Genomic DNA, 57,671 nt, shown 5'->3' with positions numbered 1-57,671 from the left:
GGCCCAGATGGACCCGAGCACCTCGGAGCCGTGGCGCACCGCGATGGCCAGCCGCTCGGCATACCGGTCGTCGGCGGGCAGCCGCACCACGTCCTCGGTGCTCCACAGCGTCCGGAAGAAGCCGCTCTCGCGGAGCTCGTCGACCCGCCAGCGGGGGACCTCCTGGCCGAGGATGGTCAGCCGGCGCATCGGGTCGGGTTCGTGGTCCAGCCGCGAATAGGCCAGCACCCGCGACTGCGGATCCTCGATCGTGATGGCCCCGCCGACCAGGTCCGCCACCGTATTGGCCAGCCCGGACAGATCGCCGGTCCGCAGCCCCGCCACTCCGGCGGCTCCGGCCGGGGCGCTGTGCGCCAGGGCGGTCCGCAACCGGCCGAGCACCTCCGTCCATCCCTGCTCCGGCCGCCGGGTCAGCAGCGCCGTACGCCCCCGGCCGGCCGCCTCCACCAGCTCGGCGCCCGGCCCCCGGGCGCCGCGCCGCATCACCACGGCCGCCGCCCCGGCCCGGTCGGCGGCGCGCAGCACGTCGAGCGCCCCGGGCGAGGCGGCCTCCACACCGACCGCGAGCAGGACCAGCCCGGCCGCCGTCCGTGCGCCGTCGTCCTCCCGTTCCTCGCCGGGGTCGTGCAGCACCACATCGGTGACCGGCACACCGGTGCCGAGCGGAGCCACGACGACATCGAGCATTCCGGGGTCGATCAGCCCGAGGATCCGCTCCAGCGAGGGCCCGGTCTCGCGCCGGTCCGGTTCGTGCGTCGGCATCCGCCCATCATCGTCGGCCCGGGCCCGGGTGTGGAGCCTTCGGCCGGGCCCCGCGCGTGGAGGCGTCGGCCCGGACTCAGCTGCGGAGGCCGTCGAATGCGACGTTCAGATGGCGGGGCCCGCGCAGCACGGCGTTCTGCCGGTACGGGGGTGGGTCGTCCACCAGCCGGGGGCCGTCGAGCCGGTGGGCCAGCGCGGTCAGGGCGAGTTGGGCCTCCAGCCGGGCGAGGGGCGCGCCGAAGCAGTTGTGGATGCCGCTGCCGAAGCCGAGGTGCTGGATGTCCGGCCGGTCGGGGTCGAAGCGGTCGGGGTCGGGGAACCGTTTCGGATCCCGGTTGCCGGCCGCCAGGACCAGCCAGACGGAGGCGCCCTTGGGGATGGTGGTGCCTGCGATGTCGATGTCCGCGAGCGTGGTGCGCTGCGGGAGCAGCTGCACGGGCGGCTCGAAGCGCAGCAGCTCCTCCACCAGCGGGACGGCCAACCCGGGTTCGTTGCGCAGCCGTTCGAGGACATCGGGGTTGCGCAGCAGGGTGAGTGTCCCGTTGGTGATGAGGTTGACCGTGGTCTCGTGACCGGCGATCAGGAGCAGGGCCGCGGTGGAGAGGATTTCCATCCGGGTCATCTGCCCGTCCGGGCCGTGCTGGGTGACCAGCGCGGAGAGCATGTCGTCGCCGGGGGCGCCGCTGCGTTCGTCGATGAGCCCGGACAGGTACTTCCCCAGTTCGGTGCGGGCCTCATGGGTGGCGCGGCGCTGCTCACCGGGGTCCCCGCCCGGGTCCGGGTCGAGCCCGGCGGCGATCGTGTCGGCCCAGGAGTGGAAGCGTGCCTCGTCCTCGCGCGGAACGCCCAGCAGCCGGCAGATCACGGTGACGGGGAACGGGTACGAGAAGTCGTCGACGATGTCGACCTGCCTCCGGTCCCCGAACCCGTCGATGAGACCGTCGATGATGCGGGCCAGCTCGCCGCGCATGCCGTCCACGCGCCGGGGCGTCTCCGGCGGCCCGAACGGGCGCATCGTCATCCGGCGCAGCCGGTCGTGCTCGGGAGGGTCCAGCCGGAGGAAGGCGGGCGGCAGCGGCGAGACCTCCTCCTCCTGGAGCAGGGTGCCCGCGGCGTCGGGGGAGAGGTTGCGGGCGTCCGAGCTGATCCGGGGATCGTGCAGCAGACTCTTGATCTCCCAGTACGTGCTGACGACGAACAGCTGGTCCCCCTCCTGCCGCACCGGTTTCTTGCGGAGTTCGGTGTACAGCGGGTACGGGTCGGCGCGGTTGGCGTAGTCGGTGATCTGCCGCAGGAGCATGTCTTGCGTCATGGTGGCGGGGTCCTTGCTGGGCTCAGGCCCGGGCGGGGGTGAAGGTGATCCGCTGGTCGGTCGGTGAGTAGCCGCTGACGGTGACGGACGGCCCGTGGGTGGGCAGGGAGGGGTCCGGGAAGTCGGCCGGGACCGGCCGCAGCCCTTCGGGGCGGCGGTCCACCGAGGAGTACTCCGGAGGGAACGCCGCGGCCGTCTCGATCTGCCGCTGGTAGAACTCCAGCCACTTCGTCTGGTCGAAGGAGACCGCGGCGATGACCCGGCCCTGGTACCCGTACACACCGGTGAAGCGGCGGTCGGCGAGCGAACCCTGGGCGACGATGATCTCCTCGCCCAGCGAGGGGACGCCGACCGACTTGATGTTGACCCCGAACTGGGAGGACCAGAAGGCCGGCACCCACAGATGGGGGCGGCGCTCGGAACTGCTGCTGATCATGTTGTGCGCCGCGGTCTCGGCCTGCGCGACGGCGTTGCCCCAGTGCTCCAGGGAGAGGAACTGGTACCCGAAGATCGCGTGCGGAGACCGGGCGACGTCACCGGCGACGAAGACGTCGTCGGTCACGATGCCGCGGACGTCGAAGGCCCGGCACCCCGCGTCGCAGGCGATTCCGCGCGGACCGGCGCCGAGCCCGGACCCGGCCAGCCACTCGGTGTTCCGGGTCGCGCCGAGGGAGACGACGGCGAGGTCCGTGTCGATGGAGGTGCCGTCCGACAGATGGGCGCGCCGCAGCCGGCCCGCCGAGTCGCCCTCCAGGCCGGTGACCATGATTCCGCAGCGCAGGTCCACCCCGTGCGCGCGCTGGAGTTCCGCGGCCACCCGGCCGACCACGCCGCCCAGCGCGCCGACCAGGGGCGCCGCCCCGCGTTCGGCGACGGTCACCGGCAGCCCGCGCTCGCGGCAGGCCGAAGCGATCTCCGAGCCGGTGAAGCCCGCGCCGATGACGAGCACCCGGCGCGGCGACGCGGCCAGCCGCCGCTGCAACCGGGCCGCGTCGTCGCGGGTGCGCAGCACGAAGACCCCGTCCAGCTCGGCCTCCATCGGATGCGGCCACGGCCGGGCCCGTACACCGGTGGTGATCAGCAGCCGGTCGTACTCCACCTCGTCGCCGTCGGCCAGCCGCACCCGCCCGGCCGCCATGTCCAGCCCGGCGGCGGCGACCCCGAGCCGCCACTGCGCGTCGATCCCGCGCCGCCGGGGCAGCTCGGTGCGATCGGCGGACGCGTGGCCGAGCAGGACCTGCTTCGAGAGCGGCGGACGGTCGTACGGCTCGTGGGGCTCGTCGCCGATCATCGTGAGCGAACCGGTGAAGCCCTCCTTCCGCAGGGTCTCCGCGGCCCGCAGACCCGCCAGCGAGGCGCCGACGATCACGATCCGCCCCTCGCACCTCAGCCGCTTTAGAGCGCCGTCACCGGACACCGGACAGCCCCTCTCCCACCGCGGCCGGTGCCTCGTCCGGGTACTCCACCAGGATGGCCTGCACCGGACACGCGGTGGCGGCGCGCAGCACCTGCTCGCGCTGCGCCTCGTCGGCGTGCGGGTTGTACAGGAGGGATTCCTCGCCGTGCATGGCGAAGACGTCCGGTGCCAGGAAGGCGCACTGTGCGTACCCCTGGCAGCGGTTGAGATCGACGACAAGCCTCATCAAGGGCCGTCCTTCCGGTAGTCACTCCCGCCTCAGCGTGCGAGGGCCGTTCCGGATCCGCGAGCACAGGCGGACTGATGGAGTTATGGCCGGACCGGCGGATTCGCGGCACCGGCCACGAGAATGTGGAGGCCGACGGCCAGGGCCCACAGGGGGAACGCCAGCTCGGCCCAGGCGATGCTGCCCGCCGCGAGGAGCAGGGTCAGGCCGACGAGGGCGCCGAGAACCGTGAGCGGGCGCGGCAGGACGCCGAGCCGGTGCCCGATGCCGGAGGTCGAGAAGACGAAGACCGCGGCCATGCGCATCGAGTACGTGGTCAGCAGGCCGTACGTGAAGTTCCCGCCGAACATCCACAGCTGACCGCCGGGTTCGGCCCCGTTCGTCGTCAGCAGGCTGCCGGCCGCTGCCGTGGCCCCGAAGAGGGTCGCCACGAAGACCAGGCCGCTGCCGAGGAAGACGGTGGCGAGGAACTTGTCCTCGGCGTCCCCGATGCGTGCGCGTACCGCCCCCATGAACCACAGGAACGAGATGCCCGCGAACGGGACGAGTTCGAGCGCCGTCCGCACCGTGCGCCGGCGCGAGGGTTCGGTGAGCCACTCGCCGGAGCCCTTGCCCGGCTCGGACGGGATCGCCAGCCGGATCATGACGATGGCGGCGGCGAGCAGCAGGGCGAAGACGACCCCGGCCGTTCCCGCGGCCCGCGGAGTGCGCAGAGTCCGGCCCCGGGCGTCCCACCGGTTCTTCGGTCGCGGCTCCATGGGCGGTCGCTCGCCTCCTCCTCCGGCTCCGGGGCCGTCGCAGGCCCGACACCCCCGGGACCAGCAAGCCCCCGCGCGGGCGCCGGTGCCACCCGGACCGGGCGGGAGGGTGAGCCGCCGTTCGGCCGACTGCTGACGGCTGGTGTCGTGCGGCTGACGGCTGACGGCTGACGGCTGATGGCTGACGTCCGGCGGCTGAGCTGACGGCCGACGCCGACGCCGACGCCGACGGTAAGCCAAGAGGGAGCAAGCGGGCGGGTCAGCCGGCCCACCGTCCGGAGAGGAACGTGACGGCGACGATCGTCGTCAGCGGCGCTCCCACGGTGAGGCAGACGGTCCTGACGCGCGGGCTCCGCAGGCTCCAGGCGGCGAGCCCGGTCCACAGGGGCCACCACAGCAGGGTCGCCCGGGGAACGGAGGTGTACCAGTAGGACGTGCCCAGCGCCCACAGGCTGAGCGCGATGTACACCGCCTCCGCCCAGCGCCGCCGCCGCAGCAGCAGCCCGCACAGCACCAGACCGACGACCATGGTGAGGAGTTCGGCCTGCGACATGAGGGCGTACCCGGTGCTCTGGGAGTGCCCGAAGGCGGCGTGCCAGGTGTTCTTCCACGCCTCCCAGGGGGCGTGGAAGTCGCGGTACCAGCCGCGTTCCTCGGCGTGCTTCCAGGCCATCCAGTCACCGGTGTGCGCGTGCAGGTACCAGCTGTGGAGCAGCGGCGGCAGGAGGGGCAGCGCCTGCCAGGGGAGCCGGCGCCAGTGCGCGGAGGTGCGGGCGGTCACCAGGAAGTGCACCGCGATCGCCCCGGCGAGAAAGAGCCCGCTGACCCGGACGGTGGTGGCCAGGCAGGTGAGGAGGGCCGCCAGCGGCCAGTTGAGCCGCTGGGCGGCCAGCCAGGCCGGCAGGGCGAAGGCGAGGAAGAGCGCCTCGGTGTAGCCGGCGGCGAGGAAGACCGCGCACGGGGAGAGCAGGAAGAACAGCGCGGCGCGGGGCCCCGCGCCCTCCTGCGGCAGATGCAGCCGGGCGATCCGGGCCAGGGCCAGTACGGCGACCCCGCCGGCCACGAACGAGATCAGCGCACCGGCGGCGGACCAGCTGGGGACGACAGTGTGGACCGCCCGCAGCAGGAACGGGAAGCCGGGGAAGAAGGCCTCCCGGTTGTCCCAGCCGGCCGTCCAGGGGCCGGTCCCGTCCGGGAAGTAACCGGACTGGGCTATGTGCAGGTAGTGCCACCAGTCCCACCGCTGCCACGACGAGAAGAACGAACCGGCGTGGTGGGCCCGCCCGTCGTCGGGGAACAGCCATCGGGTGCAGTACGCGGTGGTCCAGATCCCGGCCCGGGTCAGCAGATACAGCCACAGCACCTCGCGGTCGGCGGCCCCGATCCGCGGAAACCGCCTGCGGGGAGGCACCGGCTCCGGTGCCCGCCGGGCCGCGACGATCCCGGTGCCGGCAGCGTACGGACGCTCCCGCTGTCTCTCCGCCTGCCGCTGCGGAGCGGAAATACTCACGACAAACTCTTCCGATCTTTCCGACTTTTTCTTTTTCCCTTTTCACCGGGCTCGTCGACTTCGCCCGGATTCAGGGCGGCGGCAGAGTGATGCTCCGGCTGGGAGCGGTGGTCGACCCGGACGGGCTCACGCTCTCGCTCTCGCTGGAGGAGGGCGAATTCGTGGGCGGCGGACTGGTTCTGGGCGCACCGGGCGAGGACGTGGGCTGTGAGGACGAGGACGAGGAAGAGGATGTGGACGGCGAGGGCGAGATCCGGGGCGACGGAACGGGCGACGGGTCGGTGGCCGGCACGGTGTTACTGCTGCTGTCCGGCAGCAGCGTGGCCACGGCCGCACCCGTACCGGAGAAGACCAGACAGGCCCCCACGGCCATCGCGACCATCCGCCGCCTGCGCACGCGCTCGCCGCGCTCGGTGATGTACGACGGCGGCTCGGAACGCGCACGCGACTGACCGACCGCCGCGGCTTCCTTGAACAGGGACCTCAGCGGGTCTCGGGGTTCAGACACGGGGCCCCTCCTCGGTACGCGGATCCTGTAGACGGTGCGAGAGCGTGGCGCGGCCCCGGGCCAGATGTGTCTTGACGGTGCTGGCCGCCAGGCCGGTCTCCGCGGCGATCTGTTCGACGGTCAGGTCGCAGACGTAGTGCAGCGCCAGCGTGCGGCGCTGCTTGGCCGGCAACTCCCGCAACGCCTCCACCAGCGTCACCGTCTCCGGCCCCGGCGCCTCCGTATGGGGAGGCGCGCCACTGCGCTGCCAGGCATCGGCCGCCCGCCGCCGCCCCCGCCACCGGCTCACCGCCAGCCGCCAGGCGACCGTACGGATCCATGCCTCGGGCTGCCCGTCACGGTCGAGTTGCCGCCGCCGGCTCCACCCCTTGACGAAAGCTTCCTGCACCACGTCCTGCGCTTCGTGCTGGTCGCCGAGCATCACGAACAACTGCCCCGTCAGCCGGGCAGCCGTCAGCGCGTAGAACTCTTCGAACTCCTCGACGGTCAACAAACAACTCCTGGATCTCCTCGGTCTCACCCGGCATACGCCCGGCACCCCTCATCCGGACGACACGGAACCCGAAGAAAGCGGGTGACGGTGATCACACGGCTCCCGGGCGGGGTGCGCCGGAAGCCCTGATCACCGACATCCGGGCATACGAGAGAAAGAGTTATCAAACCCCTTGACCAGTGAGAAATTGGGAGGAGAATCATCAATACACCAGAAAACCAGAGCGAGCCGCACCGCCGGCGGAGACGTCCGCCGACCCGAGTGACCCTCTCGTTGGCTCTGGCCAGGCCCCCGGCAGCTCCTCCGGATCCGGAGCTTTCAGCGACGGTTGGAAGTCCCGGCACCGAGAAGGACTACCGGGGACTGCATGTGTGCACCCACGGCCGCGTGATCACGCCACGGAGACGGGGCGCGGGCGCGGAGCGCCGTGGAAGACCTGACCGGGGCCGTAAGCCGGTCAGGTATCGCTGGTCAGCCGCTCAGCCGCTCAGCCGCTCAGCCGCTCAGCCGCTCAGCCGCTCAGCCGGTGAAGCCGGGGACCATCAGGCCGGACTCGTACGCGATCACCACCGCGTGGGTCCGGTTCTGCGCGCCGAGCTTGGTCAGCACGTTTCCGACGTGGGTCTTGACCGTCTCCAGGCTCACCGTGAGGGACTCCGCGATCTCCGGATTGGAGAGCCCGGTGGCCATCAGGCGCAATACCTCCTCCTCCCGCCCGGTCAGGTCGGCCTGCGGGAGGGCCTCGGCGGAGCCCAGCGGACGGGCGGCGACCATGCGGCCCAGAGCGGCCGGGAAGAGGACCGCTTCGCCCGCCGCCACCACCCGGACCGCCTCGGCGATCCGGCGGACCGGGAGGCGCTTGAGGACGAAGCCGCTGGCGCCCGCGCTGAGGGCGGCGGTGACGTAGCCGTCGTTCTCGAAGGTGGTGATCACCACGACCTTCGGCGGGTCGGCCACTTCGGCCAGCAGCTGGCGGGTGGCCTCGATCCCGTTGCGACGCGGCATCCGGACGTCCATCAGGACCACGTCCGGCCGCAGGCTCCGCGCCCGTTCGACCGCCTCGACGCCGTCGGCGGCCTCGCCGACCACCGTGATCCCCGGCTGCGCGGCGAGCAGCATGCCCAGGCCACTGCGGGTCACCTCGTCGTCGTCGGCGATCAGGAGGCTGACGGCAGGGCCGGCGCCGGCGGGGAGGGCCGCGCCTTCGCCCGTACCGGACCCGCTCACGCCGACTCCCGCACCGGACCCGCTCACGCTTTCGCCCGCACCGGATGCACTCACGCCGACGCCCGCACCGAACCTGCTCACACCGGCACCCGTACCGGATGCACTCACACTTTCGCCCGCACCGGGTGCACTCACGCCGACGCCCGCACCGGGAGCCGGACGGCCAGCCGCCAGTGCTGCGCCCCGTTTGGGCCGGCCCGGAACTCACCGTGCAGCAGCCGGACGCGCTCGGCCAGCCCGGACAGACCGTGCCCGGAGGTCGGGAAGGCCCCCGGGCGCGCGCCCAGGTCCGTACCTGCCCCGGTCCGGTTGACCACCGCGAGGTCGAGCGCGTCCGGCCCGGCCACCACCTTGATACCGATCGGGCCGCCCGCCCCGTGGCGCAGCGCGTTCGTCAGCCCCTCCTGGAGGATCCGGTACGCCGCCCGGGAGAGCGTCCCCTGCACCTGCGCCAACTCGCCCGACAGCTCCGGTTCCACCACCGCCCCCGCGTGCCGCAGACGGTCCAGCAGCCCGGGAAGGTCGGCCAGGGTCCGGGTCGGTGCCGTCCCCGACTGTTCCTCGCGCAGCACTCCTAGTACGTAGTCCAGGTCCTCCAGCGCTGCCCGCGTCGACTCCTCGATGCTGCGCATCGCGGCCCGCGCCGCGACCGGGTCGGCGGAGAGCATCTCGCCCGCCACCGCCGCCTGGATGGTGGCCGCCGTCAGTGTGTGCCCGATCGAGTCGTGCAACTCGTGGGCGATCCGGTTGCGTTCGGCCAGCAGCATCTCCCGCTCGGCGGCCAACGCGAGCCGTTCGGCCGCCGACGGCCCCAGCAGCCGCGGCGCAGACCACCGCAGGACCTTCGTCACCAGTACGCAGATGGCCACCGCCAGCACGATGAACACGGCCGCCACCACCCAACTCCACCCGCCCGAAGCCTGGAACGACGAACCGAACAGGCTCAGCCGCGCCTCGCCGCCGATCCAGTTCCCCGGCAGCGCGAGGCCCATGATGAACAGCACCCCGCTCGCCAGCGCCCCCATCCACCCGACGGCCACGTGCAGCACCAGCCAGAGGGGGGTCCGCCAGCGGTCGAGACCGGGCGAACCGGAGGCCCGGCGGTCGGCCACCGGATTCGGCAGCGGCACCTGCAACAGCCTGCGGGCGGATACGACCAGCGCCCGCCGTACGGGAGGCACCAGCCCGGCCGCGCCGACCAGTACCACCCAGATCAGCAGGACCAGGACGATCTGCACGCTCTCGGGCGCGGACGGCCACGACAGCGCGGGCAACAGGGCGAAAGGCAGCAGCGGAAGGCTCGCCAGTGCGCCGCAGTAGGCGAACAGCACACCCGAATACGTGGAGCCGCGCAGCAGCGGCCGGATTCCCCTCATCATGGCCGCCAGTATCCGTGGACGGCCCACCGGCAGCCTCCCCCGATCGGGGGAGCGTTTTTTCCCACCTTGCCGCGATGCGGTCGAGGGGCCCCGGAAACCAGGATCGTGCCCCGACCAAACGATTTCCCGGCCCAGGAGTTGACTCATGCGTGCTCGGACCCAGCAGGGCTCCCGTTCCTCGACCCGGCAGGAGAGCGGCAGGCGACGGCGAACCGTATCGGCCGCGGCCGCGATGGCCATCGGCGTCATGACCCTGGCCGCCCTCGCCCCACCCGCCTCCTCCGCCCCCGCTGCCTCCGCCGCTGTCGCCACCGCCCGGCCGGACGCCGTCCAGCAGGCCCTGAACACGCTGGTGCGCGACGACGGGATGCCCGCCGCGCTGGCGAGCGTCAAGGACCGGAACGGCCGCACCCGCACCTACACCGCAGGGGTCGGCGACCTGGCCACCGGCTCGAAGGTGCCCAGGGACGGGCAGGTGCGGATCGGCAGCAACACCAAGGCGTTCACGGCGGTCGTGGTTCTGCAGCTGGTCGGTGAAGGAAAGATCGACCTCGCCGCCGACGTCGACACCTACCTGCCCGGTCTCGTCCGGGGGAAGGGGATCGACGGGCGCCGCATCACCGTCCGTCAGCTCCTCCAGCACACCAGCGGACTCCCCGACTACGGCATGCACATCGACGACGACGAGCTCAGGCGCCGGTACTTCGAACCGCGCGAGCTGCTCGACATCGCCCTCCGGTACAAGGCCGACGCGGCTCCGGGCGAGACGTGGGGGTACAGCAACACCAATTACCTCCTGGCCGGCCTGATCGTCCAGAAGGTCACCGGCCGCCCCCTCGCCGAGGAGATCGACGGGCGCATCATCAAGCGCATCGGGCTGCGCCACACCTACTTCCCCGCCGCCGGCGACAAGACCATCCGGGAGCCGCACCCCCGGGGCTACCACCGCAGCCCGGCGGACGGGCCGCTGCGCGACTTCACGGAGATCGACCCCTCCGCAGGCTGGGCCGCAGGCCAGTTGATCTCCACCAACTCCGACCTCAACCGCTTCTTCACCGCGCTCCTGGCCGGCCGCCTCCTCCCGGCGGCCCAGCTCGCCGAGATGCGCACGACCGTCCCCGCCGGGGCCTCCGGTCTCCGCTACGGGCTGGGGCTCACGAGCAGGCCGCTGCCGTGCGGCGGCGTCTACTGGGGCCACGGCGGAGACATCCCGGGCTACGAGACCCGGGGCGGCGTCACCGACGACGGCCGTGCCGTCAACGTCGCGGTCACCAGCATTCCGACGGACGAGGCGGCCGTGCAGCACGTGAAGGACGCCGTGGACAGGGCCTTGTGCGGATGAACCACGCACATGGCAACCCACACCCACACCCACACCCACACCCACGCCCAGAACAACGCCCCCACACCCCCACTACCAATCCATCCCCAGGAGTTGAATCATGCGCGGGCAGACACGACAAGGGCTTCGCGAGCAGGGCCGCAAGCCGGGCCGTCGGCCGGGCACCCGGCGACGAACCGTATCGGCCGCGGCCGCGATGGCCATCGGCGTCATGACTCTGGCCGCCCTCACCCCACCCGCCTCCGCAACCAGCCCCGCCTCCCGCTCCGCCGGTCCCGACGTCGTCCGGCAGAGCCTGAACGCGCTGGTGCGCGAGGGCGGGATGCCTGCCGCGCTGGCGAGCGTCAAGGACCGTGACGGCCGCACCCGCACCTACACCGCGGGAGTCGGCGACCTGGCCACCCACGCACCGGTACCCGTCGACGGGCAGGTGCGGATCGGCAGCAACACCAAGACGTTCACGGCGGTCGTGGTTCTGCAACTGGTCGGCGAAGGGAGGATCGGCCTGGACGACGACATCGACACCTACCTGCCCGGTCTCGTCCGCGGGAAGGGGATCGACGGGCGCCGCATCACCGTCCGCCAGCTCCTCCAGCAGACCAGCGGACTCCCCAACTACAGCAACTACCTCGGGGACGACGTCCGTTACTACACCCCCCGCGAACTGCTCGCCACAGCCCTCCGGCATCCGGCCGACTTCGACCCCGGGAAGAGCTGGAAGTACAGCAACACCAACTACGTGCTCGCCGGCCTGATCGTCGAGAAGGTCACCGACCGCCCCCTGGCCAAGGAGATCGACCGGCGCGTCATCAAGCGCATCGGGCTGCGCCACACCTACTTCCCCGCCCCCGGTGACGCGAGCATCCGGGAGCCCCACCCCCACGGCTACTACCGGGAATCGGCGGACGCACCGCTGCGCGACATCACGGAGATCGACCCCTCCTGGGCCTGGGCCGCAGGCCAGCTGATCTCCACCGGCTCCGACCTCAACCGCTTCTTCGGCGCACTCCTGGCCGGCCGCCTCCTGCCCCCGGCCCAGCTCGCCCAAATGCGCTCCACCGTCCCCGCCGAAGCAACCTTCGGCCCCGGCGCCCGCTACGGACTCGGCCTCGTCAGCAGACCGCTGCCGTGCGGCGGCCTCTCCTGGGGCCACGGCGGCAGCTTCCCGGGCTACGAGACCCGGGGCGGCGCCACCGACGACGGCCGCGCCGCCAGTGTCGCGGTCACCATGCAACTCACCGACGAGGCGAGCCGACGCAACCTCGAACGCGCCGTGGACACCGCCCTGTGCCGCTGAACCCGACCTAGAACCACGGATGTCGAAGGGCCCCGCAGCGAACTGCGGGGTCCTTCGGCGTATTGCCCGGTGGGCGCAATGGCGGAGGGTACGAGATTCGAACTCGTGAGAAGTTACCCCAACACATTTTTCAATTCTCCGGAACCCCGTTCACCGAGGTTCACACTTATTCTGACCTGCGATGGAGAGGGCCACAGGGCTGTGGTCACGAGTCGGCCGGCCGGAGGTGAACGAGACCAAAACTGAGACCAGGAGATCAGTTTTGGCAGTTCATGGTGGCCGAGGGTCCTGCCTTGGGAAGTCGCCAATGAGTCATTTATTTACTACTGAGAGTGCAACGGCCTCCTAGAGTCAGAGAGGCATCCTCCTGAGTCCCCCGCGGGGACGGGGGACTCCTGGGCGCAGACTGTGCGAGTGTCGAGTTCGCGGTAATGACCGCGATGCCGCTCGATTCTTCGTCGTAAAGGGCACGTTTGAGGGCGGGATGACCCCCGCCCCGGGGGGAGGCGCAACTGCTCTCGCGGAACGCATGAAGATGGCTCAGTTCTATCGCGTGAAGTCGGCAATCTGCTCGCGCCGGGGCTCTAGCGGCTCATCCCGGCGGCTTTGAGCAGCTTGTGCCAATAGGGTAGCTCGCGTACTTCAGCTCTCTTGTACACGCCCTTTGAGCGTAGTTCCTCGTATGCGTGAACAAGGCGCTCGGCGGTTCGCTGCGTCAACGCGGTTACCTCGTTGTCGAGGATCTTCTCCCACTCCGGGACTACGGGGTCCCGCTGGTCGTAGTGCAGCCAGTCGATCGGTAGTTGGCGGGATACCGCCCAGACCACCAGGTCAGGGGCATCCTCCAACAGGTGCCAATGGTGGGCCGACCGATGCCGGAGCATTTCTTCCAACACGTCGAGGACGGACCGGCGGAATGTGATGGCAATACGCACGCCTGTCGCTTGGGTGCGTTCGTTGAACAGAGTGTGGAACGCCTGTCCGGATGGATTCTGCCAGATTTCCTGTCGCCCCTTGTCCTCAAGCGTGTGATGGGCGAGGTCGGGATGGGGTTCCTGTGAGAATAGTGCGAGCGCTGTTGTTGCCTCGCCGATGGAATATCCCTCTCGGTGCGGGCCGCGTCGCTCCCCACGTCGAAGTTTGAAGTGACACTGATCGTTGCTGAACTGCTTGACCAGCCTGAGCATGATGGGGTGACGGACGAGCAGGTCCTGCGGTTCAGTGAGGTTGCAGTACAGATGCGCGCGGTCATACTCGCTACGCGCCAGTTCACGGGCCGATCCAGTGAGGATGCGGACATCCAGTACGGCCCGGTCCAGGTACTCAGGGGACAGTTCGGTGGCGAGACGTGCGATGAGGGCGATCTGCTGATACCCATCGATGCACTCCGGTCCGAGGAGGTCGAGGGTGCCGCTGCTGCGAGTGCCGTCCGGCGCCCAGAAGACGTTGTCGGCGCCCAGGACCACCCGTCCCACAACACCAAAGGCCTCGGGCCGCTCGCGCATGACTTGTTCCCGCTCCAGGTTCTGGGCAGAACCTTCGAGGAATTCACGCCTGGCTCGCAGTTGCTCTGCGGCGTCGAGTGCTTCGCCGAGTCCGACGAGTTGGCTGGCTGGTACGCGAGCATCCCACTGATCGATATCCAGTCGATGCAGGAGCGTAGTCTGGATTCGGTGGCCCGAGCACGGAAGCGGCATGCTTGTCGGCTCCTGATGAGCCGGGAAAGGATACGTCGCGGCGAAGGAGTTCACGCTCCTACAACGGGCACTTCCTCGATCAGGTGACGGGCGTTACCGCGGAGAGTATGTCCTCCGTGAAGCCGGATTCATCAGTCCTCGGCGGATGTCTCACGCCCGGGCTCGGGTATGTGCCAGATGATTTGGACCTGTTCGTCAAGGGGCATCGAGGGGGTACCGATGTGGATGCGATGGATCAGGTAGAGCACCGCCAACCGGAGGCGCTTTCGGCTGGAGTCGGCCATCCTCGCGCATAGCTGAGATCGAGCGATGGAGTGGATCGAGCTCGGGCTCGGCCTCGGTCCGGGCGGGGCGACATCTCGGAGTGCACCGGGGACGCCAGGCGAGATGGGGCTCCCAGCCAAGTGCGCTGTGCAGCAGGGTGGCGAGATCGGCTCCCGGGCGTCTCCAGAAGATGAGGTCCTCGTCTTACCTTCAGGGGTTTGAACAGACCGGACCACCGGAGCTGCAATCGGCGGGTAGGCGGGGTGGGCCCGGCGGACCAGAAGCAGCCGGGAGCCGACCGCTTTGATCCGCCGACCGCGTTCAGCGGCTATCGCCTTCGGGCCGAGGTGTGATGCGGCCGGGGCGAGCACGCCATAGACATCCGGCAGGGCCAACGCGTCCAGCAGGCCGGTGAAGGCCGCCGAGCCGGGGCCGGCACCCGCCTTGCGTTCGGTGAAGACGCCGGACAGCTCCAGCTCGTGGCTGCGGCAGTACTCGGTGAGTGAGGCGACCAGCGCCACCTGTCGGGCTTCGGAGACCCGCACCAGCCGCAGAAAGCCGTAGACGACAGGCCCGCTGACCAGGCGATGTTCCGTGAGGGTTCCATGCGGGGGACCGTCCAAAGGATCGGCAAGTAGTGACGACCCTGAGCATGGATGTCGCCGAACTCCTGGCCAATCACCCGCCGTTCTACTTCCGTCCCGCCGCCTCCAGGCTTCTGCTTCGATGGCGGTGGAAGGGAGTGAGGCTTGGCAACCGTGCACCACTGGACCAGCCTGGAGGCCAGGGCACTGCGTCTCGCCCTGCGCTTGAGTGTGCGGGCCTTTGCCGAGCACCTCGGCGTGGCCGTTGCGACGGTCTCGAAGTGGGAAAGCAAGCGCGCCGAAACCGAGCCCAGACCCGACACCCAAGCGTTCCTCGACACCGCCCTCGGACGTGCGGACGCCGCCGCCCACCTGCGCTTCGAGACGCTCCTGTCGGAGATGGCCGGCACCGTGCATGGTGCCGGACGGCGCGTCACTTCCGCCGGCCCCCGAGCTTGGGAGTACGAATCGTGGGCGGACGACCTGGACCGCGTCGTGGTCGCACTCTCCTGTCAGAACTTCGCCTTCGCCGACAGCCTGCTGAGTCGCTGGTTTGTGCGGTTCAACGCTCAGGAACTGGACGGAAAGGGCCTGTACCTCTTCGCCCGCTCGACCGCACTGCTCGGTGACCTCAAACGCGACCAAGGCTCTGTGCTCGGCCCACTCTCCGCCCACCACTCCTATGCCGGGGCTCGTGCCGTCTTCACGCGGCTCGACATCCCGCGTCGTGTCGCCCAGCTCGACCTCTCCCTCGCGGTGGTCACGGAAATGTCCGGCGAACTAGAGATCGCCGCCCGCCATTACGAAACCCTCGCCGTCGACGACCGGCTCTCCCGCCGGAACCGCGCCAGGGCCCGACTGTGGGTGGGCACGGCGCTGAGCAAGAACGGTCGGCACGACTACGCGACCCGCGTCATGCAGGCCGCGACCCGCGACTTCGAGGACCTCACCGAACCCGACGACTGGTCGGTGGCCCACCAGAAACTCGCCCTCGCCCGCCGTGGCGCCGGCGACCTCGCCCAGGCCCTGCACTTCATCGACATCGCCTGCAGCAGCGCGGCCACCGACTCCCCGATGCAACGCGTACGGCTGGACACCGCCCAAGGCCACATCCTGCTCTCCGACGCCGCGAGCCGTGATGATGGACTCCACATCCTCGATCAGGCCACCCGCACGGCCGCACAGTACGGACTCGTGCACCAGCTGCGCAGCATCGAGGGCACCAAGGCCATGAACGAGGGGCCGACCGGCCCCCGGCGATGGTGATCAGGGAGAGACGCGCGAGCGACAACCAGCAGGCCATCACCGAGGACCAGTGGCGCCGGGCCGGGCTCATCTGGGACTACCACCAGATGCACCACCAGTTGCGGTACGTCGACGTGGCGATCGGGCTGGGCAGCCACGACCTCGGCGTCGCCACCCACTCCGCCGAGCTGTACCGCGCCGGGCTGTTCCCGACCCTGGTCTTCACCGGCGGCAACAGCCCCACCACCGCCAAGGTCTTCCCGCGCGGCGAGGCCGTCCACTTCCGCGAGCACGCCATCGACCTGGGCGTTCCCCCCGAGGCGATCCTGCTGGAACCGGAGGCCTGCAACACCGGGCAGAACATCACCCTCTCCCGAGAGGCCCTCGCCGCCGTCGGCATCACCCCGAAGACGGTGCTGCTGGTCTCCAAGCCCTACATGGAACGGCGGTCGTTCGCGACCGCCCGCGAGCTGTGGCCGGCCGTCGAGATCCTTTGTGCGTCGGAGCCGCTGGAGCTCGACGACTACGCGAAGTCCATCGGCGACGAGAAACTCGTCTTGGACATGCTCGTCGGCGATCTCCAGCGCGTCATCGAGTATCCGAAGCTCGGATTCGCCATCGAGCAGGAGGTCCCGGAGGACGTGCATGGGGCCTACGAAGCCCTCATCCACGACGGCTTCACCAGCCGTCTCATCTCTTCCTGACCTGCCGTAGCCGGGCGGTCTGTGCGCAATCCACCAGCCCAACCTGCGCCCGAGACCGACCACACTGGCCAAGCTGTTCGCGGCGGACCACTGGATCGTCCTGGGCAACGTGCAGTTCACTCGCCGCGACTGCCCAGCGCCGAGCCTGCCTCGGCGCCCTCGACGAACCAGATCGTCAGCAGTGGCTCATCATCCCCACACGCCTTCCCTGTGGGCGGTCGACTCTCATCCGGGACGCGTTGATCGACGCCCCCGGTCGAGCCCGCCGGAAGACCGCAGGGGTGCTGCGGCAAAGCTACGGAACGAGTCCACACCGGACGGCCCTCACCCGGGTCCTGGGCGAGGTGCTGGACACCTTCGACACCGGCAGGACCCCCGACGTCGCCGAAGCTTCCACCCCCTGCTTCTGGATCTGCTCGGCCGGCAGGGCCAGATGCTCGCTGGCCGCGATCTGCCCTCCCGGCCAGGACGCTCCCACCGACTTGCCGATCTCTCCGCCGTAACCGGAGCCCGCGCGTACGTGTGCGGGACCGGCGGCATGACGTACCTCGACCCGGCACCGTCCGCCGCCAAGGGCATCGGTGTCCTGCCGTTCCAGCCGCCGACGACCAGCATCCGGTCTTCTGGCCGAAGGCGCAGTGCGCAGTGGGCGGTGGCGGCACTCGGCCCGCAGGACATGGCCGCCTGCCCACAGAGGCTTGCCTCGGACCGCGGCCTTCCGGTGGCCGCCGCTCGACTGCCGCCCACTCGCTGACGAGATCACCTTCTCCGAGCAGAAGACCGATCGGACCTGCCGCGCGGGCAGCGGCTGCTTCGGCCCGGGCGTGACCTCCGCGGGAGGTGGGCCCGTGTATCCGGTCCTCTCAAGTGATGCGCCGCTTCGGGCGCAACGCGGCGATGTTGCGGCAGCTGCCACGCGAACCAACGTCGAAGGGCCCCGCAGCAAGCTGCGGGGCCCTTCGACGTATTGCCCGGTGAGAGCAATGGCGGAGGATACGAGATTCGAACTCGTGAGGGGTTGCCCCCAACACGCTTTCCAAGCGTGCGCCCTAGGCCACTAGGCGAATCCTCCGCGGCAAACAATACAAGACGTTGAGGAGTGCTCGCGAACCCGTTCCCCCGGAGATCGGTTCGGGCCCGTTCCGAGGTTGTCCCGGGTGGTTCCGGAAGGCGGGGGGAGTGGACCGGCAGGGGTGGGGATCGGCTAAGGTGGGCGTCAGCCCCTCACGTGGCGCTATCTGACTGAACTCCCCCAGGGCCGGAAGGCAGCAAGGGTAGGTCGGCTCTGGCGGGTGCGTGGGGGGCCCTTGTGTTTCCTGAGGCTGGTGAGTGGCGCTTCGCACGGTCCGGGGTCGGTTGTCGGTCCGCCCGGATAACCTCGTATGTGTGTCGTCCCTTGCGCTGTACCGCCGCTACCGCCCCGAGTCGTTCGCCGAGGTCATCGGGCAGGAGCATGTCACCGACCCGCTGCAGCAGGCGCTGCGGAACAACCGGGTCAATCACGCGTACCTGTTCAGCGGTCCGCGCGGCTGTGGCAAGACGACCAGCGCGCGCATCCTGGCCCGCTGTTTGAACTGCGAGCAGGGGCCGACGCCCACGCCGTGCGGGGAGTGCCAGTCCTGCCAGGACCTCGCGCGCAACGGGCCGGGGTCCATCGACGTCATCGAGATCGACGCCGCATCGCACGGTGGCGTGGACGACGCCCGTGATCTGCGGGAGAAGGCGTTCTTCGGGCCCGCCTCCAGTCGTTACAAGATCTACATCATCGACGAGGCGCACATGGTCACCTCGGCGGGGTTCAACGCCCTGCTGAAGGTGGTCGAGGAGCCGCCGGAGCACCTCAAGTTCATCTTTGCCACGACCGAGCCCGAGAAGGTCATCGGCACCATCCGGTCGCGTACGCACCACTACCCGTTCCGTCTGGTGCCGCCGGGAACCCTGCGCGAGTACCTCGCCGAGGTCTGCGGCAAGGAGAACAGCACCGTCGAGGACGGTGTGCTGCCGCTCGTGGTGCGGGCCGGGGCCGGATCCGTGCGTGACTCGATGTCGGTGATGGACCAACTGCTGGCTGGCGCGGGCGACGACGGTGTGACATACGCCATGGCGACCTCGCTGCTCGGTTACACCGACGGCTCGCTGCTCGACTCGGTCGTGGACGCCTTCGCGGCGGGCGACGGTGCCGCGGCGTTCGAGGTCGTGGACCGGGTGATCGAGGGCGGCAACGACCCGCGCCGGTTCGTCGCGGACCTCCTGGAGCGGCTGCGCGACCTGGTGATCCTGGCCGCCGTGCCGGACGCCGGGGAGAAGGGGCTGATCGACGCCCCCGCCGATGTCGTCGAGCGGATGCGGGCCCAGGCGTCCGTCTTCGGCGCCGCCGAGCTGAGCCGCGCCGCCGACCTGGTCAACGAGGGGCTCACGGAGATGCGCGGCGCGACCTCGCCGCGTCTCCAGGTCGAGCTGATCTGTGCCCGGGTGCTGCTGCCCGCGGCCTTCGACGACGAGCGTTCGCTGCAGGCCCGGCTCGACCGGCTGGAGCGGGGCGCCTCCTTCGCGACCACGGGCCCGGGGCCCGCCATGGGTTACGTACCCGGGCCGGAGGCACTGGCCCACGCACCCGTGCCCGCGGCACCCGTCGTACAGCCGGGCACGGGGCCCGCCGTCGCGCGTGCGGCGGTACGGGGCGAGGCCCCCGCCCCCGCCCCCGCGCCGGTTCAGGCGGCACCGCCCGCCCCCGCCCCCGCCGCCGCACCGGTCCAGGCCCCGCAGCCCGCCGCCCCTACCGCCCCGCAGCCGCCGGCCGAGGCGGCCCCGGCTCCCGCGGGCGGTCAGCGGCCCGGCGCCTGGCCCACCGCCGCCGCGCCGGAGTCGGGCCGGCGCCCCGGCGGCTGGCCGACCGCTTCCGCCCCGGGCCAGTCGCCCGTCCCGCAGCCCGCTCCGGCCGCCGCGCCGGACCGGGCCGCGCCCTCGGCACCGGTGCCCGCCGCCGCCGAGCCGAGTCCGGGCCTGACCCAGGGCGCCGGCCAGGTGCGGAACATGTGGCCGGACATCCTGGAGGCGGTGAAGAACCGCCGCCGCTTCACCTGGATCCTGCTCAGCCAGAACGCCCAGGTGACCGGCTTCGACGGCACCACCCTGCAGATCGGCTTCCTCAACGCCGGCGCGCGTGACAACTTCGCGAGCAGCGGCAGCGAGGAAGTGCTGCGGCAGGCGCTCGCCGAGCGCTTCAACGCGCAGTGGAAGATCGAGGCCGTCGTCGATCCGTCGGGCGGCGCCGGAGCACCTGCGCAGACCGGCGGGGGCCGCCCCGCCGCGCCGCCCGTGCAGCAGTACCAGGCACCCGCGCCCCAGCAGGGTTACGAACCCCGGCCGGCCGCTTCTCCACAGCACCAGCAGCCGCACCAGCAGTCCCAGCCGGCTCACCAGCAGCCGGGCAGCGCCCCCGCCGAGCCCGCGCCGCAGTCGTACTCCGCGCCACCGCAGCAGCAGTACGCCGCGCCCGAGCCCCCGCGTGCGGTCGCCCCCGAGGACGACACCCCGGAGGCCGACGACCCCGACCTCGTCGACTCGGCGCTTTCCGGGCACGACCTGATCGTCCGCGAACTGGGCGCCACGGTCGTCGAGGAGTTCACCAACGAATAGCGGGCGAACCGATGGGTGGGCGACGGGCGGGCGGGGGTGTGCTCAGGGGACCCGGGCCGTCCGCCGCGGCTCCCCGGGGTGTCCACGCAGCGGTGCCCGTCAAGGGCGCCGCGCCCCGGCGGCTAGGCTGCACCCCGTGAAGGTCCTCGTCATCGGCGGCGGCGCCCGCGAACACGCCCTGTGCCGCTCTCTGTCCCTCGACCCCGACGTCACCGCTCTGTACTGCGCTCCCGGCAATGCCGGTATCGCGGAGGTGGCCGAACTGCACCCGGTCGACGCCCTCGACGGCGACGCCGTCGCGCGCCTCGCCGCCGACCTGGGCGCCGAGCTGGTGGTCGTCGGCCCGGAGGCGCCGCTCGTCGCCGGGGTCGCCGACGCCGTGCGCGCCGTCGGCATCCCCTGCTTCGGCCCCTCCGGCGAGGCGGCCCAGCTGGAGGGTTCCAAGGCGTTCGCCAAGGACGTGATGGCCGGGGCCGGCGTCCCGACCGCCCGCAGTTACGTCTGCACCACCCCCGCCGAGATCGACGCCGCCCTCGACGCGTTCGGCGCCCCGTACGTCGTCAAGGACGACGGCCTCGCCGCCGGCAAGGGCGTCGTCGTCACCGACGACGTCGAGGCGGCCCGCACCCACGCCCTGGCCTGCGATCGCGTGGTCATCGAGGAGTTCCTCGACGGCCCCGAGGTGAGCCTCTTCGCGATCACGGACGGCACCACCGTGCTGCCGCTCCAGCCCGCGCAGGACTTCAAGCGCGCCCTGGACGACGACGAGGGCCCGAACACCGGCGGCATGGGCGCGTACTCCCCGCTTCCGTGGGCCGACCCCAAGCTGGTCGACGAGGTCATGGAGTCGGTGCTTCAGCCGACCGTCGACGAACTCCGCCGCCGCGGCACCCCGTTCTCCGGGCTGCTGTACGCGGGCCTCGCGATCACCTCGCGCGGCGTGCGGGTGATCGAGTTCAACGCCCGTTTCGGCGACCCCGAGACCCAGGTGGTCCTGGCCCGGCTGAAGACCCCGCTGGCCGGTGTCCTGCTCGGCTCCGCCAAGGGCACGCTCGACGAGCTGCCCCCGCTCAAGTGGCGCGACGACGCCGCCGTCACCGTGGTCATCGCCTCCCACAACTACCCGGGCACGCCGCGCACCGGCGACCCGATCGAGGGGCTCGATGACGTGGCGGCGCAGGATGCCCCGCACGCGTACGTCCTGCACGCGGGCACCAGGCGCCAAGGTGACGCGATCGTCAGCGCGGGCGGCCGGGTGCTGTCCGTGACCGCGACCGGCAAGGACCTCGCGGGCGCCCGTGAGCGTGCCTACACGGCGGCGGCCCGCATCCGCCTCGACGGCTCGCACCTGCGTACGGACATCGCCCGGAAGGCCGCGGAGGGCTGAGACCGGCTCCCCGAAGGGCCACCACCGGGGCGGGCTCGGGTTGGGCTCGGGGCGGGTTCCGCCGAAGGGCCACCACTGGGGCCGGCTCCGCCGAAGGAGCACCGGGCCGGCTCCACCGAAGGAGCACCGGGCCGGCTCCACCGAAGGGCCACCGGGTCGATTCCACCGAAGGACCACCGGGGCGGCTTCCCCGGAGGACCACCGGGCCGGCTGTCCCCACGGACGCCGCCCTGAAACGCTCTGACGAGCACAGACGCGCCGCTGCCCCAAGGACAGCGGCGCGTCAGCACCTTTGCCCAAAGCCATTCCATCGAGTGACGGCTGCGCCATCCGGATGACGCCCGCCGAGGCCCCAACTAGGGTGCGGCGCAAGCATTCCGGCACTTGGCCCACTGGCATTGCGATGTCAGTGACGGGTGCCACAGTGGGGGAGTGAACAACACCGCCGCGGGGGCAGAGGGGGTGACGTCCGGACGTGTCCGGTACCGGTACAAGTGAGGAGCTGGGTGCGCTGAGTGCGCGTGCCCGGGCTCATGCTCTGCTGCGCATCCGCGGCAGGGCGGCAGCCGTGGCGATCCTGCCGGCGGCGGTGGCCGTCGTGCTGCTCGTGGCGGGCGCCCAGGGCCTCGCCGTGGGCAGCGGCTGGGACACCGCGCGCTGGGCCGTGACGGCCTGCGCGGTCGTCGTGCTGCTGCTCGCCGCAGCGGTCGCGGTCGCGATCGTACGGGCGAGGCCGGCGGTCAGCCCGACCGTCCCGCTCCCGGAGAAGGCCGCCCCCGATCTCTACCGCCTGGTCAGGGACCTCGCCGACCGGCTCGGGGTTCCCGCGCCCTCGGCGATAGCCCTGACGCCCGACTGCGACAGCTGGCTGGAGGACCGCACCCACCCCTCGGCGCGGCCCGCGCCGGGCGCCGGCCCGGATACCGCCGCGCATTCCGCGGTCCGGTCCCGCCGCCGGGTCCAGGCGGCGCCGGTGCTGGTCATCGGATCGCCGTTCCTGTGGTGGATGCGGGTCGCCGAGCTGCGGGCGGTGCTCGCCCCGGTCGTCGCGGGCACGGGCCCGGCCGCGCATCCCGACATAGCCGCTGCCCGTCGCTTCGTACGCGGGCTCGACGGCGCGGTCGCCGACGCCGCCGCGCCCGTGCCGGGGCCGCTGGCCGGGCTGCGCAGAGTGCCCCGCGCCTTCGTCGGCCGGATCGCCAGATTGCTGCTGCGCAGCTGCCGGGGCCACGCCGCCGAGATGGAGCGGAGTGTCGCCGCCGCCGCGTCGGTCCGTGCACAGGGTGTGGATTACGGTCTGCGGATCGTCGCCCAGGAGCAGGTCGGCCTCGCCTACGCGTGCTGGGACCGGCTGCTCACCCGGGTCGCCCTGCCCGCCTGGCGGATGGGCCGCTGGCCGTCCCGGCTGGACGCGGGCGTGGTGTCCGCCCTCACCGAGCTGTCCCGGCGCGACCGGCTCGCCGACGGATTCGCCTCCCGGCTGGGCGAGCGCCCCGCCTGCGACCTCCTGGAGGAGCCGGGCGCGGCCGACGAGGCGGCATCGCTGCTGGCGGCCCGGTTGTTCCACGGCGGCCCGGCCCGTACAGGCCCGGACTGGTCGCCGGTCGACTGGCAGCAGTACCCGGAAGAGGTTGTCGACCGTAAGTGGCGCACCGAGGCCGCCCGCCTGCACCGAGTCCTGGACTCGATGACCCCCGCACCCGCCGGGCCCCCTGCGCCCCCCGCACCGGCCGGGCCCCCCGCACCGGCCGGGCCCCCCGCACCCGCCGGGCCCCCCGCACCCGCCGGGCCCCCCGTACCTGACGCACCCGCCGCACCCGCCCCAGCAGCGACGGGTCGGGCCCCTGACGGCTTCCACGGCTCCAGCGACCTCCACGGCTCCAGCGACCCCCACCGCCCCGGTGACCCCCACCGCCCCGGCGACCCCCACGGCCCCAGCGACACCCACGCCCACCCGGACGCCCTTGCCCCCTCCCGTCCCGTCGCCTGCCCCGTCGACGCCGGGATGCCCACGCTGGCCCGTGTCGTCGAGCATCTGGCGGGCCGGACCGGGGGCGGCGAGGAGCTCGCCGCGGGAATCAGCGCCGCGGTGGCCCGCGAGGAGGCCGCGGCCCAGCAGCACCGGGCCGGTGACACATCGGGCCGGGCAGGCGCCCCGGTCGGCACGGGCGGGGACGTCCCGGACCCCTGGGGCCCCGACCCCCTCCCGCTCTTCCCGCTCCAGCCGCCCCGTACGGGCACGGAGCTGCTCGCCGACCACGTCGCGGCGATGGTCTGCTGCGCGGCGGTGGACACGGCGGGCGCGGCGCCCGGCCTCGACTGGCTGGACGGTCCCGCGCTGCTGATCGACGGTGAGCGCCGGGCCGACCTCGGCAGTCCGGTCCTGAGCCTGGTCGAGGACGGGGACGCGGAACCACTGCGGTCCTGGCTCGCTTCCATCGGCGTACGCACCGACAAGCCCGTCCGCCTCGTCTGAAGCAGCAGCCCCGGCAGTCACACCACAAACACCCCAACACTCGGAATGGAACGCTCCGTTCACTTCAATTCGCGACGAACGGTGACGGGGCGCATGCGTTATGTGATGTGCTGGGGATCGACGCTGACAGCCGGCGCATTGCTGTTGGCGCACCGATGACGCATGACCAGCGCCGATCGGCGATCCGCGGTCAACGGTCCGCGGTCAACGGTCCGCCGACCGCGACCGACGATCGACGACCGGCCATCCACCATCGACTGTTGTCTCGGGGGACCTGAGGGAGGGAAACGGTATGGGGACGGAGCAGATTCGGCGATGGGAGTCGGGTGCCCTCGCGCATGCCGTCTCCGACCCCTTCGGCCAGGGCCCGCTGCCCTGGCTGCGCGGCAGCGAGAACTACTTCGACGACACCGGCCATGTCGTCCCCTGGTACGCCGACCCCGCCCTGACCCGCTCCACCGACGGCGGCACACGCACGGCCGACGATGTGCACCGCCAGATCAAGGGCTTCATCTCCACGGGCGCCGCGGCCCCCGGCGAGGCGATCGACTTCCACGTCACCGTGGACCCGCCCCAGCAGTTCTCCGTGGACATCTACCGCATCGGTCACTACGGCGGCGACGGCGCCGCCCAGATCACCACGAGCCCCCGGCTCTCCGGCATCGTCCAGCCCGCGCCGCTCACCGCCGACCGCACGGTCTCCTGCCACCACTGGTGGCAGTCCTGGCGGCTCCAGATCCCCACCTACTGGTCGATCGGCGCGTACGTCGCCGTGCTCACCACGGTGGACGGATACCGCTCACACATCCCGTTCACGGTCCGCGACGACCAGCCGGCCGATCTGCTGCTGGTCCTGCCGGACATCACCTGGCAGGCGTACAACCTCTATCCGGAGGACGGCCGTACCGGCGCCAGCCTCTACCACGCCTGGGACGAGCAGGGCAGTCTCCTGGGCGAGGAGGACGCCGCGGTCACCGTCTCCTTCGACCGCCCCTACGCGGGCGCCGGTCTGCCGCTCCACGTCGGCCACGCCTACGACTTCATCCGCTGGGCCGAGCGTTACGGCTACGACCTCGCGTACGCCGACACCCGCGATCTGCACGCCGGCCGCGTCGATCCGGCCCGCTACCGCGGCCTGGTCTTCCCCGGCCACGACGAGTACTGGTCGGTGCCGATGCGCCGCACCGCCGAAAGCGCCCGCGACGGCGGCACCTCGCTGGTCTTCCTCTCCGCCAACACCATGTACTGGCAGGTCAGCCTCTCCCCGTCGCCGTCCGGCGTCCCGGACCGCCTGCTCACCTGCCGCAAGCGGCGCGGCCCCGGCAAGCCCGCCCTCTGGCGCGAGATCGACCGCCCCGAGCAGCAGCTCCTCGGCATCCAGTACGCGGGCCGGGTCCCCGATCCGCACCCCCTGGTCGTACGGAACGCCGGGCACTGGCTCTGGGAGGCGACGGGCGCGGGCGAGGGCGACGAGCTCGACGGCCTGGTCGCCGGCGAGGCCGACCGCTACTTCCCGCGCACCGCACTCCCCGAGCACGAGAGCCGCATCCTGCTCGCCCACTCCCCGTACCTGGACAGCGAGGGCGTCAAGCGCCACCAGGAGACATCCGTGTACCGGGCCCCGTCCGGGGCGATCGTCTTCGCCTCGGGCACCTTCGCCTGGTCCCCGGCGCTGGACCGTCCCGGCCATGTGGACCCGCGCATCCAGCGCGCCACCGCCAACCTCCTCGACCGCATCTGCAAGCGCGACTGACCCGGCTCGCCACAACGCGGGCCGGGGCCACGGAAGTCGGCGCCACGGACGCCCCCGCCCCACTCCGCCGCACCCCGATACGGGAGAATCGGAACGACTCCTGGATCAAACTACGCGGAGGCAGCGTGTCCGGATTTGTAGAAAAGCCCGAGCCGGTGCAGGTCCCGGGCCTCACCCACCTGCACACGGGCAAGGTGCGCGACCTGTACCGGAACGAGGCGGGCGACCTCGTCATGGTCGCCAGCGACCGCATGTCCGCGTACGACTGGGTCCTGCCGACCGAGATCCCGGACAAGGGACGGGTCCTCACCCGGCTCTCGCTCTGGTGGTTCGACCAGCTCGCCGATCTCGTACCGAACCACGTCCTGTCCACGGAGCTCCCCGCCGGAGCCCCCGCCGACTGGGCCGGCCGCACCCTGATCTGCAAGTCGCTGCGGATGGTCCCGGTCGAGTGTGTCGCCCGGGGCTACCTCACCGGCTCCGGCCTCGTCGAGTACCAGGAGTCCCGCACGGTCTGCGGTCTCGCGCTGCCCGAGGGGCTCGTCGACGGCTCCGAGCTCCCGGAGCCGATCTTCACCCCCGCCACCAAGGCGGCCGTCGGTGACCACGACGAGAACGTGAGCTTCGAGGAGGTGGCCCGCCAGGTCGGTGCGGAGACCGCCGACCTGCTGCGCCGCACCACGCTGGACGTCTACGGCAGGGCACGTGACATCGCGCGCGAGCGCGGCATCATCCTCGCCGACACCAAGTTCGAGTTCGGTTTCACGCCCACCGCCGACGGCGGCGAGGAACTGATCATCGCGGACGAGGTGCTGACCCCGGACTCCTCGCGCTTCTGGCCCGCGGCCGGCTGGGAGCCGGGCCGGGCCCAGCCCAGCTACGACAAGCAGTTTGTACGCGACTGGCTGACCTCGCCGGTCTCCGGCTGGGACCGCAGGAGTGAGCAGCCGCCGCCGGCCCTGCCCCAGGAGATCGTGGACGCGACGCGGGCGAAGTACCTGGAGGCGTACGAACTCCTCACCGGCACGTCCTGGCAGTAGGACTGCCGACGAACACGAAGAAGCCCCCGGCCGGAAGGCCGGGGGCTTCTTGCTGAACCGAGCGGACGACCAGGTTCGAACTGGCGACCTCAACCTTGGCAAGGTTGCGCTCTACCAACTGAGCTACGTCCGCAAGCGCCGAAGCGCGAGAACCACTATACCCATCCGCGCTGCCGTGCGAGACGCACCGCGGCATGTCGATTCTCCGCGCCGAGCTTCGAGGCGGCCGCGGAGAGGTAATTCCGTACCGTTCCCTGCGACAGCGACGCCCGCTCCGCGATCTCCGCGACGGGTGCCCCGTCCGCCGCCAGCTCCAGCACCTCGGTCTCCCGCGCGGTCAGCGGAGAGTCCCCGGCGGAGATCGCGTCGGCCGCCAACTCCGGGTCCACGTAACGGTTTCCGGCGTGCACGGTGCGGATGATCCCGGCCAGCTGCCGGGCGCTGACGGTCTTCGGGACGAAGGCCCGCACGCCCGCCTCCAGCGCCCGCTTGAGGTGTCCGGGCAGGCCGTGGCTGGTCACGATCATCGTCCGGCAGCCGGGCAGTTCGGCCCGCAGGGATGTGGCGACACTCACACCGTCGGCGCCCGGCATCTCCAGATCGAGGACCGCCACATCGGGCCGGTGGGCCCGGGCCATGGCCAGCGCCTCCGGGCCGGTCGCGGCCTCCGCGACCACCACCAGGTCGTCCTCCAGGGCCAGCAGCGCGGCCAGCGCGCCCCGGATCAGGTGCTCGTCGTCGGCCAGCAGCACCCGTACGGTCGTCATCGTCGTTCCTCCTGAAGTACGGGTGCCTCCCGGGCGGCAGGCGGCTTGTCGAGGCGGGCCGGGGACGCCGCCGGGCCGAGCGGGATCGTCGCCGTGAGCCGGAACACGCCGTTCCCCGCCGGGCCCGCGGCCAGCGAACCGTCGAGCACGCGGAGCCGCTCCCGCAGCCCGGCCAGCCCCGAACCACCTGGTCCGGAGCCGTCACCCACCCCGGAACCCCCGCCCTGCCCCGCGTCGGCCACCGCGGCTCCGTCGTTCTCCACCAGTAGCACGACCGCGTCCGCCGAGGACCTGAGCCGGATCACGCAGTGGCGCGGATCCCCGTGCCGCAGCACATTGGTCGCCGCCTCCCGCACGACCCAGCCGAGCGCGGACTGCACGGGCGCGGGCAGCTCCCCGCCGGCGTCCCCCGTCACCTCGCACTCGATCCCGGCCGCGCTCAACACCCCTCGGGCACCGGCCAGTTCGGTACCCAGGTCGGCCTCCCGGTAGCCCCGTACGACCTCGCGCACCTCCTGCTGCGAGGTGCGGGCTATCCGCTGCACCTCGACCATCTGGTCCAGCGCCTCCGGCCTGCCGCGCTGGGCCAGCTCCACGGCCAGCTCGCTCTTCAGCGCGATCACGGCGAGATTGCGGCCCAGTACGTCGTGCAGGTCCCGCCCGAACCGCAGCCGTTCCTCGGCGACCGCGAGCCGGGCCTGAAGGTCCCGGGCCGCCTCGGCCTGCCACATCACAGCCAGGCTCCAGGCGCTGGGCCGTACGGCGATCAGTGTGAGCAGGCAGCCGAAGAGAATCGTCGGTACCACCCCGGCCAGTGCCGCGCCCCGTACCCCGACCGCGGCGAAGACGCAGACGCTCAGCGCGGCGCCGGCGAGCGACTGGACCAGGAAGGTACGGACCGGGACCACCAGGACCTGCGTGATCGCGAGCGCCACCGGAGCGTTCATGGTCATGATGAGCAGCCCGCTGTCGGCGATCCCGTCCACCCCGGCCAATGCCGCCAGCAGCCCCAGGTTCACCAGCAGCAGTACCAGCGGCGGCAGCTGCCGTCGGAGGGGAATGACGTCGGTGCCGAGGTAGTGCGCGTACGACAGCTTGACGTTGCGGTTGCTCAGCAGGCACTGCGCAAGGCTCACGAGCAGCAGTGCCACGCCCAGTGCGATCGGCAGCGGCGCCCGGCGGATGTCCGACTTGAACGGGGCCAGCTGCCACGACAGGGTGAAGAGCCAGGGCATCACCGAGAGGGTCAGCCGCGAGTAGAGATCGATCCGCTCCAGCCTGCTGCGCTGCTGCCAGCTGCGGCGCCAGCCCCGTACGAGCACCACGGTGTCCCTCCTCAGCGTCGCGGATCCCAGCGGAACCGTCGTTGCACAGCAAACACGGCGAACCCGGTCCAGGCCAGCCCGGTCATGGCGGCCACGAGCAGGTCGGAGCCCTCGGCCCCGCCCAGCCAGCCCGTCCGTACGAGCGTCATCACCCCGGTCACCGGCAGCAGTTCGCACACGGACGCCATCGGGCCGGGCATGACCTCCAGCGGTACGAAGAGCCCCGAGCCCATCATCGAGACGAAGAACAGCGGGAGGGTGGTGAGCTGCGAGGTCTGTACGGTGCGGGTCACCGCGGAGGTGGCAGCGGCCAGTGCCGTCAGCAGCACCACGCCCAGCAGCAGGCCCGCCAGCAGCAGTTCGGGCCGCCGAGGCGCGGCGAGGCCGAAGAAGGCAGTCCCCGCGGCCACGATCACCACGGTCTGGGCCAGCGCCAGCGCGACCGACGGCAGGGCGGTCCCGACGAGGATCTCCGGGTCGGTGACCTCGCCGGTGCGCAGCCGCTTCAGGACGAGGTCCTCGCGCCGTGCCACGTAGGACGAGACCAGGTTCATGTAGACGGCCTGGATCAGCACGATGCCGATGCCGCCGCTGAGCGCCGCCGCGGCGACGGACAGGCCGGTCCCGTCCAGAACGGACTCCTTCAGTGCCGACTTCATCGCCAGGACCATGGCGGCGGGCATCAGCAGCGAGACGAACACCGCCGTGCGGTTGCGGGCGAGCAGGGAGACTTCGGCACGCCCGAGGGCGGTCAGCCGGCTCCGGAGCGTCGTGCCGGCCGCACCGGTCGCGCTCGTCGTCGTGGTCGTCATCACGCAGCCACCTTCGCGTCGTACGTTTCGCCGTTCGCTTCGTTGTCCGACGCGCTCTGCGCGATATCGAGGAACGCCTCTTCGAGCGAGGCCGACCGGGCATCGAGACCGAGCAGCCGGACGTCCGACTCCCGTGCCCAGGTCAGCAGTTCGTCCAGGGACTCCTGCAACCGGTGGGTACGGATCTCGATCCGGTGGCCGTCGGCGGCGGCCCGCAGCCCCAGCGGAAGCCGGGCCGCCGGGACGCTCTCCGGCAGCTCGAACCGGATGCGGGCGGGGCGGGCGGCGGTCACCTCGGCGGTGGTGCCCGCCGTCACGATCCGCCCCCGGTGCATGATCGCCAGCCGGTCGGCGAGGGTCTCGGCCTCCTCCAGGTAATGCGTGGTGAGCAGGACGGTGGTGCCGCCGTCCCGCAGCTCGCGCACCAACTCCCAGGTGTTGCGCCGCCCTTCGGCGTCGAGTCCGGTGGTCGGCTCGTCCAGGAACAGCACCTCGGGCCGCCCGAGCAGGGCCATCGCCAGATCGAGCCGGCGCCGCTCACCGCCGGAGAGCTGCTTGACCCGCACCCGCCCCCGGTGGGAGAGCCCGACCAGCTCCAGCGCCTCGCCGGTCGGGCGCGCGCCGCTGGTGCAGCCCGCCCACATCCGTACCGTCTCGGTGACCGTCAGCTCGGACGGGAAGCCGCCCTCCTGGAGCATCACCCCGATCCGCGGCCGCACGGCGGCGCGCTCCCGGAACGGGTCGTGGCCGAGCACCCGGACCGTGCCGCCGTCGGGCACGGCCAGGCCCTCCAGCAGTTCGACGGTGGAGGTCTTCCCGGCGCCGTTCGTACCGAGCAGGGCGAAGAGCTCACCGCGCGCCACCGAGAAGGAGACACCGGCCACGGCCTCGAATCCGCCCGCGTAGCGCCGTCGCACTCCGGCCGCCTCGATCACCGCATCGGAACGGGAGGCGGAGACGGAGTCGGACGCGGAGACGGAGTCGGACGCGGACGCGGCTGCGGCGGGTGCCACGGTCCGGTCCGCGCGGTTGCCTGGGATGTCGTCGCTGGTCATGCCCACAGGCTTTCGCGGGATCGGCGACGGGATCAGTGCGAGTTGTCATTACTGCTCATGACAAACGTCATGGGGGACCGGGTACGACGAAGGCCCTGGTCGATATCGACCAGGGCCTTCGTTTCGATCAAGAGCGGACGACGAGATTCGAACTCGCGACCCTCACCTTGGCAAGGTGATGCTCTACCAACTGAGCCACGTCCGCATTGCTGCCGCTCATTGTACTCCTCGGAAGGAGATTCATCGGGCGGTGCGAGCATCACCCTACCCGATCCACCGGAGTGGTCGATAAGAGTGATGCAGAGCGGGTGACAGGAATTGCACACTGCGCCTTCCCCCTGGAAGGGGGATGTTCTGCTACTGAACTACACCCGCACGCTGCGTGGGGTTCGGCTTTTCGGCCTTGCCCCTCGGCGTGCTCCAGACTTTAGCCGACCTGCGGGGGTGTAGCGCAAGTCGGTGTCCGCGGGGTGTCGTCCGAGGGGGTGCCGGGGGCCCTGTCGGTGGGTCAACTCGCCTCGCGGAACGCCTCGTAGACCTTCTTGGGGATCCGGCCGCGGGCCGGCACCTCCATCCGGTGCGAGCGGGCCCAGGCACGCACGGCCGCCGGGTCGGGGGCGAGCGAAGTGTGCCGGTACGACACGGGGGTCTTGCCGTGCTTGCTGGCGTTTGTCTGCTTTCGGCCCGCTGCCATGTACGGCGCGAGGGCCTTGCGCAGTTTCTTTGCATTGGACGTATTGAGGTCGATCTCGTACGACTTCCCGTCCAGGGCGAAGGTGACCGTTTCCGCCGCTGCTCCCCCGTCGATGTCGTCGGAGAGCGTGACCACTACGCGCTGAGCCACGGATATCGGTCCTTTCCTACGGTATCGGCGCGTCTGGCGTGCGCTGATGCCGGCCTTCCGGCTGCTAGGCGGATGCGGTGTCGACGGTTGCCGACTGTTTAGGGCAATGCTGCATTCCCCGGTAATCATTTGTACAGCGGTTGGTGCCGCATTGTGAAGCCCACCCAATTAACTCCGCGTGTCAGCCTTCTATGTGTGCTGTCGGTGAGGATTTTTTTTGCAGGACTTTCCCCATGTGTTGTCGCGTCCGATATCTGGGCGTGATCCGGGCTCCTCGATATCTACCCGCGTAGAATTTCTGGCCAGGTACGCTGAGAGGACCTGCGGGGGTCTGGGGAGCCCCCCGGAGAAACAGCCGCACCACACCACACCGGGAGTGCCAGTGGCACGCGTCGTAGTCGACGTCATGCTCAAGCCGGAGATCCTCGACCCGCAAGGACAGGCGGTGCAGCGCGCACTGCCCCGTCTCGGCTTCGAGGGAATCGCGGACGTACGTCAGGGAAAGCGTTTCGAGCTGGAGGTCGAGGGGCCGGTCGACGACGCCGCCCTCGGCCGTATTCACGAGATGGCCGAGACTTTCCTCGCCAACACCGTCATCGAGGACTTCACCGTGAAGGTGGAGAAGGCCGAGGAGCCGAAGTGACCGCTCGTATCGGAGTCGTCACCTTTCCCGGCACGCTCGACGACAAGGACAGCCTGAGGGCCGTACGGGTCGCGGGCGCCGAACCCGTATCGCTGTGGCACCGCGACAAGGACCTGCACCAGGTCGACGCGGTCATCCTGGCGGGCGGCTTCTCCTACGGCGACTATCTGCGGGCCGGAGCCATCTCCCGCTTCTCGCCGGTCATGGAGACCGTCATCGAGCAGGCGAAGGCGGGGATGCCGGTCCTCGGCATCTGCAACGGCTTCCAGATCCTGACCGAGGCGCATCTGCTGCCCGGCGCGATGCTGCAGAACAACCACCTGCACTTCATCTGCCGCGACCAGAAGCTCCGCGTCGAGAACGCGGAGACCGCCTGGACCTCGGACTACTCCGCGGGCCAGGAGATCTCCGTACCGCTCAAGAACATGGACGGGCGTTACGTCGCCGACGAGCGGGTCCTCGACGAGCTGGAGGCGGAGGGCCGGGTCGCCTTCCGCTACCTGGACATGAACCCCAACGGCTCGCTGCGGGACATCGCCGGCATCACCAACGCCGCGGGCAATGTCGTCGGCCTGATGCCGCACCCGGAACACGCCGTCGAGCCGCTGATCGGAACCGGCCGCACCGACGGTCTCGGGTTCTTCACCTCGATCATCAAGAAGCTGGTCAACGCATGAGCCTGGATACGGTCAAGCACGCGGCCGAGACCCCGGACACCGCGCAGCCCTGGAAGGAGCTCGGCCTCAAGGAGGACGAGTACGCCCGGATCCGCGAGATCCTGGGCCGCCGTCCCACCGGCGCCGAGCTCGCCATGTACTCCGTGATGTGGTCCGAGCACTGCTCGTACAAGAGCAGCAAGGTCCACCTCAAGCAGTTCGGCGAGAAGGTCCCCGCCAACGACGCGATGCTCGTCGGCATCGGCGAGAACGCCGGTGTGGTCGACGTCGGTCAGGGTTACGCGGTCACCTTCAAGGTCGAGTCGCACAACCACCCCTCGTACATCGAGCCCTACCAGGGCGCGGCCACCGGCGTCGGCGGCATCGTCCGCGACATCCTCGCCATGGGTGCCCGCCCGGTCGCCGTCGTCGACCCGCTGCGCTTCGGCGCGGCCGACCACCCCGACACCAAGCGCGTCCTGCCGGGCGTCGTCGCGGGCATCGGCGGCTACGGAAACTGCCTGGGCCTGCCGAACATCGGCGGCGAGGTCGTCTTCGACGCCTGCTACCAGGGCAACCCGCTGGTCAACGCCGGCTGCATCGGCGTGATGAAGCACGAGGACATCCACCTCGCCAAGGCCTCCGGCCCCGGCAACAAGGTGATCCTCTACGGCGCCCGCACCGGCGGCGACGGCATCGGCGGCGTCTCGGTGCTGGCCTCGGAGACCTTCGAGTCGACCGGCCCGGCCAAGCGCCCGGCCGTCCAGGTCGGCGACCCGTTCCAGGAGAAGCTCCTCATCGAGTGCACCCTGGAGATCTTCAAGGAGAAGCTCGTCGCGGGCATCCAGGACCTCGGCGGCGCCGGGCTCTCCTGCGCCACGTCCGAGCTGGCCTCCGCCGGATCCGGCGGCATGCGCGTCGAGCTGGACACCGTGCCGCTGCGCGACTCCTCGCTCTCGCCCGAGGAAATCCTCATGAGCGAGTCGCAGGAGCGCATGTGCGCGATCGTCGAGCCGCGGCACGTGGACCGCTTCCTGGAGATCTGCGAGAAGTGGGACGTCATCGCCACCGTCATCGGTGAGGTGACCGAGGGCTCCCAGCTGGAGATCTTCTGGCACGGCGAGCAGATCGTGGACGTGCCGCCGCGGTCCGTCGCCCACGAGGGCCCGACGTACCACCGCCCGTTCGCCCGCCCGTCCTGGCAGGACGCCCTCCAGGCCGACGACGCCGGCAGGCTGGCCCGCCCGGCGAACGGCGCGGAGCTGCGCGAGCAGGTCCTCAAGCTGGTCGCCTCGCCGAACCAGGCGTCGAAGTCCTGGATCACGGATCAGTACGACCGGTTCGTGCAGGGCAACACCGTGCTCGCGATGCCCGAGGACGCCGGCATGGTCCGGATCGACGAGGAGTCGAACCTGGGCGTGGCCATGGCGACCGACGGCAACGGCCGGTACGCCAAGCTCGACCCGTACACCGGCGCGCAGCTCGCGCTGGCGGAGTCGTACCGCAATGTCGCCGCCTCCGGCGCCAAGCCGCTGGCCATCTCGGACTGCCTGAACTTCGGTTCGCCCGAGGACCCGGACGTCATGTGGCAGTTCGCCGAGGCCACCCGTGGTCTGGCGGACGGCTGCCTGGAGCTGGGCACCCCGGTCACCGGCGGCAATGTGTCGCTGTACAACCAGACCGGTGAGACGGCGATCCACCCGACGCCGGTCGTGGCCGTGCTCGGTGTGATCGACGACGTCAACCGGCGTACGCCGGTCGCCTTCGCGGAAGAGGGCCAGCTCCTCTACCTGCTGGGTGACACGCGCGAGGAGTTCGGCGGCTCGGCCTGGTCCGAGGTCGTCCACAACCACCTCGGCGGCATGCCGCCCAAGGTCGACCTGGGCCGCGAGAAGCTGCTCGGCGAGATCCTGATCTCGGCCTCCCGCGACGGCATGATCGACGCGGCGCACGACCTCTCCGACGGCGGTCTGATCCAGGCGGTCACCGAGTCCTGCCTGCGTGGCGGGAAGGGTGCCCGGCTGGTCGTGCCGGACGGGCTGGACGCGTTCACCTTCCTCTTCTCCGAGTCGGCGGGGCGCGCGGTCGTCTCCGTGCCGCGGAGCGAGGAGCTCCGTTTCAACGACATGTGCGGTGCGCGGGGTCTGCCCGTCGCCCGGATCGGTGTCGTGGACGGCGAGGAGATCGAGGTCCAGGGTGAGTTCGGCATTCCGCTGAACGAGCTGCGTACGGCGCACGAGGCGACCATTCCGGCGCTGCTCGCCTGACCCGCGTGTTCTGACGAGAACGGCCCCGCCCTGTTCATGGGCGGGGCCGTTTCTCGCATCGTGTGTCCGGGGCACGGATATTCGGCCGGTGGTCGATCCCGGCCGGGGCCGGTCGATCCCGCTCGGTCCCGGCCGGGGTCGGTCGGGGGCGGAAATGGCCGGCGGAATTGTGTATTCAGCGGGGGAGCGGCGGTGCCGTGGTGAATGCGGTGGCATTTACGTCCGCCGCCTCCGGTTTCCGCCGGTCACCGGCCGGCAGCCGGGTCGCCAGAACGGCGGCCAGGATCATCACCCCGGTCGCCGACCAGAAGACCACGCCGGTCGAGGAGACGAATGCGTCCAGTGCCTGCCGGCGCGCGTGGCCGGTCAGCCCGCCGATGGTGCTGGTCGTGCCGCCGGGGCCGCGGGCCGCGTAGACACTGCTGAGTACGGTGCCGAAGAGCGCGGCGCCCAGTGCCCCGCCGAGGGTCTGGAAGAACCGGACGCCGGTGGTGGCCACGCCCAACTGCTCGGCCGGCGCGGTGTCCTGGACCAGCTGGATGAGCTGGCCGATGAGCTGGCCGAAGCCGACGCCCATCAGCAGCAGTGCGGCGCGGACCGTCCACAGGCTGGTGTCCGTGGACAGCGTGGCGAGCAGTGCCAGGGCGGCGGAGGCGCAGACGGTGCCGCTCACGACGAAGGTCTTCTGCGACCAGCCGGCCGTGGCGAGCCTGTCGGAGAGCAGGCCGACGGCGGTCATGCCGATCGCCATCGGGATCAGGTAGAGCCCGGCCGACGAGGCGGCGATGCCGCGTACGACCTGGAGATAGACCATCACGTAGACCATCGAGCCCATCATGGCCGCGCCGACCAGGCCCTGGATGGCGAAGCCGTACCGGATCTCCCGGATCCTGAACAGGCCGAGCGGCAGCACCGGTTCGGCCGCGGTGGCCTGGCGGCGTACGAACAGGGCGAAGGCGGCGACGGTCGCGGTGGAGAGGCCGATGATCAGCGGGGACGACCAGGCGTGGTCCTTGCCTCCCCACTGGGTGACCAGCAGCAGCATGGTGGAGAAGGCGGCGGCGAGCCCGGCGCCGAGGAAGTCGATCGTGCGGCGGGTGCTGTGCGCGGGCAGCCTCAGCACCCGGACCGCCGCGGCCAGGACGGCGAGGCCGACCGGCAGGTTGACGTAGAAGATCCACCGCCAGTCGGCGTGGTCGGCGAGTGCTCCGCCGAGCCACGGCCCGAGCGCCATCCCGGCACCCGCGACGATCCCGCCGACGCTGCCGCCCTTGCCGCCGTCCTTCTCCTCGGGGCCCTTGAGCTCACGCAGCACGACCATGGTGACGCTCATCAGCCCCCCGCCGCCGATGCCCTGGAGTGCGCGGGCGGCGATCAGCCAGCCCATGGAGCCCGCCATTCCGCACAGCGCCGAACCGGCGAGGAAGGTGGCGACGGCCCCGATGAAGACCTTCTTGGCGCCGATCACGTCGCAGAGCTTCCCGTAGAGCGGCAGCGCGGCGGTGGCGGCGAGCTGATAGGCGGCGATCAGCCAGGGGATCTTGTCGACGCCGTGCACCGGGTCGAGATCGCTGACGATCGGCACGGTCGCCGCCGAGACGATGTTCGTGTCGAGCACGGCCAGCAGGATCGTGGCGATGCAGAGCACGAACCCGATGACGCGCTGACGATGGGTCATGACCGTGGGCATGACTGCGGACATGGCGGGGCTCCCCTCCCGAGCGGCACGGTGCCGCTGCGGCCGGGCACCACCATGGCCCATGAAAATGTATTGAGTCAAGAATTAATCCAGGATCAACTTTCATCCTGGTACAGTGACGCCATGACCGAGGGGATGAGCCTGCGCGAGCGCAAGAAGCTCCAGACACGGCACCGCCTGCTGGCCGCGGCCACCGAACTCTTCGCCGAGCGCGGCTTCGACAAGGTCTCGGTCGCCGAGATCGCGGAGGCGGCCGAGGTGTCGAAGATGACCGTCTTCAACTACTTCGCCGGCAAGGAAGACCTGGTCCTCGCTCCCATGGAGGAGCATGTGGGCGATGTCGCGCGCACGGTACGGGACCGGGCCCCCGGCGAATCCGCCCTGGCCGCCGTGCGCGGACAGTACGTGGCCGCCGTCGAGCGCCGCGAGCCCTCGATCGGAATGAGCGACCTGCCGGTGGTGCTCGGAGTGCGCCGGCTGATCCAGGAGACCCCGGCGCTGCTCACCCGGGCCCACGCGTTCTCCATGCGCTCCTTCGACCTGCTCGCCGAAGTGCTGGTCGAGGAGGGGGAGGAGCCGGCCATCGCGCGGGTGGTGGGCGCCCAGCTGATCGGCACCCGCAACGCCCTCATCCACGCGAACCATCTGCGGCTGCTGGCGGGGGAGCCGGCGGACGCGATCGCCCCGGACGCCGTCGCGCTCGCCGAGCGCGGTTTCGGCCTGCTCGCCGGTGGCCTGGGCGACTTCGCGATCCGGCGCTGAGGCCGGCGGGTCCGTCCGTCCGGTCCGGCAGCGCCTAGGCTCGCGGACATGCCGCCGTCCCAGAAACGTGCCCGCCGCTACGACCCGGCCAGGACCCGCACCGCGGTCCTGGCGCAGTTCGCCCATGTCCGGGAAGCCGTCCGTACCCTGACGCCCGAACAGCTCGCGCTGCCGACCCGGCTCGGCGACTGGACCGTACGCGAACTGGCCGTGCACCTGACCATGGCGCTCTCCGGCGTCACCCGGAATCTGGAGCTGCCGGAACCCGCCGCGGCGGGGCCCGGTCTCACGCCCGTCCAGTGGCCGTTCGCGACCGCGGACCGGGCGGCCGGAATCGCCGACGACACCAGGAGGCTCGCCCTGGACCGCCCGGACCTGGACGCGCTGTACGAGGAGGTCGCGGCGCGGTCCGAGGAGCTGGTGCCCGGGGCCGGCGACGAGCGGCTGCTGACGACGCGGGTCGGGGTGATGCGGCTGGCCGACTTCCTCGTCACCCGTACCGTCGAACTCGTCGTGCATACCGATGATCTGAACGAGGCGGCCGGCCTCGACATCCCGTACGACCGCCAGGCTCTCGCCGCCTGCACCCGGCTGCTCGCCGACGCCCTCGCGGAGAAGGCACCGGGCGGCTCGGTCGAGGTACGGATCCCGCCGTTCGCCGTCGTCCAGTGCGTACCGGGACCCAAGCACACCCGGGGTACGCCGCCCAACGTCGTCGAGACCGATCCGCTCACCTGGATCCGGCTCGCCACCGGGCGTACGGAGTGGGCGCGGGAGCTCGACGGGGCGAAGGTCGCCGCCGGCGGGGAGCGGGCCGATCTCGCCGCCCTCCTGCCCCTGATGGCGTGAGCGGGAACCGGACGGCCCGGCCGGCCGTCCCAGGGCCATGCGGAATCGACGGACGGCCGTGGGGGTTCTCGCCCTCCTCACCCTCGCCGCCTGCGGCAACGAGACGAGCGCCGGCGACGGCAGCGGTTCGGTACGGACCGCTCCGCGCCTCACCGGCGTCCACTGGAACGTCGACTCGGTGACGGCGGGCGGCCGCACGACCGAGGCCCCGGACGGCGCCCATGTGGTGATCGGCCCCGAGGGCGGAGTCACGGGGAACTTCGGCTGCAACCGCTTCAGCGCCGAGGCCGGCACGGACGGCGACACGATCACCGTGCGGCGGGCCACGACCACGCAGATGGGCTGCGAGAAGGTCGTACAACAGTTCGAGACGACCCTGTCCCGTGCGTTCAGCGGCGAACTCACCGCCGCCGTCACGGGCAGGACCCTGACCCTGACCACGAGGACCGGCGACACCATCACGCTGACCTCGGAGCCCCCGGCCCCGCTCACCGGCACCACCTGGACCGTCACCTCCCTGGTGTCCGGCTCCACCGCCTCGTCGCTGCCCGCGGGTATGGAGAAGAGGGCGCGGCTGACCTTCGGCAGGGACGGCTCCGTACGGGGCACCCTCGGCTGCAATACGTTCCGCGGCAACGTGACAGTCACCGGGTCCACTGCCACGTTCCGCCGGACCAGCACCACCAGGATGATGTGCCCGGCCCCCCGGATGGAGCTGGAACGCGTCCTGCTGGCGGTCCTGGACGGGAGGACGACGTACCGGATCGACCACCGCACGCTGTCCCTCACCGCGGCGAACGGCGAGGGACTCGCCGCGACGGCCCAGGCACCCGGCGGATGAGCCCGCGGATGAGTCCGGCACTGGCGGATGAGCTCCGGCACTGGTGGATGAGACCCGGGATCCCGGTCGGGCCGGGCACCGCCGGGCCGGATGGTTCAGGAGCCCGCCACCCGGCCGTGCGCCTGCCGGCGACGGTCCCGGACTGCGGACGATGGGTGCCGCGGCCCTCCGGAACCTCGGACTCGGGCCCCGTGCCCCGGCTTCCCGGTGTGAGGCTCGCCACGAAACGCGCGTTCGGTCGGGCTTCGCGCCGGGGCGTCGGCCGCCTCACCGAGCGCCACCATCCGGCCCGGCGGACTCTCGGCCGCAATGGCCGGAACCCGACGGTAACCGGGCGCTGATCCGGGCGACCGCTGCCCCGTGGCCCGATCCGCAACCCGCCGCACCCGGCGGACGATCACTCCCCGTGACCGTTTGAAGCGCTCCCGGGGACACCCCCGGGAGCGCTTCCCCGGTGGTCCGGACCGGTATCTCGAATTCGGACCAGTGGTCGATCTCGCCTACACTCGGTGGCGTGCCCCGTGGTGATGGACGACTCAACCACGACCTGCTCCCCGGAGAGAAAGGCCCCCAGGACGCTTGCGGCGTCTTCGGTGTCTGGGCTCCGGGCGAAGAGGTCGCCAAGCTCACCTATTTCGGACTGTATGCCCTGCAGCACCGTGGACAGGAGTCCGCGGGCATCGCAGTGAGCAACGGGTCCCAGATCCTGGTCTTCAAGGACATGGGACTGGTCTCGCAGGTCTTCGACGAAACGTCTCTGGGATCTCTCCAGGGCCATATCGCGGTCGGCCATGCCCGCTACTCCACCACCGGTGCCTCGGTGTGGGAGAACGCGCAGCCGACGTTCCGTGCGACCGCGCACGGCTCGATCGCCCTGGGTCACAACGGCAACCTGGTCAATACGGCCAAGCTCGCCGAGATGGTCGCCGACCTTCCTCGCAAGGACGGCCGCGCCACCCAGGTCGCCGCGACGAACGACACCGATCTGGTGACCGCGCTGCTCGCCGGCCAGACCGATGAGGACGGCAAGCCGCTCACCATCGAGGAGGCCGCCGCCAAGGTGCTTCCCGATGTGAAGGGCGCCTTCTCCCTCGTCTTCATGGACGAGCACACCCTCTACGCCGCCCGCGACCCGCAGGGCATCCGCCCGCTGGTCCTCGGCCGGCTGGAGCGCGGCTGGGTGGTGGCCTCCGAGTCCGCCGCCCTCGACATCTGCGGCGCCAGCTTCGTGCGCGAGATCGAGCCGGGCGAGCTCGTCGCCATCGATGAGAACGGCCTGCGCACCTCGCGATTCGCGGAAGCGAAGCCCAAGGGCTGCGTCTTCGAGTATGTCTACCTGGCCCGCCCCGACACCGACATCGCCGGGCGCAACGTTTACCTCTCCCGGGTGGAGATGGGCCGCAAGCTGGCCGCCGAGGCCCCCGTCGAGGCCGATCTGGTCATAGCGACGCCGGAATCCGGCACCCCCGCCGCCATCGGTTACGCGGAGGCCAGCGGCATCCCGTTCGGCGCCGGACTGGTGAAGAACGCCTACGTCGGCCGGACCTTCATCCAGCCGTCCCAGACCATCCGGCAGCTGGGCATCCGCCTCAAGCTGAACCCGCTCAAGGAAGTCATCAAGGGCAAGCGCCTGGTGGTCGTCGACGACTCGATCGTCCGCGGCAACACCCAGCGCGCACTGGTCCGGATGCTCCGCGAGGCCGGCGCCGCCGAGATCCACATCCGGATCTCCTCCCCGCCGGTGAAATGGCCCTGCTTCTTCGGCATCGACTTCGCGACCCGCGCTGAGCTGATCGCCAACGGCATGACGGTCGACGAGATCGCCACGTCGATGGGTGCCGACTCGCTCGCGTACATCTCGCTCGACGCGATGGTCGAGGCGACGACGATCGCCAAGCCGAACCTGTGCCGCGCCTGCTTCGACGGCGAGTACCCCATGGAGCTCCCGGACCCGGAGCTGCTCGGCAAGCAGCTGCTGGAGACCGAGCTGGCAGCGGGCCCTGCGGCGACCGCCGCGGCCGACGCCCTGCGTCGGCCGTGACGGCCCAGCCGTACACCTCCGGCCACCAGCCCCGTATTTCCACACGAAAGATCCCAGGCAATGTCTGAGACAACAGGTGCTTCCTACGCGGCAGCGGGCGTCGACATCGAGGCCGGCGACCGTGCCGTCGAGCTGATGAAGGAGTGGGTGAAGAAGACGCAGCGCCCCGAGGTCGCGGGCCTCGGCGGCCTCGGCGGCTTCGCCGGACTCTTCGACGCCTCCGCCCTCAAGCGTTACGAGCGTCCGCTGCTCGCCTCCGCCACCGACGGCGTCGGCACCAAGGTCGACCTCGCGCGCAAGATGGGCGTGTACGACACCATCGGCCACGACCTCGTCGGCATGGTCGTCGACGACCTGGTCGTCTGCGGCGCCGAACCGCTGTTCATGACCGACTACATCTGCGTCGGCAAGGTGCACCCCGAGCGTGTCGCGGCCATCGTGAAGGGCATCGCCGAGGGCTGTGTCCTCGCGGGCTGCGCCCTCGTCGGCGGCGAGACGGCCGAACACCCCGGCCTGCTCGGCCCGGACGACTTCGATGTCGCCGGCGCCGGTACGGGCGTGGTCGAGGCCGACCGGCTGCTGGGCCCGGACCGTATCCGTAAGGGGGACGCCGTGATCGCCATGGCGTCGTCCGGTCTTCACTCCAACGGGTACTCGCTCGTCCGGCACGTGTTCTTCGACCGGGCCGGCTGGTCGCTGGACCGCCAGGTCGAGGAGTTCGGCCGGACGCTCGGCGAGGAGCTCCTGGAGCCCACCAGGATCTACTCGCTGGACTGCCTGGCCCTCACCCGCACCACCGAGGTGCACGGCTTCAGCCACGTCACCGGCGGCGGCCTGGCCAACAACCTGGCCCGGGTCGTCCCGGACGGACTGCACGCCACGGTCGACCGCTCCACCTGGACCCCCGGCGCGGTCTTCGACCTGGTCGGCAAGACCGGACAGGTCGAGCAGCTGGAGCTGGAGAAGACGCTGAACATGGGCGTCGGCATGATCGCGATCGTCCCGGCCGAGTCCGTGGACGCGGCGCTGACGACCCTGGCCGACCGCGGGATCGACTCCTGGGTCGCGGGCGAGATCACCGAGCGCGGGGCACACACCTCGGGCGCGGAGCTCGTCGGCGGGTACGCGCGATAGACACCAGGCGGGCACAACGGGACACCCCGATGGCCGCTGCCTCCCCGACCGCCGGGATTCCAGCAGTTCCGGCGGTCGGGGAGAAGCCTCGGGGAAACCGGATCCGGCACGAGCGGACCGACCGTACCGGGACAGCACAGAACCCGGTCCGGGACAGGCCCGGACCGGGTTGATGTGTCAGCGCGAGGTCAAGCGCCGCGGCGCTGTGACGACGGACCGGACTTGTCGTCCTCGTCCTCGTCCTCGTCGTCGTTGTACAGATCCGCGTACTGTGCGTACGGGTCATCTTCCTCGTCGTCGTCCTCGAACGGCTCTGCGTTCGGTGGTTGACTCGAAGGCGATGCGCCCAGCTCATTGGCCAGACGCGACAGGTCAGTCCCGCCGCTGCTGTACTTCAGCTGGCGGGCGACCTTTGTCTGCTTGGCCTTTGCCCGGCCGCGCCCCATGGCTCGACCCCCTCGGTGACGGGGCTCGACGGCCCCAGAGTCTTGACACGCGTTCATGTTTCAGGACGGACTCTCGGCTGAGAGACCGTGCCCGTAGGGCTTTAACGGTACCTGCTTCCGCGGCCATACGGTACGCCGCCCGCATCACACGCCCCGGAAGAGGACCGGCGAGAAGCCCCGTCCTCGCTGGTCAACTGCGATTTTAACCTCTTCTTGGCATGCGACCCGCCGACCGGCGTGAGTCTTGTCTCGCCGGTCGACGGGCCGGGGGCCACAGGCCGGCGCGGACGCGGGGTGACGCGTCCGCCACCGTCAGCGTCGGCGCGCCTCGGCCATCCGCTGCTCGGCGATCCGGTCGGCCGCGGCGGCCGGCGGGATGCCGTCGTCCTTCGCACGTGCGAATATGGCCAGCGTGGTGTCGAAGATCTTCGACGCCTTGGCCTTGCACCGGTCGAAGTCGAAGCCGTGCAGCTCGTCGGCGACCTGGATGACCCCGCCCGCGTTCACCACGTAGTCGGGTGCGTACAGGATCGCGCGGTCCGCGAGGTCCTTCTCGACGCCGGGGTGCGCGAGCTGGTTGTTGGCCGCGCCGCACACCACCTTGGCGGTGAGCACCGCGACGCTCCGGTCGTTCAGCGCGCCGCCGAGCGCGCACGGGGCGTAGATGTCGAGCCCCTCGGTACGGATCAGCGCCTCGGTGTCGGCTGCGACGGCGACCCCGGGGTGCTTGTCGGTGATCCGGCGTACGGATTCCTCCCGCACATCCGTGATCACGACCTCCGCACCGTCGGAGAGCAGATGCTCGACGAGGTAGTGGCCGACCTTGCCGACCCCGGCGACCCCCACTTTTCGGCCACGCAGCGTCGGGTCGCCCCAGACGTGCTGCGCCGAGGCCCGCATGCCCTGGAAAACGCCGAAGGCGGTGAGGACCGAGGAGTCGCCGGCGCCGCCGTTCTCGGGGGAGCGGCCGGTGGTCCAGCGGCTCTCGCGGGCGACGACGTCCATGTCGGCGACGTAGGTGCCGACGTCGCAGGCCGTCACGTACCGCCCGCCGAGCGAGGCCACGAACCGGCCGTAGGCCAGCAGCAGTTCCTCCGACTTGGTCTGCTCGGGGTCGCCGATGATGACGGCCTTGCCGCCGCCGTGGTCGAGACCGGCCATGGCGTTCTTGTACGACATGCCGCGCGCGAGGTTCAGCGCGTCCGCGACGGCCTCCTCCTCGGAGGCGTACGGATAGAAGCGGGTGCCGCCGAGGGCCGGGCCCAGGGCGGTCGAGTGGATGGCGATGACGGCCTTGAGGCCGCTGGCACGGTCCTGGCAGAGCACGACTTGTTCGTGGCCCCCCTGCTCCGAATGGAACAGGGTGTGCAGGATGCCGTCGGTCGGATCGGTCACTGTGGTGACTCCCAAGTACGAAGCGGCGAAGACCCTCCTGAAGGTGGGGAGGGCCGCGGACCGGCTCGGCCGGTCCGACTGGGCAAGAGCGTAAGTCCTACCTGGACGTAGATCTGTTCCACCGCTCTGGATCACCCCCCTGCGGAGTACGGGCGTGACACGATCTGCTGCATGTCGGTGGTGTCTTCGGTGCTCGTCCCTTACGCGTCCTACCTCCGGGTGTACGAGCCGCTGGCCGCCTTCCCGGAGCCCGAGCGAGCCCACTGGGCGCGGTACGCCGGGCGGGCCCGGATCCCCACGGCCCAGGACGAACTGAGACGCTCGCTCGCCGACTTGGCGGCCACACCACCGGTCGCGGTGCCGGTGCACGAGAGCGCGGACGCGTTCGTCGCCGAGGTCGACGGGGTGGTGTGTGTCTGCCCGTGGCGGACCAGGCTGCGCGGCTGGCTGGCGCTGGAGGAGCTGGCGGAGATGTTCCCCGGGCCGGTGCTCGACGCGGTGCTGCCGCCGGTGGTGCGCGGGCAGGCGGTCGCGGACCACGAGCGGTGGACGGAGCGGAATCCGGACGCCAGGCCGTGGATCCGTACCTCGGTGTGGCAGGTGCCGGTGCGGTGGTTCGTGCTCTTCTCCGACGAGGAGCGGGAGTACGAGCCGGCGGGCGAGGACGGTGCGGCGCCCGTGCTGCGGTACCGGACTCCGATGGTGCAGGCCCGCCGCCGGCTGGCCCGGGCGCTGAAGACGCTGCGGGACTCGGTGGACGAGGGGCCGCTGACCGAGGGGCTGGTGGACGTGGGGCGCTGGCTGGAGGAGTTCCATCCGCGGGCGCTGGTCGAGCTGGACTACGCGGGCCTGGTGCACGCGCTGCCGGCGAAGGAGCTCGCCGGGGACCGGTCGGCCGCCGATGTGGCCGAGGGCATCGCGGCGCTGCAGGCCGGTGACACCGAAGGGGCCGGCGAGGCGTACGGACGGCTGGCGGAGCGCTGGCGGGCCGTGAGAGATCGTCAGTTCGCGAACTGATCGGGCGGTATCTGCGTCTGTCTCTCTGTGCCCTCTGTGGCGTGTGAGAACAAGGAGGCGGAACGGTACTACTGGGGTCCTAGGACCTACGTCCCGAACCGGGCCTTTGCCTCAAGCGTGATGGATTGCACTAACTGGGCTCTTGCGCCCTTCCCCACTCCTCATGCCAAAATAGGACAAGGAGCCCGGGGAGGGCTCCGTCCGTCCAACTAAGGGCGGAATGCTCAGCATTGCACGCTATGGGGGGTCTGATGGCTCCTGATCGCTCTGTGACTGATCGTCACGGCGGAGTGACTGTCCGCTATGGCATGGTCCATCGGCTTCCGTCGCTGATGAACACCTGGGAGGGCAATTCCATCGGTTTGGCCGACGTGGCTGGACGGATGGTGTAGTTGTAGTGCCGAGGACAAGCCGTTCGTCCTATAACCGACTCGGCCCGCGTCCGCCATTTCGGGCAACGTGGGTCAAGGTGCAGAATTTAGAGGAAAGAACCGAGATGGTTCGGTTCTCCCGAGGAGGCCGCTCATGACCGCTCGCACCCCTGATGCCGAGCCGCTGCTGACCCCGGCTGAGGTTGCCACGATGTTCCGCGTGGACCCGAAGACGGTTACCCGCTGGGCCAAGGCAGGCAAGCTCACGTCCATCCGCACGCTCGGTGGACATCGCCGGTACCGCGAGGCAGAGGTCCGCGCACTGCTTGCGGGTATTCCGCAGCAGCGCAGCGAGGCCTGACACACCCCCTGTCGCCGCGCAACAACCGGGCTTCCGGGTCCCCCAACCCGTACAGGCCCACCCATAGCTCCAAATGACGGGCGCCCGCCCCAACGGGCGCCATACCTGTGCAATACGGGTGCGTCGTTCGATCGCGCTGGACTCCGCCGGGTCCAGCGCGATCTTTTTTGTGCCCTCGGCCCGCGACCCGGGGCCGGGCCCGCGGGCGCCTCTCGGGGGCGCCGGAAACCGGGCGTCCGGTCGGGTCCGGCCGGGGTGCCGTGCGGGCTTGAGCGGGTCTGTGCGGGACTGTTCCGGACCGTCCGGGCAGGCCGGGGAGGCGTGGTTCACATGCTCCCGCGGAACTCCCGTCCGAGTGGTGCAATTGCACATATTAAATTCGCCAGTTGTAGGAAGGGAGTAAAGTGACCCCTTCTCAAAACTCTTTCGGTGACTCCCGTCACACTGCGCGAGTCTTGCCAAGTACGAGCCTGCCACCGTCGGGAAGCGGAAAGCCCCGCCATTGGTCACTCGCCCGGGGGACTTTCGTCCTCGGCCTCAGAGGTGCCCTCCTGGCGCTCCGTACGCGGGGCCGGCGGTTCGGGGGCGGAATCGGTCCGGCGGGCCGTCACGGGCTCCATGACGAGCCGCAGGAGCCGGTGACAGACCGCGCAGTGGCGGGTGAGATGGCGGCGGCCGGAAGCGGCGGCCAGATGGGCGCGCAGGAGCGCGCGGGTTTCGTGCGTGGCGGACGTCGTCATACACGCCACCTCCCGGTGGACCGCCGCCCCGCACCGGGAAATCAGGGGCGGCCTCTGTTGTCTGAGTACTCGTCGGCGGCCGCCGGAGTCAAGACGCGCGAAAGCCCGGATCCAGAAGGATCCGGGCTTTCGTTACTGCGGTCCTGACGGGATTTGAACCCGCGGCCTCCACCTTGACAGGGTGGCGAGCACTCCAAACTGCTCCACAGGACCAGGTTTTCGCTGCCTTCCTTGCGGCTGGCTGCGAAGACAGACTGTACAGCAGGTCAGAGGGTGCGGTCGAACTCACCGAAGGTGGCGGCTCCGTCACGGCTCAGGAAACCGTCCGTCCGGTGTCATCTCACGGCGCCGCCGCGTCGATCGCCTTCACGATCCGCTTGTCGGAGACGGGGTAGGCCGTCCCCAGGGCATGGGCGAAGTAGCTGACCCGGAGCTCCTCGATCATCCAGCGGATGTCCAGGACCTCCTGCGGTACGGGCCTGCCCTGCGGCAGCTGTTCGAGCAGCCAGGCGTACTCGTCCTGCATCTCGTGGACCTTCTCCATGCGCGTGGTGTCGCGCTGGACGGCCGTCGGCATCTGCTGGAGCCGGCGGTCCACGGCGACCAGATAGCGCATCAGGTCGGGCAGCCTGCGCAGTCCGGTCCTCGTGACGAAGTCCGGCGGCATCAGGGCCGCGAGCTGGTCCCGTGCGTCGGTGACGTTGTCGACCAGGACCAGGCTGTTGGTGGCCTTCAGCCGCCGCTCGCAGGCCTGCCAGGCGGCCAGCACCTGCTGGACCTGCTTGACCGTGTGCTCGGTCAGCGCGACGAGGTCGGCGCGCACCTTGTCGAACAGCTTCCGGAACGACTCCTCGTCCCAGGCCGGGCCGCCGTGGGCGACGATCAGCCGGTCGGCGGCCGCCGTCGCACAGTCCTCGAAGAGGGCCTGGATGGAGCCGTGCGGATTGCGGGACAGGGCCAGCTTCTGCTGGTTCGTCAGCTTGTCGGAGGCGAACTTCGCCGGGTTCACCGGCACGTTCAGCATGATCAGCTTCCGGGTGCCCAGCCACATCGCCCGCTGCTGCTCGGCCTCGGTGTCGAAGAGCCGTACGGCGACGGTCCCGCCCTGGTCGACCAGGGCGGGGTACGCCTTGACCGGCTGGCCGGCCCGCCGGGTCTCGAAGACGCGGTTCAGCGTGCCGATCGTCCAGTCCGTGAGGCCCGAACGCTCGATGGACTCGCCCGACGGGCCCGCGGTGGCCGCGGCGGCCTGGGAGAGGGCCTGACGGGCCTTCGGGCGCAGCTGGAGCTTCAGCGCCTCCAGGTCCTTGTCCTCGGCCACCTTGCGGCGCCGCTCGTCGACGATCCGGAAAGTGATCTTCAGATGGTCCGGGACGCGGCTCAGATCGAAGTCGTCGGCCGTGACCGGGACGCCGACCATCTGCTGGAGCTCCCGGGCCAGTGTGAGGGGCAGCGGCTCCTGGAGCGGTACGGCCCGGTCGAGGAACTTGTCCGCGTAGTTCGGCGCGGGGACGTAGTGCCGGCGGATCGGCTTGGGCAGCGAGCGGATCAGCTCGGTGACCACTTCCTCCCGCAGGCCGGGGATCTGCCAGTCGAAGCCCTCGGCGGTGACCTGGTTGAGCACCTGGAGTGGGACGTGGACGGTCACACCGTCGGCGTCCGCGCCGGGCTCGAACTGGTACGTGACCTTGAACTTGAGCTTCCCCTGGCGCCAGGAGTCCGGGTAGTCGTCCTTGGTGACGGCCCCGGCCTTCTCGTTGATGAGCATCGAGCGCTCGAAGTCCAGCGCGTCCGGTTCGTCCCGGCGCTTGTGCTTCCACCAGGAGTCGAAGTGCGCCCCGGAGACGACGTGCTCGGGGATCCGCTGGTCGTAGAAGTCGAAGAGCGTCTCGTCGTCCACGAGGATGTCGCGGCGCCGGGCGCGGTGCTCCAGCTCCTCGACCTCGCCGAGGAGCTTGCGGTTGTCGTGGAAGAACTGGTGGTGGGTCCGCCAGTCGCCCTCGACCAGGGCGTTGCGGATGAAGAGATCGCGGGAGGTCTCGGCGTCGATACGGCCGAAATTGATCTTGCGCTGGGCGACGATCGGCACCCCGTAGAGCGTGACCCGCTCGTACGCCATCACCGCCGCCTGGTCCTTCTCCCAGTGCGGCTCGCTGTAGGTGCGCTTCAGCAGATGCTGGGCCAGCGGCTCGATCCACTCCGGCTCGACCTTGGCGTTGACCCGCGCCCACAGCCGGGACGTCTCGACCAGCTCGGCCGACATCACGAACCGGGGCTGCTTCTTGAAGAGCGCCGAACCCGGGAAGATCGCGAACTTGGCGCTGCGGGCGCCCAGGTACTCGTTCTTCTCGGTGTCCTTCAGCCCGATGTGCGAGAGCAGCCCGGCCAGCAACGAGGTGTGCACCGACTGCTCCGGCGCGTCCTCCTCGTTGAGGTTGATTCCCATCTGCTTGGCGACGGTGCGCAGCTGCGCGTAGATGTCCTGCCATTCGCGGATGCGCAGGAAGTTCAGATACTCCTGCTTGCACATCCGGCGGAAGCTGGACGAGCCGCGCTCCTTCTGCTGCTCGCGGATGTACCGCCACAGATTCAGGAACGCCAGGAAGTCGGACGTCTCGTCCTTGAAGCGGGCGTGCTGCTGATCGGCCTGGGTCTGCTTCTCCGAGGGCCGCTCGCGCGGGTCCTGGATGGAGAGCGCGGAGGCGATGACCATGACCTCGCGGACACAGCCGTTGCGGTCGGCCTCGATGACCATGCGGGCCAGCCGCGGGTCGACGGGCAGCTGCGAGAGCTTGCGGCCGAGCGGGGTGAGCCGCTGCCCCTTCTTCCCCTCCTGGGGGGACTTCTCCTCCAGATCCAGCGCACCGAGCTCCTGGAGGAGCTGCACACCGTCGCGGATGTTGCGGTGGTCCGGCGGGTCGATGAAGGGGAACTTCTCGATGTCGCCCAGGCCGGCCGCGGTCATCTGGAGGATGACGGAGGCCAGGTTCGTGCGGAGGATCTCCGGATCGGTGAACTCCGGGCGGGTCAGGAAGTCGTCCTCGGAGTACAGCCGGATGCAGATGCCGTCCGACGTGCGGCCGCAGCGGCCCTTGCGCTGGTTGGCGCTGGCCTGCGAGATCCGTTCGATCGGCAGCCGCTGGACCTTGGTGCGGTGGCTGTAGCGGGAGATCCGGGCGTTGCCCGGGTCGATCACGTACTTGATGCCGGGGACGGTCAGCGAGGTCTCGGCGACATTGGTCGCGAGGACGATCCGGCGACCGGTGTGGCGCTGGAAGACCCGGTGCTGCTCGGCGTGCGAGAGCCGGGCGTAGAGAGGGAGCACCTCGGTGTGGCGCAGATTCCGCTTGTTCAGCGCGTCCGCGGTGTCACGGATCTCCCGCTCGCCGGAGAGAAAGACCAGGACGTCGCCGGGCCCCTCCGCCTGGAGCTCGTCCACGGCGTCGCAGATCGCGGTGATCTGGTCGCGGTCGGAGTCGTCCGTGTCCTCTTCGAGGAGCGGGCGGTAACGCACCTCGACCGGATACGTACGCCCGCTGACCTCGACGATCGGCGCCTCGCCGAAGTGGCGCGCGAACCGCTCGGGGTCGATCGTCGCCGAGGTGATGACGACCTTCAGGTCCGGGCGCTTGGGCAGCAGCCTGGCCAGATAGCCGAGCAGGAAGTCGATGTTCAGCGACCGCTCGTGGGCCTCGTCGATGATGATCGTGTCGTAGGCGTGCAGCTCGCGGTCCGTCTGGATCTCGGCGAGCAGGATGCCGTCCGTCATCAGCTTCACGAACGTCGCTTCGGGGTTCACCTGGTCGGTGAAGCGGACCTTCCAGCCGACCGCCTCGCCCAGCGGCGTCTTCAGCTCGTCCGCGACGCGCTCGGCGACCGTACGGGCCGCGATCCGGCGCGGCTGGGTGTGCCCGATCATGCCCCGGACCCCGCGCCCCAGCTCCATGCAGATCTTCGGGATCTGCGTGGTCTTGCCGGAGCCGGTCTCCCCGGCGACGATCACGACCTGGTGGTCGCGTATCGCCTCCAGGATCTCGTCCTTCTTCTGACTGACCGGGAGCTGTTCCGGGTACGTCAGAGCAGGCATCCGCGCGGCACGCAGCGAGAGCCGCTCGGCGGCCTTTGCGGCCTCGGCGGCGATCTCGTCGAGCACGGACTGCCTGGCCTCGGGCTTACGGATGCGGCGCGCCCCTTCGAGACGGCGGCCGAGCCGGTGCGCATCGCGGAGCGAGATCTCTCCGAGCCGGTTCTGGAGATCAGCGAAGGAAGTAGACATACGGAGCCCAGGATCTCACCCGGGCCCGGCGAACGGCGAACATATTTCGTGCGGTCCGGGTCACCACCCGGGCACCGCGCGGAGGCGCGGGATCACAGCACGTACCATTTCGGGCAGCTGACCACCCGTTGCCCCCGTCCGGAAAGGCCGGTCGCCGTGTCCCGTACGCAGTGGTGCTGCCTGATGGCGGTGCTCGCGGTGGTGCTGGGGCTGTTCTGCGGACCGGCGACGGCGGTGCCCGGCGGTGGTGCCGCCCCCGCCGCGGTCGTAGTCGGGGTCACGGGTGCGGATGCCCCGGCCGGCTTCGGCCCGGCGGTGGCGGCGGACACCGACGGGCACCCGACGCCGGGATGCCGCAAGACGAGGAAGCCCGACGGCGAACCCGCGCTCCCGGGCCGGGCCCGTGCCGCGTACGACCAGGCCCCCGGCCTCGCCGGGTGGGGACTGCCCGCCGCCACCGGACCGGGGCCGGCCCACCCGCCCGTGCGGCTGAACCTCCGCGCCCCCGCGCCCGCCGCTCCCACCCCCGTAGAACTCTCCGTGCTGAGGGTGTAGCCGGCCGCCCCGCCCGGCCACCCCTTCTCTCCCACATCACCAGCACGGAGTCCCGCATGCCCAAGTCCACGTCCGCCCGGAAAACCACGTCCGCCCGGAAAACCACGTCCGCTCGGAAGACCTCGTCCAGGAAGCCGGTGCTCTACGGCGCCGGAGTCGTACTCGCCGCCGCGCTGCTCGGCTACGTCTCCTACCAGGCCACCGCCCCCGAGGACCCGGATCCGTCCTCCTCCTCGGTCGCCGACGTCGCCGCCGACCCGGACGCGGGCGTCTATCCGGAGCTGGCGAAGCTCGCCCGCCGGGACGCCGGCGACAAGCTCGCGCAGGGCCGCGCCGACGCACCCGTGGTCCTCATCGAGTACGCCGACTTCAAGTGCGGCTACTGCGGCAAGTTCGCCCGTGACACCGAGCCCGCCCTGGTCAAGAAGTACGTCGACAACGGCACCCTGCGCATCGAGTGGCGCAACTTCCCGATCTTCGGCGCCGAGTCCGAGGCGGCCGCCCGCGCCGCCTGGGCCGCCGGGCAGCAGAACCGCTTCTGGCAGTTCCATGCCGCCGCGTACGCCGAGGGCGCCAAGGAGAAGGGGTTCGGCAAGGACCGGCTGAAGGCGCTCGCCCGGGAGGCCGGGGTCGCGGACCTCGACCGGTTCGCCCGCGACGCGGACAGCTCCGCCGCCTCCGCCGCCGTGGGCAAGGACCAGGAACAGGGGTACGGGATCGGCGCGACCTCCACCCCGTCGTTCCTGATCAACGGCCGCCCGATCGCGGGGGCCCAGCCCGCGGAGACCTTCACCCGGGCCATCGAGGCGGCGGCCGAGAAGGCCCGCAACACCGAGGACGCCAAGAGCGGCCGGGACGGCAAGGACGCCAAGAGCGGCCAGAGCGGGCAGGACACCAAGAGCGGCCAGAACGGCCAGGGCGGCAAGGACGCCAAGAGCGGCCGGGACGGCAAGAACGCCGAGGGCGCCGGGGACGACGCCAAATGACCGCTGACATCGGCTACTTCGCGGCCTTCCTCGGCGGGCTGCTCGCCCTGGTCAGCCCGTGCAGCGCCCTCCTGCTGCCCGCCTTCTTCGCCTACTCCATCGACTCCGCCTCGCGCCTGCTGGCCCGTACCGGCATCTTCTACGCCGGACTGGCCACCACCCTGGTGCCGCTCGGCGCCGCGGGCTCGTTCGCCGGACGCCTCTTCTACCAGCACCGCGACGCACTCGTCCTCGGCGCGGGCTGGCTGATCATCGCCCTCGGCGTCGCGCAGATCGTCGGCCTGGGCTTCGCCTCGCGCCGGATCGCCGCACTCAGCGGCCGGATCCGCCCGACCACCGCCCTGTCGGTCTACGCACTGGGCGCCGTCTACGGACTGGCCGGCTTCTGCGCGGGCCCGATCCTCGGCAGCGTCCTCACCGTGGCGGCGGTCAGCGGCAGCCCGGTCTACGGCGGACTGCTGCTCGCGGTCTACGCCCTGGGCATGGCGGTCCCGCTCTTCCTGCTCGCACTGCTCTGGGAACGCTTCGACCTGGGCCGCCGGGCCTGGCTGCGCGGCCGCGCCTTCCGGCTCGGCCGCTTCGAACTGCACACCACGACCCTGCTGTCCGGGCTCTTCTTCATCGCGCTCGGCGCGCTGTTCCTCGCGTACGACGGGACGACGGCGCTGCCCGGACTGCTGGACGTGGACGATTCGTTCGCCGTCGAGCAGTGGGCCCAGCGCATCGGCGAGCACGTTCCGGACGCCATGGCGCTGGTGGCCGTGGTCGCGGTGGTGCTGCTGATTCTGGCGGTACGGGCGTGGCGCGGCCGGGGCAGCGTGAACCGGGCGGACCGGGAAGAGGTCTGACACGGCGAAGGCCCCGTCCGGTGGACGGGGCCTTCGGGTGGTGGCTGGGGCCGGGATCGAACCGGCGACCTATCGCTTTTCAGGCGATCGCTCGTACCAACTGAGCTACCCAGCCACGCAGCTCATAAGGGCTGCAGCGGTCCTGACGGGATTTGAACCCGCGGCCTCCACCTTGACAGGGTGGCGAGCACTCCAAACTGCTCCACAGGACCAAGCTTTGTGCGACTAAGTGTCGCACAGGTTGTGCGTGCCCCCAACGGGATTCGAACCCGTGCTACCGCCTTGAAAGGGCGGCGTCCTGGGCCACTAGACGATGAGGGCAGAACTGCTTTGCTTTTGCTTCTGCGCCTGTCGCCCCGGAGGACGTGAGAAGCATGTGACTCCGCTTCCCCCAGGAGGTTCCGCTTCTTCTTCAACCTCTTGAGGTCTCAGAACGGTCAAGCCCTGACCGGCGCCCTTGGGCACGTCGCAGACTGTACTACGGCGTTTCTGCGTCAGCCAAACCGAATAAGCACAGGCCCCGGTCCGGGGCGCCGGGACCGGCGGTACGGGACAATGGCGGGGTGCTGGAGATGACGCGCGAAGAGTTCGAAGAACTGGTCGCCGAGGCGCTGGACCGGATCCCGCCGGAGCTGACTCGGCTGATGGACAACGTCGCGGTGTTCGTCGAGGACGAGCCCGGCCCGGGGGATCCCGAGCTGCTCGGGCTGTACGAGGGGACGCCACTGACCGATCGGGGCGAGTGGTACGCGGGGGTGCTGCCGGACCGGATCACCATCTACCGCGGGCCGACCCTGCGGATGTGCGAGTCCCGCGAGGACGTCGTCGCCGAGACCGAGATCACGGTCGTCCACGAGATCGCCCACCACTTCGGCATCGACGACGCGAGGCTGCACGCGCTCGGCTACGGGTGAGCGCCCCGGGGGAGCGCTTCGGGCGCCCCGGTGGTGTGCGGGCGTCCGCCGGGCGCCCCGGTGGTACCCGGGCGGGGCGTGCGGACTCGCCGTGGGTGGAGTGCGGGTGGTGTGCGGGACGGGGACGGGGCGTGTCCCCGGTGGGGCGGCGGGAGTTGGGCACGGAGCGCCCGCTTCTTCCGTACCGCTCCGTCCCTCTTGTCGCTCCGCCCCCTTTCTTCGTACCCCGGAGGTGCCTCCCGTGCGCCAGTTGCCCGTCCCCGTCCGATGGGCGGCCGTCATCGCCGCGACGGTCGCCACGTCCACCGGCTGCATGAGCATCGGCGACGACGGGGGGAAAGCGGCACCGTCGCCGTCCCCCTCGCCCGAGCACGGGGGGAGCGCCGCCCGGCCGGACGGCGGCACCGTGGCGGGTACGGGCAGGGTCCGGACCGGTGGTGGACGGGCCGAGGCGCACTCCGAGCGGGAGGCCGCCGAGTCGCCGGGACCGAGCGGCTCCGCAGGGTCCTCGGCCGACCCCGGTGGCGTACGTCCGGGCGGGGAGCAGGGGGAAGGGGGTGCGGCGCCGGGCCGGGGCGGTCCGGATCCGACGCCCTCCGCCTCGCAGCCGGGGCCCGGGGTGCCGGAGCAGCCCGCTTCCCCCGAGCCGTCCGCGCCGGCGACTCCCGAGCAGCCGGGTTCGCCGAAGCCCGAGCCGGAGCCGGAGCCCTCCGAGCCGTCGCCGCAGCCGTCCGCCTCGCCGGCGGCGCAGCTCCGCAGCGAGGCGATGAGGGTGCCGGAGATGACGGATCCGCTGCGGACTCCCGAGGTGTCGCCGCAGGTGGAGCCCGCTTAGCGAGGGGGTGGGGAGAGTCGGTTTGCGCGATGTGGGGTGGAGTGCGTATGGTAGTAGATCGTTTGATCCCATTGCCCGGCGCCGAAACAGAAGCGCGCCGTGTGGCGCGTACTCTCCCTTGCCGTGGCTGGACCGCATTGAGGCGGTCGAAATTGCGAATCACGGAGTTACGGGCGCGTGCCGAGACTCCGGAAGGTTTCGCATTTCGCATGTCAATTTCCAGTTCTGACCACACCGTCATGCCCGAGAGCATCGAGAACGACGAGCTCGTCGAGGCCGCGGAGACCGTGGTCGCCGAGTCCGCCGGTTCCATCGAGGCGGACACCCCCCTGGCCGAGCAGGCCGACACCGACTCCGCCGACGTCGACGCGGACGCGGACGCCGAGCCGACCATCACCTTCGCCGACCTGGGCCTGCCCGAGGGCATCGTCCGCAAGCTCGCGCAGAACGGTGTGACGGCGCCCTTCCCGATCCAGGCCGCGACCATCCCGGACGCCCTGGCCGGCAAGGACATCCTGGGCCGCGGCCGTACCGGCTCCGGCAAGACCCTCTCCTTCGGTCTGCCGACCCTGGCCTCGCTGGCCGGTGGGCGCACGGAGAAGAAGAAGCCCCGCGCGATCATCCTCACCCCGACCCGTGAACTCGCGATGCAGGTCGCGGACGCGCTGCAGCCCTACGGTGACGTGCTCGGCCTGAAGATGAAGGTCGTCTGCGGCGGTACGTCGATGGGCAACCAGATCTACGCGCTGGAGCGCGGCGTCGACATGCTCGTCGCCACCCCGGGCCGGCTGCGCGACATCATCAACCGGGGCGCCTGCTCCCTGGAGAACGTCCAGGTCGCCGTCCTCGACGAGGCCGATCAGATGTCCGACCTGGGCTTCCTGCCCGAGGTCACCGAGCTGCTCGACCAGATCCCCGGTGGCGGCCAGCGCATGCTCTTCTCCGCCACCATGGAGAACGAGATCGGCACCCTGGTCAAGCGCTACCTGAGCAACCCGGTCACCCACGAGGTCGACTCCGCCCAGGGCAACGTCTCGACCATGTCGCACCACGTCCTCGTCGTGAAGCCGAAGGACAAGGCGCCGGTCACCTCCGCCATCGCCGCCCGCAAGGGCCGCACGATCATCTTCGTCCGCACCCAGCTGGGCGCCGACCGCATCGCCGAGCAGCTCGTCGAGGCGGGCGTCAAGGCGGACGCGCTGCACGGCGGTATGACCCAGGGCGCCCGTACCCGCGTTCTTGAGGACTTCAAGAAGGGTTACGTCAACGCGCTGGTCGCGACCGACGTCGCCGCCCGCGGTATCCACGTCGACGGCATCGACCTGGTCCTGAACGTGGACCCGGCCGGTGACCACAAGGACTACCTGCACCGCTCGGGCCGCACCGCCCGGGCCGGCAAGTCCGGTGTCGTCGTCTCGCTGGCGCTGCCGCACCAGCGCCGTCAGATCTTCCGCCTGATGGAGGACGCGGGCGTCGACGCCTCGCGCCACATCGTGCAGGGCGCGGGCGTCTTCGAGCCGGAGGTCGCCGAGATCACCGGTGCCCGCTCGCTCACCGAGGTCCAGGCCGACTCCGCGAACAACGCCGCCAAGCAGGCCGAGCGCGAGGCCGCCGACCTGACCAAGCAGCTGGAGCGCGTCCAGCGCCGCGCCGCCGAGCTGCGCGAAGAGGCCGACCGCCTCGTCGCCCGTGCCGCGCGCGAGCGGGGCGACGACCCGGAGGCGGCGGTCGCCGAGGTCGCTGCCGAGGCCGAGGCCGCGCTCGTCGCAGCCGCGTCGGTCCCCGAGCAGCCGGCCGCGCGCGACGACCGTCGCGACGACCGGGGCAGCTACGGCCGCCGTGACGACCGCGGTGGTGACCGCCGTGACGACCGTGGTGGATACCGCGGGAGCAACGACCGTGTCGGCGAGCGCAGTGGCCGTCCCTCCGGCGGGGCCGGCTACCGCGGAAGCAACGACCGTCCGTCCTTCCGCAGCAGCAACGACCGTCCGTCCGGTGGTTTCCGTTCCGGTGGTGGCGACCGTCGGGACGACCGTGGTGGCCGTTCGTTCGAGCGTCGTGACAACGACCGTCCGTCGTTCAACCGCGACCGTCGTGACGACCGCCCCTCGGGCGGCTTCCGTTCCGGTGGTGGCGACCGTCGGGACGACCGTGGTGGCCGTTCGTTCGAGCGTCGTGACAACGACCGTCCGTCGTTCAACCGCGACCGTCG

Annotated in this window: 46 protein-coding genes, 8 tRNA genes and 1 other RNA gene (1 of these 55 running past the window's edge); 27 read left to right on the top strand and 28 right to left on the bottom strand. The window is 70.8% G+C overall.

What is annotated here, in order from left to right; all coding sequences use genetic code 11:
* From ABZ622_RS29570 to ABZ622_RS29545, 6 genes are all read right to left on the bottom strand, one after another.
* A protein-coding gene (locus tag ABZ622_RS29570; RefSeq protein ID WP_360548289.1) for a helix-turn-helix domain-containing protein crosses the window boundary here: on the bottom strand, positions 1 to 762 show its 5' end (the start). It extends 1,059 nt beyond the left edge of the window; 762 of the gene's 1,821 nt are visible here — the first part of the coding sequence; its start codon is at positions 760 to 762; the stop codon falls past the left edge of the window.
* Positions 763 to 838: 76 nt separating this feature from the next.
* Positions 839 to 2,074, bottom strand: a complete 1,236-nt coding sequence (locus ABZ622_RS29565) for a cytochrome P450 (protein WP_360548287.1) — start codon at positions 2,072 to 2,074, stop codon at positions 839 to 841.
* A 22-nt stretch (positions 2,075 to 2,096) separates the two neighbouring features.
* Entirely contained in the window at positions 2,097 to 3,491 is a 1,395-nt protein-coding gene (locus tag ABZ622_RS29560; RefSeq protein ID WP_360548285.1) for an FAD-dependent oxidoreductase, read from the bottom strand.
* Positions 3,481 to 3,717 (bottom strand): ferredoxin, encoded by a 237-nt coding sequence (locus ABZ622_RS29555; protein ID WP_360548283.1) that lies wholly within the window; start codon positions 3,715 to 3,717, stop codon positions 3,481 to 3,483. Before ABZ622_RS29555 ends, ABZ622_RS29560 begins: the two co-directional genes overlap by 11 nt.
* 83 nt (positions 3,718 to 3,800) lie before the next feature.
* Positions 3,801 to 4,475: a hypothetical protein gene (locus ABZ622_RS29550; RefSeq protein WP_360548281.1), complete on the bottom strand. Its 675-nt coding sequence runs from the start codon at positions 4,473 to 4,475 to the stop codon at positions 3,801 to 3,803.
* 259 nt (positions 4,476 to 4,734) lie between these two features.
* Positions 4,735 to 5,886, bottom strand: coding sequence for a mannosyltransferase family protein (locus ABZ622_RS29545; protein WP_360548318.1), 1,152 nt, complete (start codon positions 5,884 to 5,886; stop codon positions 4,735 to 4,737).
* A 188-nt stretch (positions 5,887 to 6,074) separates the two neighbouring features.
* On the opposite strand from ABZ622_RS29545, the gene ABZ622_RS29540 reads away from it, so the two are divergent.
* On the top strand, positions 6,075 to 6,437 hold the full coding sequence (locus ABZ622_RS29540) for a hypothetical protein (RefSeq protein WP_360548279.1): 363 nt from the start codon (positions 6,075 to 6,077) through the stop codon (positions 6,435 to 6,437).
* Between the two features lie 48 nt (positions 6,438 to 6,485).
* Here the strand turns inward: ABZ622_RS29540 and ABZ622_RS29535 are convergent, their stop codons facing one another.
* The 3 genes from ABZ622_RS29535 to ABZ622_RS29525 form a co-directional block, all read right to left on the bottom strand.
* Positions 6,486 to 6,983 (bottom strand): SigE family RNA polymerase sigma factor, encoded by a 498-nt coding sequence (locus ABZ622_RS29535; RefSeq protein WP_360548277.1) that lies wholly within the window; start codon positions 6,981 to 6,983, stop codon positions 6,486 to 6,488.
* Positions 6,984 to 7,505: 522 nt separating this feature from the next.
* Positions 7,506 to 8,213: a response regulator transcription factor gene (locus ABZ622_RS29530; RefSeq protein ID WP_360548275.1), complete on the bottom strand. Its 708-nt coding sequence runs from the start codon at positions 8,211 to 8,213 to the stop codon at positions 7,506 to 7,508.
* A gap of 131 nt (positions 8,214 to 8,344) precedes the next feature.
* Positions 8,345 to 9,592, bottom strand: a complete 1,248-nt coding sequence (locus ABZ622_RS29525) for a histidine kinase (protein ID WP_360548273.1) — start codon at positions 9,590 to 9,592, stop codon at positions 8,345 to 8,347.
* A gap of 145 nt (positions 9,593 to 9,737) precedes the next feature.
* Between ABZ622_RS29525 and ABZ622_RS29520 the strand changes: the two genes are divergently transcribed.
* Positions 9,738 to 10,934: a serine hydrolase domain-containing protein gene (locus tag ABZ622_RS29520; protein ID WP_360548271.1), complete on the top strand. Its 1,197-nt coding sequence runs from the start codon at positions 9,738 to 9,740 to the stop codon at positions 10,932 to 10,934.
* A gap of 100 nt (positions 10,935 to 11,034) precedes the next feature.
* Positions 11,035 to 12,231, top strand: a complete 1,197-nt coding sequence (locus tag ABZ622_RS29515) for a serine hydrolase domain-containing protein (protein ID WP_360548269.1) — start codon at positions 11,035 to 11,037, stop codon at positions 12,229 to 12,231.
* A 584-nt stretch (positions 12,232 to 12,815) separates the two neighbouring features.
* On the opposite strand, the gene ABZ622_RS29510 is transcribed toward ABZ622_RS29515, so the two are convergent.
* Entirely contained in the window at positions 12,816 to 13,982 is a 1,167-nt protein-coding gene (locus ABZ622_RS29510) for a hypothetical protein (protein WP_360548267.1), read from the bottom strand.
* Between the two features lie 959 nt (positions 13,983 to 14,941).
* Between ABZ622_RS29510 and ABZ622_RS29505 the strand changes: the two genes are divergently transcribed.
* Positions 14,942 to 16,042, top strand: coding sequence for a helix-turn-helix domain-containing protein (locus tag ABZ622_RS29505; protein WP_360548265.1), 1,101 nt, complete (start codon positions 14,942 to 14,944; stop codon positions 16,040 to 16,042).
* Entirely contained in the window at positions 16,036 to 16,725 is a 690-nt protein-coding gene (locus ABZ622_RS29500) for a YdcF family protein (RefSeq protein ID WP_360548263.1), read from the top strand. Before ABZ622_RS29505 ends, ABZ622_RS29500 begins: the two co-directional genes overlap by 7 nt.
* Before the next feature lie 984 nt (positions 16,726 to 17,709).
* Here the strand turns inward: ABZ622_RS29500 and ABZ622_RS29495 are convergent.
* Positions 17,710 to 17,797 (bottom strand) — tRNA-Ser (locus tag ABZ622_RS29495).
* 143 nt (positions 17,798 to 17,940) lie between these two features.
* Here ABZ622_RS29495 and ffs point away from each other — a divergent pair.
* The 6 genes from ffs to ABZ622_RS29465 all read left to right on the top strand — a co-directional run bounded on the left by ffs (position 17,941) and on the right by ABZ622_RS29465 (position 27,020).
* Positions 17,941 to 18,037, top strand: an RNA gene (ffs, locus tag ABZ622_RS29490) — signal recognition particle sRNA small type.
* A gap of 74 nt (positions 18,038 to 18,111) precedes the next feature.
* Entirely contained in the window at positions 18,112 to 20,364 is a 2,253-nt protein-coding gene (locus tag ABZ622_RS29485; protein ID WP_360548261.1) for a DNA polymerase III subunit gamma and tau, read from the top strand.
* Positions 20,365 to 20,500: 136 nt separating this feature from the next.
* Positions 20,501 to 21,751, top strand: coding sequence for a phosphoribosylamine--glycine ligase (purD, locus tag ABZ622_RS29480; protein WP_360548259.1), 1,251 nt, complete (start codon positions 20,501 to 20,503; stop codon positions 21,749 to 21,751).
* A gap of 475 nt (positions 21,752 to 22,226) precedes the next feature.
* On the top strand, positions 22,227 to 24,227 hold the full coding sequence (locus tag ABZ622_RS29475) for a hypothetical protein (RefSeq protein ID WP_360548257.1): 2,001 nt from the start codon (positions 22,227 to 22,229) through the stop codon (positions 24,225 to 24,227).
* A gap of 292 nt (positions 24,228 to 24,519) precedes the next feature.
* Positions 24,520 to 25,980 carry a N,N-dimethylformamidase beta subunit family domain-containing protein gene (locus tag ABZ622_RS29470; RefSeq protein ID WP_360548255.1) on the top strand — a complete coding sequence of 487 codons (1,461 nt, stop codon included), beginning with the start codon at positions 24,520 to 24,522 and terminating at the stop codon, positions 25,978 to 25,980.
* A 125-nt stretch (positions 25,981 to 26,105) separates the two neighbouring features.
* A complete protein-coding gene (locus tag ABZ622_RS29465; protein WP_360548253.1) occupies positions 26,106 to 27,020 on the top strand; it encodes a phosphoribosylaminoimidazolesuccinocarboxamide synthase in 915 nt (304 codons plus the stop codon).
* Between the two features lie 60 nt (positions 27,021 to 27,080).
* Here the strand turns inward: ABZ622_RS29465 and ABZ622_RS29460 are convergent.
* The 8 genes from ABZ622_RS29460 to ABZ622_RS29425 form a co-directional block, all read right to left on the bottom strand.
* Positions 27,081 to 27,153, bottom strand: a tRNA-Gly gene (locus ABZ622_RS29460).
* A gap of 22 nt (positions 27,154 to 27,175) precedes the next feature.
* Positions 27,176 to 27,787, bottom strand: coding sequence for a response regulator transcription factor (locus tag ABZ622_RS29455; RefSeq protein ID WP_266689664.1), 612 nt, complete (start codon positions 27,785 to 27,787; stop codon positions 27,176 to 27,178).
* Positions 27,784 to 29,109, bottom strand: a complete 1,326-nt coding sequence (locus ABZ622_RS29450) for a histidine kinase (protein WP_360548316.1) — start codon at positions 29,107 to 29,109, stop codon at positions 27,784 to 27,786. Before ABZ622_RS29450 ends, ABZ622_RS29455 begins: the two co-directional genes overlap by 4 nt.
* A 14-nt stretch (positions 29,110 to 29,123) precedes the next feature.
* Entirely contained in the window at positions 29,124 to 29,924 is an 801-nt protein-coding gene (locus ABZ622_RS29445) for an ABC transporter permease (protein WP_360548251.1), read from the bottom strand.
* Positions 29,924 to 30,979: an ABC transporter ATP-binding protein gene (locus tag ABZ622_RS29440; RefSeq protein ID WP_360548249.1), complete on the bottom strand. Its 1,056-nt coding sequence runs from the start codon at positions 30,977 to 30,979 to the stop codon at positions 29,924 to 29,926. Before ABZ622_RS29440 ends, ABZ622_RS29445 begins: the two co-directional genes overlap by 1 nt.
* A gap of 132 nt (positions 30,980 to 31,111) precedes the next feature.
* Positions 31,112 to 31,184 (bottom strand) — tRNA-Gly (locus tag ABZ622_RS29435).
* Positions 31,185 to 31,282: 98 nt separating this feature from the next.
* A tRNA-Gly gene (locus tag ABZ622_RS29430) sits at positions 31,283 to 31,354 on the bottom strand.
* A gap of 133 nt (positions 31,355 to 31,487) precedes the next feature.
* On the bottom strand, positions 31,488 to 31,823 hold the full coding sequence (locus ABZ622_RS29425) for an Lsr2 family protein (protein ID WP_266689661.1): 336 nt from the start codon (positions 31,821 to 31,823) through the stop codon (positions 31,488 to 31,490).
* Between the two features lie 382 nt (positions 31,824 to 32,205).
* Here ABZ622_RS29425 and purS point away from each other — a divergent pair, with 382 nt between their 5' ends.
* Genes purS through purL form a run of 3 tightly spaced genes read left to right on the top strand, consistent with a single transcriptional unit; the run spans position 32,206 to position 35,389 of the window.
* Positions 32,206 to 32,466, top strand: coding sequence for a phosphoribosylformylglycinamidine synthase subunit PurS (gene purS / locus ABZ622_RS29420; RefSeq protein ID WP_124720043.1), 261 nt, complete (start codon positions 32,206 to 32,208; stop codon positions 32,464 to 32,466).
* Complete coding sequence (purQ, locus tag ABZ622_RS29415) at positions 32,463 to 33,143, top strand: phosphoribosylformylglycinamidine synthase subunit PurQ (protein WP_317863803.1); 681 nt, start codon at positions 32,463 to 32,465, stop codon at positions 33,141 to 33,143. Before purS ends, purQ begins: the two co-directional genes overlap by 4 nt.
* Complete coding sequence (gene purL / locus ABZ622_RS29410) at positions 33,140 to 35,389, top strand: phosphoribosylformylglycinamidine synthase subunit PurL (RefSeq protein ID WP_360548246.1); 2,250 nt, start codon at positions 33,140 to 33,142, stop codon at positions 35,387 to 35,389. The genes purQ and purL overlap by 4 nt, the downstream gene beginning before the upstream one ends.
* 175 nt (positions 35,390 to 35,564) lie before the next feature.
* Here purL and ABZ622_RS29405 read toward each other — a convergent pair whose 3' ends face one another.
* Positions 35,565 to 37,091, bottom strand: coding sequence for an MFS transporter (locus ABZ622_RS29405; RefSeq protein ID WP_360548244.1), 1,527 nt, complete (start codon positions 37,089 to 37,091; stop codon positions 35,565 to 35,567).
* Positions 37,092 to 37,211: 120 nt separating this feature from the next.
* Here ABZ622_RS29405 and ABZ622_RS29400 point away from each other — a divergent pair, with 120 nt between their 5' ends.
* The 5 genes from ABZ622_RS29400 to purM all read left to right on the top strand — a co-directional run bounded on the left by ABZ622_RS29400 (position 37,212) and on the right by purM (position 42,715).
* On the top strand, positions 37,212 to 37,850 hold the full coding sequence (locus ABZ622_RS29400; RefSeq protein WP_360548242.1) for a helix-turn-helix domain-containing protein: 639 nt from the start codon (positions 37,212 to 37,214) through the stop codon (positions 37,848 to 37,850).
* Between the two features lie 48 nt (positions 37,851 to 37,898).
* The gene (locus ABZ622_RS29395; protein ID WP_360548240.1) at positions 37,899 to 38,699 is read left to right on the top strand and encodes a sterol carrier family protein; all 801 of its coding nucleotides are present in this window, start codon (positions 37,899 to 37,901) and stop codon (positions 38,697 to 38,699) included.
* A 37-nt stretch (positions 38,700 to 38,736) separates the two neighbouring features.
* A complete protein-coding gene (locus ABZ622_RS29390) occupies positions 38,737 to 39,540 on the top strand; it encodes an META domain-containing protein (RefSeq protein ID WP_360548238.1) in 804 nt (267 codons plus the stop codon).
* Positions 39,541 to 40,054: 514 nt separating this feature from the next.
* Positions 40,055 to 41,581: an amidophosphoribosyltransferase gene (purF, locus tag ABZ622_RS29385; RefSeq protein WP_360548236.1), complete on the top strand. Its 1,527-nt coding sequence runs from the start codon at positions 40,055 to 40,057 to the stop codon at positions 41,579 to 41,581.
* A gap of 60 nt (positions 41,582 to 41,641) precedes the next feature.
* A complete protein-coding gene (gene purM, locus ABZ622_RS29380) occupies positions 41,642 to 42,715 on the top strand; it encodes a phosphoribosylformylglycinamidine cyclo-ligase (protein ID WP_360548234.1) in 1,074 nt (357 codons plus the stop codon).
* Positions 42,716 to 42,903: 188 nt separating this feature from the next.
* Here the strand turns inward: purM and ABZ622_RS29375 are convergent, their stop codons facing one another.
* Both ABZ622_RS29375 and ABZ622_RS29370 read right to left on the bottom strand, forming a co-directional pair.
* Positions 42,904 to 43,161 (bottom strand): DUF3073 domain-containing protein, encoded by a 258-nt coding sequence (locus ABZ622_RS29375; protein WP_072488579.1) that lies wholly within the window; start codon positions 43,159 to 43,161, stop codon positions 42,904 to 42,906.
* Positions 43,162 to 43,473: 312 nt separating this feature from the next.
* The gene (locus ABZ622_RS29370) at positions 43,474 to 44,556 is read right to left on the bottom strand and encodes a Glu/Leu/Phe/Val dehydrogenase dimerization domain-containing protein (protein WP_360548232.1); all 1,083 of its coding nucleotides are present in this window, start codon (positions 44,554 to 44,556) and stop codon (positions 43,474 to 43,476) included.
* A gap of 171 nt (positions 44,557 to 44,727) precedes the next feature.
* Between ABZ622_RS29370 and ABZ622_RS29365 the strand changes: the two genes are divergently transcribed.
* Together ABZ622_RS29365 and bldC are read left to right on the top strand one after the other, a co-directional pair.
* Positions 44,728 to 45,573, top strand: coding sequence for a hypothetical protein (locus ABZ622_RS29365; RefSeq protein ID WP_360548230.1), 846 nt, complete (start codon positions 44,728 to 44,730; stop codon positions 45,571 to 45,573).
* A 525-nt stretch (positions 45,574 to 46,098) separates the two neighbouring features.
* On the top strand, positions 46,099 to 46,305 hold the full coding sequence (gene bldC / locus ABZ622_RS29360; RefSeq protein WP_003949541.1) for a developmental transcriptional regulator BldC: 207 nt from the start codon (positions 46,099 to 46,101) through the stop codon (positions 46,303 to 46,305).
* 506 nt (positions 46,306 to 46,811) lie between these two features.
* On the opposite strand, the gene ABZ622_RS29355 is transcribed toward bldC, so the two are convergent.
* The 3 genes from ABZ622_RS29355 to hrpA all read right to left on the bottom strand — a co-directional run bounded on the left by ABZ622_RS29355 (position 46,812) and on the right by hrpA (position 51,321).
* The gene (locus tag ABZ622_RS29355; protein WP_360548228.1) at positions 46,812 to 47,045 is read right to left on the bottom strand and encodes a DUF6274 family protein; all 234 of its coding nucleotides are present in this window, start codon (positions 47,043 to 47,045) and stop codon (positions 46,812 to 46,814) included.
* Between the two features lie 138 nt (positions 47,046 to 47,183).
* Positions 47,184 to 47,258 (bottom strand) — tRNA-Asp (locus ABZ622_RS29350).
* A gap of 127 nt (positions 47,259 to 47,385) precedes the next feature.
* Positions 47,386 to 51,321, bottom strand: coding sequence for an ATP-dependent RNA helicase HrpA (hrpA, locus tag ABZ622_RS29345; RefSeq protein ID WP_360548226.1), 3,936 nt, complete (start codon positions 51,319 to 51,321; stop codon positions 47,386 to 47,388).
* A gap of 156 nt (positions 51,322 to 51,477) precedes the next feature.
* On the opposite strand from hrpA, the gene ABZ622_RS29340 reads away from it, so the two are divergent.
* The 3 genes from ABZ622_RS29340 to ABZ622_RS29330 are packed head-to-tail and all read left to right on the top strand — an operon-like array spanning position 51,478 to position 53,710.
* The gene (locus ABZ622_RS29340) at positions 51,478 to 51,876 is read left to right on the top strand and encodes a hypothetical protein (RefSeq protein WP_360548224.1); all 399 of its coding nucleotides are present in this window, start codon (positions 51,478 to 51,480) and stop codon (positions 51,874 to 51,876) included.
* Between the two features lie 56 nt (positions 51,877 to 51,932).
* A complete protein-coding gene (locus ABZ622_RS29335; protein ID WP_360548222.1) occupies positions 51,933 to 52,862 on the top strand; it encodes a thioredoxin domain-containing protein in 930 nt (309 codons plus the stop codon).
* A complete protein-coding gene (locus ABZ622_RS29330) occupies positions 52,859 to 53,710 on the top strand; it encodes a cytochrome c biogenesis CcdA family protein (protein ID WP_360548220.1) in 852 nt (283 codons plus the stop codon). Before ABZ622_RS29335 ends, ABZ622_RS29330 begins: the two co-directional genes overlap by 4 nt.
* A gap of 38 nt (positions 53,711 to 53,748) precedes the next feature.
* On the opposite strand, the gene ABZ622_RS29325 is transcribed toward ABZ622_RS29330, so the two are convergent.
* The 3 genes from ABZ622_RS29325 to ABZ622_RS29315 form a co-directional block, all read right to left on the bottom strand.
* Positions 53,749 to 53,825: transfer RNA gene (locus tag ABZ622_RS29325), tRNA-Phe, on the bottom strand.
* 22 nt (positions 53,826 to 53,847) lie between these two features.
* Positions 53,848 to 53,922 (bottom strand) — tRNA-Asp (locus tag ABZ622_RS29320).
* A gap of 36 nt (positions 53,923 to 53,958) precedes the next feature.
* A tRNA-Glu gene (locus ABZ622_RS29315) sits at positions 53,959 to 54,031 on the bottom strand.
* Positions 54,032 to 54,273: 242 nt separating this feature from the next.
* On the opposite strand from ABZ622_RS29315, the gene ABZ622_RS29310 reads away from it, so the two are divergent.
* The 3 genes from ABZ622_RS29310 to ABZ622_RS29300 all read left to right on the top strand — a co-directional run.
* Positions 54,274 to 54,624 (top strand): metallopeptidase family protein, encoded by a 351-nt coding sequence (locus ABZ622_RS29310; RefSeq protein ID WP_360548218.1) that lies wholly within the window; start codon positions 54,274 to 54,276, stop codon positions 54,622 to 54,624.
* 241 nt (positions 54,625 to 54,865) lie between these two features.
* Positions 54,866 to 55,459, top strand: a complete 594-nt coding sequence (locus ABZ622_RS29305; protein WP_360548216.1) for a hypothetical protein — start codon at positions 54,866 to 54,868, stop codon at positions 55,457 to 55,459.
* Between the two features lie 239 nt (positions 55,460 to 55,698).
* On the top strand, positions 55,699 to 57,671 hold a 1,973-nt coding region (locus ABZ622_RS29300; RefSeq protein WP_360548214.1), incomplete at its 3' end, for a DEAD/DEAH box helicase.

This window comes from Streptomyces sp. NPDC007164 (genome assembly GCF_040634135.1).
In the GTDB taxonomy this organism is placed as follows: Bacteria; Actinomycetota; Actinomycetes; order Streptomycetales; family Streptomycetaceae; genus Streptomyces; species Streptomyces sanglieri.
The sequence above is the reverse complement of the archived record's forward strand: the minus strand, read 5'-3'. Positions and strand labels throughout refer to the sequence as shown.

Coding starts and splice junctions, on each gene's coding strand:
- ABZ622_RS29445 (WP_360548251.1), bottom strand. CDS start 29,924: ATGACGACCACGACGACGAGCGCGACCGGTGCGGCCGGCACGACGCTC.
- ABZ622_RS29390 (WP_360548238.1), top strand. CDS start 38,737: ATGCGGAATCGACGGACGGCCGTGGGGGTTCTCGCCCTCCTCACCCTC.
- ABZ622_RS29405 (WP_360548244.1), bottom strand. CDS start 37,091: ATGTCCGCAGTCATGCCCACGGTCATGACCCATCGTCAGCGCGTCATC.
- ABZ622_RS29555 (WP_360548283.1), bottom strand. CDS start 3,717: ATGAGGCTTGTCGTCGATCTCAACCGCTGCCAGGGGTACGCACAGTGC.
- ABZ622_RS29455 (WP_266689664.1), bottom strand. CDS start 27,787: ATGACGACCGTACGGGTGCTGCTGGCCGACGACGAGCACCTGATCCGG.
- purL (WP_360548246.1), top strand. CDS start 33,140: ATGAGCCTGGATACGGTCAAGCACGCGGCCGAGACCCCGGACACCGCG.
- bldC (WP_003949541.1), top strand. CDS start 46,099: ATGACCGCTCGCACCCCTGATGCCGAGCCGCTGCTGACCCCGGCTGAG.
- ABZ622_RS29330 (WP_360548220.1), top strand. CDS start 52,859: ATGACCGCTGACATCGGCTACTTCGCGGCCTTCCTCGGCGGGCTGCTC.
- ABZ622_RS29565 (WP_360548287.1), bottom strand. CDS start 2,074: ATGACGCAAGACATGCTCCTGCGGCAGATCACCGACTACGCCAACCGC.
- ABZ622_RS29525 (WP_360548273.1), bottom strand. CDS start 9,592: ATGATGAGGGGAATCCGGCCGCTGCTGCGCGGCTCCACGTATTCGGGT.
- ABZ622_RS29470 (WP_360548255.1), top strand. CDS start 24,520: ATGGGGACGGAGCAGATTCGGCGATGGGAGTCGGGTGCCCTCGCGCAT.
- ABZ622_RS29550 (WP_360548281.1), bottom strand. CDS start 4,475: ATGGAGCCGCGACCGAAGAACCGGTGGGACGCCCGGGGCCGGACTCTG.
- ABZ622_RS29355 (WP_360548228.1), bottom strand. CDS start 47,045: ATGACGACGTCCGCCACGCACGAAACCCGCGCGCTCCTGCGCGCCCAT.
- ABZ622_RS29365 (WP_360548230.1), top strand. CDS start 44,728: ATGTCGGTGGTGTCTTCGGTGCTCGTCCCTTACGCGTCCTACCTCCGG.
- ABZ622_RS29500 (WP_360548263.1), top strand. CDS start 16,036: ATGGTGATCAGGGAGAGACGCGCGAGCGACAACCAGCAGGCCATCACC.
- ABZ622_RS29540 (WP_360548279.1), top strand. CDS start 6,075: ATGCTCCGGCTGGGAGCGGTGGTCGACCCGGACGGGCTCACGCTCTCG.
- ABZ622_RS29515 (WP_360548269.1), top strand. CDS start 11,035: ATGCGCGGGCAGACACGACAAGGGCTTCGCGAGCAGGGCCGCAAGCCG.
- ABZ622_RS29335 (WP_360548222.1), top strand. CDS start 51,933: ATGCCCAAGTCCACGTCCGCCCGGAAAACCACGTCCGCCCGGAAAACC.
- ABZ622_RS29440 (WP_360548249.1), bottom strand. CDS start 30,979: ATGACCAGCGACGACATCCCAGGCAACCGCGCGGACCGGACCGTGGCA.
- ABZ622_RS29520 (WP_360548271.1), top strand. CDS start 9,738: ATGCGTGCTCGGACCCAGCAGGGCTCCCGTTCCTCGACCCGGCAGGAG.
- ABZ622_RS29400 (WP_360548242.1), top strand. CDS start 37,212: ATGACCGAGGGGATGAGCCTGCGCGAGCGCAAGAAGCTCCAGACACGG.
- hrpA (WP_360548226.1), bottom strand. CDS start 51,321: ATGTCTACTTCCTTCGCTGATCTCCAGAACCGGCTCGGAGAGATCTCG.
- ABZ622_RS29395 (WP_360548240.1), top strand. CDS start 37,899: ATGCCGCCGTCCCAGAAACGTGCCCGCCGCTACGACCCGGCCAGGACC.
- purM (WP_360548234.1), top strand. CDS start 41,642: ATGTCTGAGACAACAGGTGCTTCCTACGCGGCAGCGGGCGTCGACATC.
- ABZ622_RS29375 (WP_072488579.1), bottom strand. CDS start 43,161: ATGGGGCGCGGCCGGGCAAAGGCCAAGCAGACAAAGGTCGCCCGCCAG.